This window comes from Pseudomonas sp. TWI929 (assembly GCF_039673335.1).
Lineage (GTDB): Bacteria > Pseudomonadota > Gammaproteobacteria > Pseudomonadales > Pseudomonadaceae > Aquipseudomonas.
Genome location: NZ_JBDJLK010000031.1, coordinates 1 through 57,671 on the forward strand (window position 1 = coordinate 1; position 57,671 = coordinate 57,671).

At 64.6% G+C, this 57,671-nt stretch carries 41 protein-coding genes and 1 pseudogene (1 of these 42 running past the window's edge); 22 read left to right on the forward strand and 20 right to left on the reverse strand.

The annotated features are described in order from the left end of the window. Positions 1–627: electron transfer flavoprotein subunit beta/FixA family protein (locus tag ABE456_RS14575; protein ID WP_346644548.1), on the reverse strand; the 627-nt coding region annotated here is incomplete at its 3' end. 533 nt (positions 628–1,160) lie between these two features. Here ABE456_RS14575 and ABE456_RS14580 point away from each other — a divergent pair. Then, a complete protein-coding gene (locus ABE456_RS14580) occupies positions 1,161–2,843 on the forward strand; it encodes an electron transfer flavoprotein-ubiquinone oxidoreductase (RefSeq protein ID WP_346644549.1) in 1,683 nt (560 codons plus the stop codon). A 368-nt stretch (positions 2,844–3,211) separates the two neighbouring features. Here the strand turns inward: ABE456_RS14580 and ABE456_RS14585 are convergent, their stop codons facing one another. The 3 genes from ABE456_RS14585 to ABE456_RS14595 all read right to left on the reverse strand — a co-directional run bounded on the left by ABE456_RS14585 (position 3,212) and on the right by ABE456_RS14595 (position 5,734). Beyond that, positions 3,212–4,537, reverse strand: coding sequence for an MFS transporter (locus ABE456_RS14585; RefSeq protein ID WP_346644550.1), 1,326 nt, complete (start codon positions 4,535–4,537; stop codon positions 3,212–3,214). Between the two features lie 72 nt (positions 4,538–4,609). Next, positions 4,610–5,089, reverse strand: a complete 480-nt coding sequence (locus tag ABE456_RS14590; protein WP_346644551.1) for a histidine kinase — start codon at positions 5,087–5,089, stop codon at positions 4,610–4,612. Between the two features lie 168 nt (positions 5,090–5,257). After that, on the reverse strand, positions 5,258–5,734 hold the full coding sequence (locus tag ABE456_RS14595; protein WP_346644552.1) for a sigma-70 family RNA polymerase sigma factor: 477 nt from the start codon (positions 5,732–5,734) through the stop codon (positions 5,258–5,260). A 342-nt stretch (positions 5,735–6,076) separates the two neighbouring features. On the opposite strand from ABE456_RS14595, the gene ABE456_RS14600 reads away from it, so the two are divergent. Genes ABE456_RS14600 through ABE456_RS14610 form a run of 3 tightly spaced genes read left to right on the forward strand, consistent with a single transcriptional unit; the run spans position 6,077 to position 10,621 of the window. Further along, a complete protein-coding gene (locus ABE456_RS14600; protein WP_346644553.1) occupies positions 6,077–7,249 on the forward strand; it encodes an efflux RND transporter periplasmic adaptor subunit in 1,173 nt (390 codons plus the stop codon). Beyond that, positions 7,250–9,214: a MacB family efflux pump subunit gene (locus tag ABE456_RS14605; protein ID WP_346644554.1), complete on the forward strand. Its 1,965-nt coding sequence runs from the start codon at positions 7,250–7,252 to the stop codon at positions 9,212–9,214. Positions 9,215–9,217: 3 nt separating this feature from the next. Next, the gene (locus ABE456_RS14610) at positions 9,218–10,621 is read left to right on the forward strand and encodes an efflux transporter outer membrane subunit (protein ID WP_346644555.1); all 1,404 of its coding nucleotides are present in this window, start codon (positions 9,218–9,220) and stop codon (positions 10,619–10,621) included. 139 nt (positions 10,622–10,760) lie between these two features. Here the strand turns inward: ABE456_RS14610 and ABE456_RS14615 are convergent, their stop codons facing one another. Beyond that, the gene (locus tag ABE456_RS14615; RefSeq protein ID WP_346644556.1) at positions 10,761–12,380 is read right to left on the reverse strand and encodes a PvdJ/PvdD/PvdP-like protein; all 1,620 of its coding nucleotides are present in this window, start codon (positions 12,378–12,380) and stop codon (positions 10,761–10,763) included. 312 nt (positions 12,381–12,692) lie between these two features. Here ABE456_RS14615 and pvdM point away from each other — a divergent pair, with 312 nt between their 5' ends. Both pvdM and ABE456_RS14625 read left to right on the forward strand, forming a co-directional pair. Further along, positions 12,693–14,039 (forward strand): pyoverdine-tailoring dipeptidase-like protein PvdM, encoded by a 1,347-nt coding sequence (gene pvdM, locus ABE456_RS14620; protein WP_346644557.1) that lies wholly within the window; start codon positions 12,693–12,695, stop codon positions 14,037–14,039. Between the two features lie 17 nt (positions 14,040–14,056). Then, entirely contained in the window at positions 14,057–15,349 is a 1,293-nt protein-coding gene (locus tag ABE456_RS14625) for an aminotransferase class V-fold PLP-dependent enzyme (protein ID WP_346644558.1), read from the forward strand. 171 nt (positions 15,350–15,520) lie between these two features. On the opposite strand, the gene ABE456_RS14630 is transcribed toward ABE456_RS14625, so the two are convergent. Then, positions 15,521–16,489 carry an alpha/beta hydrolase gene (locus ABE456_RS14630; RefSeq protein WP_346644559.1) on the reverse strand — a complete coding sequence of 323 codons (969 nt, stop codon included), beginning with the start codon at positions 16,487–16,489 and terminating at the stop codon, positions 15,521–15,523. Between the two features lie 142 nt (positions 16,490–16,631). Here ABE456_RS14630 and ABE456_RS14635 point away from each other — a divergent pair, with 142 nt between their 5' ends. Continuing rightward, positions 16,632–17,753 (forward strand): cupin-like domain-containing protein, encoded by a 1,122-nt coding sequence (locus ABE456_RS14635; protein ID WP_346644560.1) that lies wholly within the window; start codon positions 16,632–16,634, stop codon positions 17,751–17,753. A gap of 79 nt (positions 17,754–17,832) precedes the next feature. Here the strand turns inward: ABE456_RS14635 and ABE456_RS14640 are convergent, their stop codons facing one another. From ABE456_RS14640 to ABE456_RS14675, 8 genes are all read right to left on the reverse strand, one after another. Next, positions 17,833–19,224: an aspartate aminotransferase family protein gene (locus ABE456_RS14640; RefSeq protein ID WP_346644561.1), complete on the reverse strand. Its 1,392-nt coding sequence runs from the start codon at positions 19,222–19,224 to the stop codon at positions 17,833–17,835. 214 nt (positions 19,225–19,438) lie between these two features. Next, positions 19,439–20,761, reverse strand: coding sequence for an ATP-binding protein (locus ABE456_RS14645; protein WP_346644562.1), 1,323 nt, complete (start codon positions 20,759–20,761; stop codon positions 19,439–19,441). Then, a complete protein-coding gene (locus ABE456_RS14650; protein ID WP_346644563.1) occupies positions 20,758–21,441 on the reverse strand; it encodes a response regulator transcription factor in 684 nt (227 codons plus the stop codon). Before ABE456_RS14650 ends, ABE456_RS14645 begins: the two co-directional genes overlap by 4 nt. Positions 21,442–21,563: 122 nt before the next feature. Continuing rightward, positions 21,564–22,130 (reverse strand): nucleotidyltransferase family protein, encoded by a 567-nt coding sequence (locus tag ABE456_RS14655; RefSeq protein ID WP_346644564.1) that lies wholly within the window; start codon positions 22,128–22,130, stop codon positions 21,564–21,566. Then, a complete protein-coding gene (locus ABE456_RS14660) occupies positions 22,127–23,098 on the reverse strand; it encodes an XdhC family protein (RefSeq protein ID WP_346644565.1) in 972 nt (323 codons plus the stop codon). The genes ABE456_RS14655 and ABE456_RS14660 overlap by 4 nt, the downstream gene beginning before the upstream one ends. A gap of 3 nt (positions 23,099–23,101) precedes the next feature. Continuing rightward, positions 23,102–24,313, reverse strand: a complete 1,212-nt coding sequence (locus ABE456_RS14665) for a cytochrome c (RefSeq protein ID WP_346644566.1) — start codon at positions 24,311–24,313, stop codon at positions 23,102–23,104. A gap of 2 nt (positions 24,314–24,315) precedes the next feature. Next, entirely contained in the window at positions 24,316–24,852 is a 537-nt protein-coding gene (locus ABE456_RS14670) for a (2Fe-2S)-binding protein (protein ID WP_346644567.1), read from the reverse strand. Continuing rightward, positions 24,845–27,676, reverse strand: coding sequence for a xanthine dehydrogenase family protein molybdopterin-binding subunit (locus ABE456_RS14675; RefSeq protein ID WP_346644568.1), 2,832 nt, complete (start codon positions 27,674–27,676; stop codon positions 24,845–24,847). The genes ABE456_RS14670 and ABE456_RS14675 overlap by 8 nt, the downstream gene beginning before the upstream one ends. 280 nt (positions 27,677–27,956) lie before the next feature. Between ABE456_RS14675 and dsbD the strand changes: the two genes are divergently transcribed. The 3 genes from dsbD to dsbG are packed head-to-tail and all read left to right on the forward strand — an operon-like array spanning position 27,957 to position 31,268. After that, entirely contained in the window at positions 27,957–29,672 is a 1,716-nt protein-coding gene (gene dsbD, locus ABE456_RS14680; RefSeq protein WP_346644569.1) for a protein-disulfide reductase DsbD, read from the forward strand. Then, positions 29,672–30,508 (forward strand): TlpA disulfide reductase family protein, encoded by an 837-nt coding sequence (locus ABE456_RS14685; protein WP_346644570.1) that lies wholly within the window; start codon positions 29,672–29,674, stop codon positions 30,506–30,508. The genes dsbD and ABE456_RS14685 overlap by 1 nt, the downstream gene beginning before the upstream one ends. 1 nt (position 30,509) lies before the next feature. Beyond that, positions 30,510–31,268, forward strand: a complete 759-nt coding sequence (gene dsbG / locus ABE456_RS14690) for a thiol:disulfide interchange protein DsbG (RefSeq protein WP_346644571.1) — start codon at positions 30,510–30,512, stop codon at positions 31,266–31,268. Between the two features lie 70 nt (positions 31,269–31,338). Here the strand turns inward: dsbG and ABE456_RS14695 are convergent. The 3 genes and pseudogenes from ABE456_RS14695 to ABE456_RS14705 all read right to left on the reverse strand — a co-directional run. Next, positions 31,339–31,683 (reverse strand): annotated as a pseudogene (locus ABE456_RS14695) (IS5/IS1182 family transposase); the annotation flags it as partial. A 182-nt stretch (positions 31,684–31,865) separates the two neighbouring features. Next, the gene (locus ABE456_RS14700; protein ID WP_346644572.1) at positions 31,866–32,141 is read right to left on the reverse strand and encodes a hypothetical protein; all 276 of its coding nucleotides are present in this window, start codon (positions 32,139–32,141) and stop codon (positions 31,866–31,868) included. A 256-nt stretch (positions 32,142–32,397) separates the two neighbouring features. Beyond that, positions 32,398–45,351, reverse strand: a complete 12,954-nt coding sequence (locus tag ABE456_RS14705) for a non-ribosomal peptide synthetase (protein WP_346644573.1) — start codon at positions 45,349–45,351, stop codon at positions 32,398–32,400. 306 nt (positions 45,352–45,657) lie between these two features. Between ABE456_RS14705 and ABE456_RS14710 the strand changes: the two genes are divergently transcribed. Beyond that, the gene (locus ABE456_RS14710; protein WP_201207791.1) at positions 45,658–46,188 is read left to right on the forward strand and encodes an RNA polymerase factor sigma-70; all 531 of its coding nucleotides are present in this window, start codon (positions 45,658–45,660) and stop codon (positions 46,186–46,188) included. A gap of 114 nt (positions 46,189–46,302) precedes the next feature. On the opposite strand, the gene ABE456_RS14715 is transcribed toward ABE456_RS14710, so the two are convergent. Both ABE456_RS14715 and ABE456_RS14720 read right to left on the reverse strand, forming a co-directional pair. Beyond that, on the reverse strand, positions 46,303–47,316 hold the full coding sequence (locus ABE456_RS14715; RefSeq protein ID WP_346644574.1) for a GNAT family N-acetyltransferase: 1,014 nt from the start codon (positions 47,314–47,316) through the stop codon (positions 46,303–46,305). Positions 47,317–47,379: 63 nt separating this feature from the next. Beyond that, positions 47,380–48,177, reverse strand: a complete 798-nt coding sequence (locus ABE456_RS14720; protein WP_346644575.1) for a transporter substrate-binding domain-containing protein — start codon at positions 48,175–48,177, stop codon at positions 47,380–47,382. A gap of 171 nt (positions 48,178–48,348) precedes the next feature. Here ABE456_RS14720 and ABE456_RS14725 point away from each other — a divergent pair, with 171 nt between their 5' ends. Together ABE456_RS14725 and ABE456_RS14730 are read left to right on the forward strand one after the other, a co-directional pair. Then, complete coding sequence (locus ABE456_RS14725; protein WP_346644576.1) at positions 48,349–48,900, forward strand: exonuclease domain-containing protein; 552 nt, start codon at positions 48,349–48,351, stop codon at positions 48,898–48,900. A gap of 75 nt (positions 48,901–48,975) precedes the next feature. Further along, positions 48,976–49,260 carry a pyrimidine/purine nucleoside phosphorylase gene (locus ABE456_RS14730; RefSeq protein ID WP_003259920.1) on the forward strand — a complete coding sequence of 95 codons (285 nt, stop codon included), beginning with the start codon at positions 48,976–48,978 and terminating at the stop codon, positions 49,258–49,260. Between the two features lie 51 nt (positions 49,261–49,311). Here ABE456_RS14730 and ABE456_RS14735 read toward each other — a convergent pair whose 3' ends face one another. Continuing rightward, complete coding sequence (locus ABE456_RS14735) at positions 49,312–50,004, reverse strand: alpha/beta family hydrolase (RefSeq protein WP_346644577.1); 693 nt, start codon at positions 50,002–50,004, stop codon at positions 49,312–49,314. Between the two features lie 50 nt (positions 50,005–50,054). Between ABE456_RS14735 and ccoN (ABE456_RS14740) the strand changes: the two genes are divergently transcribed. From ccoN (ABE456_RS14740) to ccoG, 9 genes are all read left to right on the forward strand, one after another. Next, complete coding sequence (ccoN, locus tag ABE456_RS14740; RefSeq protein WP_051101401.1) at positions 50,055–51,479, forward strand: cytochrome-c oxidase, cbb3-type subunit I; 1,425 nt, start codon at positions 50,055–50,057, stop codon at positions 51,477–51,479. Between the two features lie 13 nt (positions 51,480–51,492). Continuing rightward, complete coding sequence (gene ccoO / locus ABE456_RS14745; protein ID WP_013973492.1) at positions 51,493–52,101, forward strand: cytochrome-c oxidase, cbb3-type subunit II; 609 nt, start codon at positions 51,493–51,495, stop codon at positions 52,099–52,101. A gap of 5 nt (positions 52,102–52,106) precedes the next feature. After that, positions 52,107–52,301 carry a CcoQ/FixQ family Cbb3-type cytochrome c oxidase assembly chaperone gene (locus ABE456_RS14750; RefSeq protein ID WP_346644578.1) on the forward strand — a complete coding sequence of 65 codons (195 nt, stop codon included), beginning with the start codon at positions 52,107–52,109 and terminating at the stop codon, positions 52,299–52,301. Continuing rightward, positions 52,298–53,239 (forward strand): cytochrome-c oxidase, cbb3-type subunit III, encoded by a 942-nt coding sequence (gene ccoP / locus ABE456_RS14755; protein WP_346644579.1) that lies wholly within the window; start codon positions 52,298–52,300, stop codon positions 53,237–53,239. Before ABE456_RS14750 ends, ccoP (ABE456_RS14755) begins: the two co-directional genes overlap by 4 nt. A gap of 444 nt (positions 53,240–53,683) precedes the next feature. Beyond that, the gene (ccoN, locus tag ABE456_RS14760; RefSeq protein ID WP_015271137.1) at positions 53,684–55,126 is read left to right on the forward strand and encodes a cytochrome-c oxidase, cbb3-type subunit I; all 1,443 of its coding nucleotides are present in this window, start codon (positions 53,684–53,686) and stop codon (positions 55,124–55,126) included. After that, entirely contained in the window at positions 55,126–55,734 is a 609-nt protein-coding gene (ccoO, locus tag ABE456_RS14765) for a cytochrome-c oxidase, cbb3-type subunit II (protein ID WP_003254286.1), read from the forward strand. The genes ccoN (ABE456_RS14760) and ccoO (ABE456_RS14765) overlap by 1 nt, the downstream gene beginning before the upstream one ends. Positions 55,735–55,739: 5 nt before the next feature. Beyond that, positions 55,740–55,931: a cbb3-type cytochrome c oxidase subunit 3 gene (locus tag ABE456_RS14770; RefSeq protein WP_346644583.1), complete on the forward strand. Its 192-nt coding sequence runs from the start codon at positions 55,740–55,742 to the stop codon at positions 55,929–55,931. Beyond that, entirely contained in the window at positions 55,928–56,908 is a 981-nt protein-coding gene (ccoP, locus tag ABE456_RS14775) for a cytochrome-c oxidase, cbb3-type subunit III (protein WP_346644580.1), read from the forward strand. The genes ABE456_RS14770 and ccoP (ABE456_RS14775) overlap by 4 nt, the downstream gene beginning before the upstream one ends. Before the next feature lie 246 nt (positions 56,909–57,154). Further along, a protein-coding gene (gene ccoG, locus ABE456_RS14780) for a cytochrome c oxidase accessory protein CcoG (protein WP_346644581.1) crosses the window boundary here: on the forward strand, positions 57,155–57,671 show its 5' portion. It continues 899 nt past the right edge of the window; the window shows 517 of its 1,416 coding nt (coding positions 1–517); the start codon lies at positions 57,155–57,157; its stop codon lies off the right edge, out of view.

A 57,671-nucleotide genomic window follows, 5' to 3' on the forward strand; every position in this document is an offset into this window, starting at 1 on the left:
AACGCCCAGCGCGTCTGGAGTAACGGTTTCCAGCGGCTTTTTCTTGGCCTTCATGATGTTCGGCAGCGACGCGTAGCGCGGCTCGTTCAGGCGCAGGTCGGTGGTGACGATAGCAGGCAGGTTCAGCGCAACGGTCTGCAGGCCGCCGTCGATTTCACGGGTGACGTTCAGCTTGTCGCCAGCCACTTCCACCTTGGAGGCGAAGGTGCCTTGGGCGAAGCCGGTCAGCGCCGCCAGCATCTGGCCGGTCTGGTTGTTGTCGCTGTCGATGGCCTGCTTGCCGAGGATGACCAACTGCGGCTGCTCTTTGTCGACAACGGCTTTCAGCGCCTTGGCCACGGCCAGGGAGTTCAGTTCGTCGGCGGCTTCGACCAGGATGGCACGGTCGGCACCCAGGGCCAGGGCGGTACGCAGTTGCTCCTGGGCAGTGGTCGGCCCAACGGAAACCACGACGATTTCAGTCGCAACGCCTTTTTCTTTCAGGCGTACGGCTTCTTCCACGGCGATTTCGCAGAAGGGGTTCATGGACATCTTGACGTTAGCAAGGTCGACGCCGGAGTTGTCCGCTTTGACGCGAACCTTGACGTTGTAGTCGACCACTCGTTTGACAGCTACAAGAACCTTCATGGATTCCTCGTTACTCTCCGGTGAATAGATAGTCGCCTGGGGCCATGCCCGGCGATGCGCGTGGGTACAAGGGCACCTCTAAAAACGTACCGGGAGGCAGTATCTTCACAGTGACCGAACAGTCTTGTTCGGACTCTTGCGACAAATACTCACGGGTCATTTTCTGTCGTGGCGTGTAAACTCCACTACAAACCGGGCCAAGCCCGCAAAACCCTGCTCCACACCTGGTCTTTAGAGGTGTACCTGCGCCCGGCTGCAAGCCTACGGCGAACGTAAAACCGCTCGTATCTTGACCGTAACACCCAATCCGGTCAATACGGCAAATCGGTCACCCTCCAGCCGTGTTCCTGTGATTTTACTGGCCTGCGGCAAATTCAAACAAACGTTTGTATTGGACCCGCCAAGTGGTGTAGATATAATGCGCGGCCAAGACAAAACGGTGTAGTCCGTCATTTGCGTAGCTACAGTTTCGCTCCCGTGATGAGCCACTGCACGCAAGCACCCAATAAGACAAAGCAACAGCACGAGCCTTGATGAGTAGGAGAGAACCAGTGGAACGCGAATACATGGAATTCGACGTGGTCATCGTCGGCGCCGGCCCGGCGGGCCTGTCCGCCGCCTGCCGCCTGAAGCAGAAGGCCGCCGAAGCCGGTAGCGAAATCAGCGTCTGCGTGGTGGAAAAAGGCTCTGAAGTCGGTGCCCACATCCTCTCCGGCGCGGTGTTCGAGCCCCGCGCCCTGAACGAGCTGTTCCCTGACTGGAAAGAACTCGGCGCACCGCTGAACACCGAAGTGAAGCGCGACGACATCTATGTGCTCAAGGATGCCGGCAGCGCGACCAAGGTGCCTGACCTGTTCGTGCCCAAGACCATGCACAACCATGGCAACTACATCATCTCGCTGGGCAACCTGTGCCGCTGGCTGGCCCAGCAGGCCGAGAACCTGGGCGTGGAAATCTACCCGGGCTTCGCCGCCCAGGAAGCGCTGTTCGACGACAACGGCGTGGTCCGCGGCATTGTCACCGGCGACCTCGGTGTCGACCGTGAAGGCCACCCGAAGGACGGCCTGTACACCCCGGGCATGGAACTGCGCGCCAAGTACACCCTGTTTGCCGAGGGCTGCCGCGGCCATATCGGCAAGCAGCTGATCAAGCGTTTCAACCTCGACAGCGAGGCCGATGCCCAGCACTACGGCATCGGCCTGAAGGAAATCTGGGAAATCGACCCGGCCAAGCACGAACAGGGCCTGGTGGTGCACACCGCTGGCTGGCCGCTGGACGTGATGGCCAAGGACAACACCGGTGGTTCGTTCCTCTATCACCTGGAAAACAACCAGGTGGTGGTCGGCCTGATCGTCGACCTGTCCTACGCCAACCCGTACCTGTCGCCGTTCGACGAATTCCAGCGCCTCAAGCACCACCCAGTGATGAGCCAGTACCTCGAAGGTGGCAAGCGCATCAGCTACGGTGCCCGCGCCATCTGCAAGGGCGGCCTGAACTCGCTGCCGAAGATGGTGTTCAACGGTGGCGCGCTGATCGGTTGCGACCTCGGCACCCTGAACTTCTCCAAGATCAAGGGCAGCCACACCGCGATGAAGTCCGGCATGCTTGCCGCCGAAGCGGTGGCCGACGCCTTGGCTGCTGGCCGCGAAGGCGGTGACCAGCTCGACGGTTATGTCAGCGCCTTCAAGGCCAGCTGGCTGTATGAAGAGCTGTTCGCCAGCCGTAACTTCGGCCCTGCGCTGCACAAGTTTGGCCCGCTGCTCGGTGGCGCGTTCAACTATGTCGACCAGAACTGGTTCGGTGGCAAGCTGCCGTTCACCCTGCACGACACCAAGCCGGATTACGCCTGCCTGAAGCTGGCGGCCGATTCGCAGAAGATCGACTACCCGAAACCGGACGGCAAGCTCAGCTTCGACAAGCTCAGCTCGGTATTCCTCTCCAGCACCAACCACGAAGAGGAACAACCCTGCCACCTGAAGCTGACCGACCCGAACGTGCCGATCGCCAGCAACCTGCCGCTGTACGACGAGCCGGCCCAACGCTACTGCCCGGCGGGCGTGTACGAAGTGGTCACCCAGGAAGACGGCAACAAGCGCTTCCAGATCAACGCGCAGAACTGCGTGCACTGCAAGACCTGCGACATCAAGGACCCGGCCCAGAACATCACCTGGGTCACCCCTGAAGGCGCTGGCGGGCCCAACTACCCGAACATGTAAGGCCCCTGCCCTTGCTGCAACAAAAAGCCCCCGGTACTCATGTGCCGGGGGCTTTTTGTTGTGAAAATGCGTCTGGGGTGCGAAGTTCGTCGTGACAGGTTCAGCGCCTATCAGATCGAGCGCCGCCCGCGCGGCGCATCGCGAGCAAGCTCGCTCCTACATCTGTTTCGGGCCAGTTATTCCTGTGGAATTTGCGCGCGAACGCCTTGGTGCATGTCTCGATATCGCGTCGTACAAACAAGGCGGTCGCGCGCGCTGGCGCAGGCGATAGCGGCCCGAAACAAATGTAGGAGCGAGCTTGCTCGCGATGCGCCGCGCGGGCGGCGCTCGGTTTATGCCCTACTACACAACCCAAGACATGCACCGGCTCACTTGTCACCACACATGATCGGCATCGGCTCCGCCGCAAACGCCAATGCCTCGCGACGCCCAAAATACAAGGCCGTCAGCAGCCCTACCGTGCCCATGACCAGACAAAAGCCGACACACACCCACGGGCTCCACGGCATCAGCGCTATCAGCGCCAATGGCGTGGTGCTGGCCCACAGCGCGTAGGCCACGTTGTAGGTGAAGGAAATGCCCGACACGCGAATCTCGGCCGGGAACAACCCGACCATCACCGACGGTACCACCCCTACTACACCGCAGCTCAACCCCGCCAACGCATAGGCCAGCCAGGTCATGCCCCACTGCCCTACCAGGCTGGCGTACAACGCGCCAATACCCAGCGGCAGCAGCAGGCTGTAGAGCATCAGCGCACGCCAGGCGCCCACGCGGTCAACCAGCAGCCCTGCCAGCACACAGCCAATGTTGAGGAAGACAATGCCCACGCTGCTCAGGGCAAAGGTGTGCCCGGCTGTCATGCCGAAGCGTTGTTGCATCACCGTCGGGGTAATCACCACCAGCACCACCACGGCGGAGGTCAGTACACAGGTCAGCAGCGCCGCCGGGACCAACGCCCGACGGTGTTCACCCAGCACCCGCCGCAGCGGGAACGTCACCGGCTGCTCCTGGCGCGCGCGCAGGGCGAGGAACACCGGCGTTTCGCTGAGCCAGCGGCGCAGCCACACGCCGATCACACCAAACACCCCGCCCAGCAGGAACGGGTAGCGCCAGGCGTAGTCGAGGATTTCCTGCGGGGTGAACATTTGCGCCAACAAGGTTGCGGTCAGCGCCCCCAGCAGGTAGCCGAAGGTCAGCCCGGCCTGCAGGAAGCCCAGGGCGTAGCCACGCCGCCCGGCTGGTGCGTGCTCGGCAACGAAGGTCCAGGCACTCGGCACCTCGCCGCCCACCGCCGCACCCTGCAGGATGCGCAACGCCAGCAGGATCAGCGGCGCGGCATAGCCGATGTCGGCGTAGGTCGGCATCACCCCGATCAACAGGCATGGCAGGGCCATCATCAGGATGCTCAGGCTGAACACCCGCTTGCGCCCCAGGTGGTCGGCGAAGTGCGCCATCAGGATGCCGCCCAGCGGCCGCGCCAGGTAGCCGGTGACGAAAATGCCGAAGCTTTGCAGCAGGCGCAGCCACTCAGGCATCTCGGGCGGGAAGAACAGTTGGCTGAGGGTAAGCGCAAAGAACACGAAAATGATGAAATCGTAGATTTCCAGCGCGCCGCCCAGCGCCGCCAGGCCCAGGGTCCGGTGGTCGCCGCGGCTGAACCGGGGCGGGCGAGCGGTATCGATGGCAGTCATGGCAGGGTCCGCAAATCGGCAAAGGGCAAGAGGATAGCAAATAGCTGCCCCCTTGCCCTGCCCGCTGCGGCGCTAGCGGTTGAACACCGTGTGCGCGAAGTTGGCCCGTGGCCGGGGCCGGGCCGTAACTGCCGGCATGGTACCTGGCAGCGGCAACTTGCCGACCACCAGCGGTGCATCGATGATCGCCATGAACGACTCCAGTGCCTCGTTATCGGGCACCTGTGGCAGGCTCAGGCTCACGGCCTGGCGCTCGGTCTGCGGCACCGAGGGCACTTTCAATTGGGCGGAGTGATAAAGCAAAGCGTGCTGGATCTGCGTGCTGACACGACAGAAGCGTGCCAGGTCGACCCCGGCATGGCTGGCCAGTTCGATATTGCCCAGCAGCAGGTGAAAAGGCTGCAATGCACACTGTACCAGGCGCTGCAGCTCCTCGAAGGTGTCTACGGGCGCTATCCGGTAATAGCCCAGGCCATTGAGCAGCCGCTCCAGTTGCAGGCGCTGGCATGGGTGTGCATCGGCGATGAGGATGCGCAGGGTCTTGTTTGCCATGGTCGGACCTGGGCAGTTGGGTAATGGGTACATTCCATGACCATACTGCGCCAGTAACGGCTACTAACAAGGCTATGCCTGGCAGGGGTCTTCTTTGATAGAAGTCGGGAAAGCCGCAGAAATCAAGTGACTGACTGACGGAATTTTCATTTGCCTTTGAACCGGCAATCAGGATTCCCACTCGCGCATGCGCAGCCGGCAGTGCTTCATGGCATTGACGATGTGCTTTTCCACCAGGCTGCGGGAAATGCCCAGGTGTTCGGCAATCTGCTGGTGCGACAGGCCGTCGAGCTTGCGCAGCAGGAAGCAGTCACGGCACACCTTGCTCAGCTCATCCAGGGCGCGCTGCATCAGCGCCAGGCGCTGATCGAGCTGCATGCTGTGGGCAAGCGCCGGGGTGTGCCAGCGTTCGTCGCTGTCCAGCACCTCCAACGGCTCGGCCTGGCGCACCTGGTGCCGCCGATGGCGGTCGACCACCAGGTTGAGCGCGGTACGGTAGAGGAAGGCGCGCGGGTGCTCGATGCGCTCGGCGTCGGTGCGCTCCAGCACCCGCAGGTAAGCGTCGTGCGCCACATCCTCGGCAGCCTGACGACTACCCAGGCGCGCGGAAAGGAAACCCACCAGTTCGCGATAGTAATGTTCCACGACGTTACCTGAGATCGTCCTGCCAGCCTCTGCCAGAAAGCCCTTTCAGGCAGCAACGCGGGACCGAGTGATGTCAACGTGCGATCTTACAAATTATAATTATTCTCAGCAACAGGACGCATGGAGCAGCACCGCCCGCCTCACAGGTAAATGCGTTCAACTGTGGGAGCGGCCTTGCGTCGCGAAAGGGCCGCAAAGCGGCCCCAGCCATTTTGTGGTGATGCGAAAATCCTGGGGGCGCTTCGCACCCCTTTCGCGACGCAATGCCGCTCCCACGCAGATCGCCTTAAATCCCTCCCTGCCGCCTACGTCTATCTGGCACCCCCTTGGCTGGATGTCAGCATGAGACCTTTAACCAACACCCGCCGCCGGCTCCTGCTCATTAGCCTGGCCCTGCTCGGCCTAGGCAGCCTGCTGGCCTGGAAGGCCCTGCCCTACGGCGCCCAGCCGCTGAGTACGGTTGCCGTGACCCGCGCCGATATCGAAAGCAGCGTTACCGCACTGGGTACCCTGCAACCACGGCGCTACGTGGACGTTGGCGCGCAGGCGTCGGGGCAGATCCACAAGCTGCACGTCGAGGTCGGCGACACCGTGCGCAAAGGCCAGCTGCTGGTCGAGATCGACCCTTCGACCCAGCAGGCACGGCTGGACGCCGGGCGTTACTCGATCGACAACCTCAAGGCCCAGCTGGCCGAGCAGCGCGCGCAATACCTGCTGGCCCAACAGCAGCTCAAGCGCCAGCGCGACCTGGCCGCAGCCGGCGCCACCCGTGACGAGGACGTACAAACGGCCGCCGCACAGTTGAAGGTCACCCAGGCGCGCATCGACATGTTCCAGGCGCAAATCCGCCAGGCCCAGGCCAGCCTGCGCAGCGACGAGGCCGAGCTGGGCTACACCCGCATCTACGCGCCCATGGACGGCACGGTGGTGGCAGTGGATGCCCGCGAAGGGCAAACCCTCAATGCCCAGCAGCAAACCCCGTTGATCCTGCGTATCGCCAAGCTGTCGCCGATGACCGTATGGGCCCAGGTGTCGGAGGCCGACATCGGCAAGGTCAAACCCGGCATGACCGCCTACTTCACCACCCTGGCCGGCGGCAAGCGCCGCTGGACCAGCACCGTGCGGCAAGTGCTGCCGATCCCGCCCAAACCGCTAGAGAAGGCCAGCCAGGGCGGCGGCAGCCCGGCCAGCGTCAGCAATGGCAGCGCCGGCAGCCAGGTCGTGCAGTACAGCGTGCTGCTGGATGTCGACAACCCGGACGGCGCGCTGATGGCCGAAATGACCACGCAAGTGTTCTTCGTCGCCGGCAACGCCAGCCAGGTGCTGACCGTGCCGCTGGCCGCGCTGGACGACAGCGATGGCCTGCGCCTGGCACATGTACTGACCGACGACGGCAAGGTGGTAAAGCGCCAGGTGCGCACTGGCCTCAGCGACCGCCTGCGGGTACAGGTGCTGGACGGCCTCAACGAAGGCGAGCGCCTGGTGATCGGCGCCCCAGGCGTGAGCGGAGGCTGAATGAGCACACCCCTGATCGAGCTGGTCGACATCCGTAAATCCTACGGTGGCGTCGATACCCCCAAGGTCGACATCCTCCATGGCATCAGCCTTGCCATCCACCCCGGCGAGTTCGTCGCCATCGTCGGTGCCTCCGGCTCTGGCAAGTCAACCTTGATGAACATCCTCGGCTGCCTCGACCGCCCCAGCTCCGGCAGCTATCGCTTTGCCGGCAAGGACGTGGCGGCACTGGACAGCGACGAACTGGCCTGGCTGCGCCGCGAGGCATTTGGCTTCGTGTTCCAGGGCTACCACCTGATCCCCTCGGGCTCAGCCCAGGAAAACGTGGAAATGCCGGCCATCTACGCTGGCATCGACGCCAGTGAACGCCACGCCCGCGCCAGCGCCCTGCTCGGCCGCCTGGGCCTGGCCAGCCGCACCGGCAACCGCCCGCACCAGTTGTCCGGCGGCCAGCAGCAGCGGGTATCGATTGCCCGCGCGTTGATGAACGGCGGCCATATCATCCTTGCCGACGAGCCCACCGGCGCCCTCGACAGCCATAGCGGCACCGAAGTGATGGCGTTGCTGGATGAACTGGCCAGCCAGGGCCACGTGATCATCCTGATCACCCACGACCGCGAAGTGGCGGCGCGGGCGCAGCGGGTGATCGAGATCCGCGACGGCCTGATCATCAGTGACTCGGCCACCGAACAGCCCACCAGCAACAACGGTAAAGGCCTGCAAGCCGACCAACTGCGCCAACGCCTGGACCGCGGCGCCACCTCGCGCGGGGCGTGGAAAGGCGAGCTGCTCGAAGCCCTGCAGGCAGCCTGGCGGGTGATGTGGGTCAACCGCTTCCGCACCGCCCTGACCCTGCTGGGTATCGTCATCGGCGTGGCCTCGGTGGTGGTGATGCTGGCCGTGGGCGAAGGCAGCAAGCGCCAGGTGATGGCACAGATGGCCGCCTTCGGCTCAAACATCCTTTACCTCAACGGCAAGCCGGCGAGCCTGGGCGAACCCGCTGGCACCATCACGCTTGACGATGTGGCAGCCATTGCCGAACTGCCACAGGTCAAGCACGTAATGCCGGTAATCGGCGAAAAGATGATGGTGCGCCATGGCAACAACAGCCAGAAGTTCTACGTGGGCGGCAACAACACCTTTTTCCCGGAGATCTTCAACTGGCCGGCGGTGCATGGCAGCTTCTACACCGATACCGACGAGGCCAATGCCGCAGCGGTGGCCGTGATCGGCCAGAAGGTGAGGGAAAAGATGCTCGACCCCGGGCGCGACCCGCTGGGGCAATACATCCTCATCGGCAACGTGCCGTTCCAGGTAGTCGGTATCCTCGCCGGCAAGGGCGCAAGCCCTGGCGACCAGGACAGCGACGGGCGCATCGCGGTGCCCTACTCTGCCGCCGCCATCCGCCTGTTCGGCCAGCGCGACCCGGATTACATCACCGTCGCGGCCATTGATTCGACTCGGGTCAACGAAGCCGAAGCAGCCATCGACCGGCTGTTGCGCCAACGCCACAACGGCCGCCAAGACTTCGAACTGACCAACGACGCGGCGCTGATCCAGGCCGAAGCACGCACGCAGAACAGCCTGTCGCTGATGCTGGGGGCGATTGCCGCGATCTCGCTGTTGGTTGGTGGTATTGGCGTGATGAACATCATGCTGATGACCGTGCGCGAACGCACCCGCGAAATCGGCATCCGCATGGCCACCGGTGCGCGCCAACGCGACATCCTGCGCCAGTTCCTCAGCGAAGCAGTGATGCTGTCGATGCTAGGTGGCCTGGCCGGTATCGTCCTGGCCCTGGCCATCGGCGGCGGTTTGATGCTGGTCGAGGTGGCTGTTGCCTTTGCCCTGCCCGCCATGCTCGGCGCCTTTGCCTGCGCCGTTGTCACCGGCATCGTGTTCGGCTTCATGCCAGCGCGCAAGGCCGCCCGCCTCGACCCGGTCAAAGCCCTTACCAGCGAATAGCCCATGACTCTGCCTAGCCGCATCAGCCTGTTGACCTTGTGCGTATGCCTTGCCGCCTGCAGCACGCCGCCCACGCCCACCAGCGGCATCGTCGCACCACCCGCCTGGCAAGGCGACGCCGCACCCTCCTCGGCACAGCAGCCAACTACACAGTGGTGGCACGCCTTCGCCAGCCTTGAACTGGACCGCCTGGTGCAGCACGCCCTGCACAACGCCCACGACCTGGCCGCCGCCACGGCGCGAGTGCGCCAGGCTCAGGCCCGCGCAGTGATCGCTGGCGCGCCACTGCTGCCGGAACTGCAACTGGGCCTGAACGGCAGCCGCCAGCGCCTGCTGCATGGCGACGGCAACGACCAGCTCGACGTCAGCCGCAGCGAGCCCACCAGCACCTCGTTCGACGCGCAGCTCAGCGCCAGCTACGAGATCGACTTCTGGGGCGGCCTGCGCGCGACCCGCGACAGCGCCCTGCGTAGCCTGGATGCCAGCCGCTTCGACCGCCAGACCGTGGAGCTGACCCTGGTCAGCGCGGTAGCCGACAGTTACCTGCAGGGCCTGGCCCTGAAAGAGCAATTGCGTATCGCCCGCCTTAACCTGCGCAATGCCCAGGACGTGCTGGGCCTGGTCGAAACACGCCAGCGCAGCGGCTCCGCCACGCGCCTGGAACTGGCCCAGCAGCGCAGCCTGGTGGCCACCCAGCAGCGCCAACTGCCGTTGCTGGAGCAAAAATGGCAAGACAGCCGGGTCACCCTGGCGACCCTGCTCGGCGACCCGGTGCAGTCGCTGCCCGCCAGCCAGGAAGCCATCGCTGCCCTGCAATGGCCGACCATTGGCAGTGGCTTACCCAGCGAACTGCTCACCCGCCGCCCAGACATTGCCGCGGCAGAAGCGCGGCTGGCCGCCGCCAGTGCCAACGTGCAGGTCGCCCGTGCCGCCATGTTGCCCAAGCTGACCCTGGGGGCCAACCTGGGGGCAGGTGCCAACACTTTTGCCCATTTGTTCGACAGCTCCTATTACACCCTCAGCAGCGGCCTGGTCGCGCCGATCTTCAATAACGGCCGGCTGCGCGCCGCGCGTGAGCTGGCCGAAGCGGAACAGGCGGAGTTGCTGGAAACCTACCGCAGCAGCATCCTGGCCGGCTTTGCCGATGTCGAGAAAGCGCTGAATGCAATTCACGGCGTGGACCGTCAGCGGCAGTGGCAGGATGAAGAGGTGCAACAGGCACGGCTGGCCTTCGACCTGGCGCAACAACGTTATGGTGCAGGGGCCGAGACCTTGTTGAGCGTGCTGGAGACCCAGCGCACCTTGTATGTGGCGCAAGACCAGCAGGCGCAATTGCGCCTGGCCCGGCTGCAGGGGAGCGTGGCGTTGTACAAGGCATTGGGTGGGGGGTGGCAGGTCGGGCAGTAGACCGCGTTGCCTTCTGGGGGCTGCTGCGCAGCCCATCGCGACACAAGGCCGCTTGCACATTGACCGCGTGGCTCTCACGCCATGTGCGGACCTGTGGGAGCGGCCTTGTGTCGCGATAGGGGCGCAAAGCGCCCCCCTCTCAGCGTGAACGCTGTGCCACCTTGAGATTGCGCGCATACCAAGGCCGCTGCGGCACCTTGGGCCGCAACTTGTCGAACAGGCCTTCATCACTGTAGATAATGCGCAACGCCAGCTTCATGGTCTCCGGGTCCATCTCCACGCTGCGCCCGAACCGCAGCCCCGGCACCGTCGAGCAGCCGTGGGTGTCCGGCCCCAGCCACGGGTCTGCCACTTCCACCCAGCGCCCCGGGGCAAACCACGGCACGCCGTTGACCTCCAGGCGCCGCACCTCGCCCGGGTGCAGCCGCTCATGGGCACGGAACCAGTCCTCGATGCGATCGTCGATCCAGCCATGAAAATGCCAGAACACCGGGTTCACGTGGGAAGAAAACGGGTCACCGAGGAAGTCGTTGTCTGGCGCGAACCAGCGCTCGGCAAAGTCGTCTGGCGTACGCGCCGTCGGTACCGGCATGCCGTTGGATGGATCACGCGGCACCGATGCCCAGCGCATGTGCAACCAGTCGTGCAGGCCTAGCTCCACTTCCGAACCGAACTGGCCCAGGGTCAGGGTGCTGAGGTATTCCGGGTCGGTATAACGCGACTCCCAGACCTGGAAGTTGCCGTGGAAGGTATCCGGCGTCTTGATGTCACGCACCCACTGGGTGTACTCCGCATCACCACTGGCCAGCCAGGTGGGCGGCAGGGCATTGCCGTCATGGTTGTCGAAGTAGCGGGCAAAGCCTGCGCGGTCACGCTCCAGTTCCGGCTGTGGTAGCGGGAAGCGCGACCAGGAAGGCAGCTCCTGCAGGGCACGGGCGCTGCCGAGCATGTGCCGGTGCATGAAGAAGAAGTCCTCGCCCGAACCGTTGCGGTCCTTGTGCCGGCCACGCGCATCACGCTCGCGGTCACGCGGCCCCGGCTGCCAGCCCAGGCCACGCAAGGCGCCTTGTTTGTCCTTGTCCAGCTTGTGCCACTTGTCCCGCGATGAGTGCCACAGTTGGTGGAACAGGCGATGCTCCGGGGCAATCAGCCAGGCCAGCAGTTGTGGGTTCAGCGGGGTACGCTCGCGCGCTTCGGGGAAGGTGCGTTTCAGGGCCAGGAAGTGGTTGTCCTCCAGCGGCAACGACAGTGCACGGTCCATGCGCGCAATGCGCCCGTTGAGGGTCGCCGGGCCGGCGTTACCGTAGCGGCCCCAGACTTCGTCGAGCACGATATGGCACTCATAGCGCGCCTGGTCGGAGAATAGCCGCCAGCGCAAAGTGCCCGGCTTGTTGGCCAACAGGTCGCCGACCACGCGATAGCGCGGTTCATCGTCACCGCGCAGACGCTCCGGGGTGTCCAGATAACCGCGCAACGCACGACCGCTGGCGGCTACATCCAGGAACAGCTCCAGCTCACCCGTGGGCAAGCCCTCCAGCCCCGCATCCTTGCCTTGCAGGGTCCAGCGCCAGATGCCGCGCAGGGTGTCGCCCAGCTGCTGCAGGCGGGTATCGGCCAATTCCACGACGGCTTCGCCAGGGGTTTCCGGAAATTCCTCGGCCTCACGCTGGCGCTGTACGTACAGAGCACCCAGCGCACCGGGCACCACCACACCCGTCAATGCCACACCGGCGATGAAACCGCGTCGGGAAATCGTCATTGCATACCTGTGCATTCATTGCGGCCATGGAGCACGGCCCGTCCAAGGCTAGAACGTTGCACGGCAAGCGAAATTTAACGGGGCATCAGCTGCATGTGGGGGGCTTGGCACAAGATTTTTATCGCCTGTGAGATCGAGCGCCGCCCGCGCGGCGCTCGATCTGTGCATCAACCAAAATCCCAAGCCATGCACCTGGAAGCTCTCACCCGACTTTCCCGCGAAGAACCTAAATTCCCAAGCTGCAAGCTCGTTCACTGCAGGTAGCGGCGGCCTCTGTGCCCATCCCTCGACGGTGAACCTACTGAGACCAAGATGACGACTCCACGCTGGAAGAAAGCCCTGTTTATCAGCCTGGCCGCGGCAGTTGCCGCAGGGGCCGGGTTTGCCGCCTGGCACTATTTCGCTACCCCTGCCGGTTACTCGCGCGAGGTGACCCGCCAGGCCAACGACCTGCAGGAGCGCATCATCTCGTTCGACAGCCATGTCACCCTGCCGCTGACCTTCGGCACCGAAGGCAGCGAGGCCGACAAAGACGGCAATGGCCGCTTCGACCTGGCAAAGGCCGCGCGCGGGCGCTTGTCTGGTGCTGCCCTGACCATCTTCGCCTGGCCCGAATCCTGGACCGGCAACGATGGCCCGCATCGCCCTACCCCAGGTTTCGTCGAGGCCGCCCGGCATACTCAGGAAGTGCGCTACAACGCGATCAGCGCCATGGTCCGCGACTTCCCGCAGCAGGTCGGCATTGCCTATACCCCGCAAGACATGCGGCGCCTGCACGGCGAAGGCAAGTTCGCAGTATTCCTGAGCATGCTCAACGCCTATGCATTGGGTGACGACATCGACCAGCTCGACCGCTGGGCCGCGCGCGGCGTGCGCATGTTCGGTTTCAGCTATGTGGGCAACAACAGCTGGGCCGACTCCTCGCGCCCACTGCCGTTCTTCAATGACACCGCCGACGCCTTCGACGGCTTGTCGCCGGTCGGCAAGCGCGCCGTGCAACGGCTGAACGAGCTGGGCGTGATCATCGACGTGTCGCAAATGTCGAGCAAGGCGTTGGCCCAGGTGGTCGCCCTCAGCCGCGCGCCAGTGGTGGCTTCGCACTCGGCGCCACGGGCCATGGTCGACATCAACCGCAACCTCTCCGACAAGGAACTGCAGTTGATCAAGGACAGCGGCGGGGTGATCCAGCTGGTGGCCTTTTCCACCTACCTCAAGCCGCTGAGCAGCAAGACCCAGGACAAGCTCAACGCCCTGCGCGCCCGCTACGACCTGCCGCCGCTGGCCAACCTCAACTACGCGCTGATGCCCGGCGACCCGGTAATTGCCGGCTGGCCCGAGCAAAAGGTCGGCCAGTACGCCAACGCGCTGTACGGCATTCTCGACGAAGAACCGCCAGCCACGCTCAAGGACTACGGCGATGCCATCGACTACACCGTGCGCAAGGTCGGCATCGACCATGTCGGCCTCAGCTCGGACTTCAACGAAGGCGGCGGCATCGACGGTTGGCAGAATGCCAGCGAAGCACGCAATGTCACCGCCGAGCTGATCAGCCGCGGCTACTCCGAAGCGGATATTGCCAAGCTCTGGGGCGGCAACTTCCTGCGGGTGTGGGAGCAGGTGCAGCGCACCGCGCAACCTGTCGCCACATCATCCCCCTGACCCTTTCGAGCACCTTGATGAACGATCGTCGCACCTTTCTCAAGCAGGCCGGTCTGCTGGCTGCCGCCCTGCCACTGACCGGCCCCGGCCCGTTGCTGCCTGCTGCCCAGGCAGCACCTGTGAAACCCGCCAATGCCAACGACTGGGCTGCCTTTCGCGGCCTGTTCGAGCTGGACCCTAGCTACGCACATTTCGCCAATTTCCTGATCACCTCGCACCCAAGGCCAGTGCGCGAAGCCATCGAGGCCCTGCGTGCGCGGTTTGACCGCCAGCCAGCACACATGGTCGACTGGGACAGCCAGTCGGAGTGGAAGCACGAAGCCGCCGTACGCGAATGGGCTGCGCGCTACCTTGAAGTGACACCCCGGCAGATTGCCCTGACCGGCAGCACCACCGAAGGCTTGGGGCTGATCTATGGCGGCCTGAAAATTGCCCCGGGGCAGGAAATTCTCACCACCGTTCACGAGCATTCGGCCGCGCGCCATACCATGGGTTTTCGCAACGCGCGCGACGGCACAGCGGTGCGCCGGTTGCGCTTGTTCGAAGACCCCGCCAAGGTCAGTAGCGACCAGGTGCTGGCGACCATTTCAGGCGCCATCGAGCCGAAAACCCGGGTACTGGGCATGACCTGGGTGCACTCGGGCAGCGGCGTGAAGCTGCCTGTGGGCGAGATCGGCAAACTGGTGCGCGAGGTCAACCGCCAGCGTGACGAGCAGGACCGGATCATCTACGTGATCGACGGCGTGCATGGCTTTGGCGTCGAGGACATGCGCTTTGCCGACCTCAATTGCGACTACTTCATCGCCGGCACGCACAAGTGGATGTTCGGGCCACGGGGGACCGGGATCATCTGCGCGGCGTCCACCGAGCTGAAACAGCTGACCCCGACCATTGCGACATTCTCGGAGAATGAAGACTTCGCCACGGTGATGACGCCAGGCGGCTACCACGCGTTCGAACATCGCTGGGCACTGGGCAAGGCGTTCGAATTGCACCTGCAGTTGGGCAAGGCGGCGGTGCAGGCGCGGATTCATGGGCTTAATGACAACCTCAGGCAGCGGCTTGAGGCGCTGCCGGGGGTTGAGCTGGTGACGCCGCGCAGCGCCCGGTATTCGGCGGGGTTCAGCTTTTTCCGGGTCAAGGGGCAGGATGCCGATGAGGTGGCCAAGTACCTCAATAGTCAGCGCATCGTGGTAGATGCGGTGTCGCGGGATGCTGGACCGGTAGTACGCACGGCGCCCGGTTTGCTGAATACCGAGGCGGAGATCGAGCGGTTGGTGGATGTGCTGAACAAACGCGTTCGCGGGTAAGGCCCTGGGGCCGCTTTGCGGCCCATCGCGACGCAAGGCCGCTCCCACAAGAGAACACAGCCATCCTGCGGGAACAACTGTCTTGCTCAACATTTGAAAAGCCTGCGCGGCCCCCTGTGGGAGCAGCCTTGTGTCGCGATAGGGGCGCACAGCGCCCCCGGCAATCTCATGTCAGGACTGGCCGCCAATCACCTTCAACCACTCCCCGACATCCCGGTAAATCCCCTCTACCTGCCCAACGATCCCCGACATGCGCAAGAAGTCATGGGTCAGCCCCTCAACCCGCGCAAAGGTCAGCGCCGTGCCGCCCTCCTGCAGCCAGTCACGATAGGCAATGCCTTCATCATGCAGCGGGTCATACTCGGCCACCCACAGGTACGCCGGCGCCAACGGCTGGCGCAAGGTCGACAACAACGGCGACACCCGCCAGTCCAGGCGTTGTTCCGGCTGTGGCGCATAGTGCTGGTAGAACCACTCCAGCGTAGACGTCTCCAGCAGGTACCCCTCGGCATGCTCACGGTGCGAATCGCGCTGGCAGGAAATATCGGTCACCGGGTAGAACAGCAGCTGCGCCAGCGGCTTGAACGCCAGCTGCGCAGGTTGCTCGACCGCCGTAATCGCCAACACCGCCGCCAGGCTGGCCCCCACGCTGTCGCCGGCCAGCACCACCTGGCGTTTGTCCAGGCCCAGCGCCGCTGCCTGTTCGGCCAGCCAATTGGCGGCGTCCAGCACATCGTGCAGGGCCACCGGGAACTGTTGCTCCGGTGCCAGCCGGTAGTCCGGCGCCAGCACCGCAAACTCGCCCAGGGCGGCCAGGCGGCGGCACACCGAGTCGTGCGAGTCGAGGCTGCCAACCACATAGCCGCCACCGTGCAGGTAGAAAATCACCGGCTGCAAGGCATCGGCTGTTCCGCCCTGGCGGTACAGGCGAGCAGCCAGGCTGGCGCCATCACGCGCGGTAATCTGCAACTCGCTGACCGCCACACTGCCGGGCGGGCTTGGGTCCAGCACTTGCGAGCTGCCGGCGAATTCGGCCCGGGCCTGGGCCACGTTCATCGCGTGCATGGGCAGGCTCCTGCCCGTCAGCCGGCCAAACTCGACCAGTTCCAGAAATGCCGCCAGATCAGGGTGCAGTGCCATGTGGGTTCCTTGGCTGAACAATGTGACTCAAGTATCCCTACGGGACGTAGCAGCACGCCGAAAAATTACCCGCCCTCGCGGCTAAATCGTTGGCGCAGGCACTCGTTATCCCTGCACAACGAAAGACCGCCAGAGGCACACCGTGGACCTTCAGAGCATCCTCAGCAAACTGTTCGCCAACGCCCATGCCGTCGGCATCGAAGGCGTATTCCAGTTCGTCTTCGGCCAGGACCAGGCGTTCTGGTCGGAGGTGCGCGACAGCAGCCGCACCGGCACCGGCCGGCACAGCGCCCCGGACGTCACCATCGAAGTGGCCGAGCGCGACTTCCTCGGCATCATGGGCGGCACCGCCAACGTCGAGGAGCTGTTCGCCAGCGCACGGCTGAAGATCACCGGCAACATGGGCCTGGCCACCCTGCTGCCGCAGATCATCAGCAATGCCCGCCGCGGCGCCACAGCGGCCAAGGTGTCGATGAACCAACGCTACCCTACCCCGGCACGCCTCAGCGAACGGGTGTCGGCCGCGCAGCCGGTGCAGCGCGAAGTGCAGCGCATTGCCCGCGCCGACATGCCGCTGGAGCGCTTCCAGAACGACTACCTGGTGCACGGCACGCCGGTGGTGATCAGCGATGCGCTGCAAGACTGGCCACTGTTCACCATGGGCCGCCAGGCCTCGCTGGAGCATTTCGCCGAATTGCAGGGCATCACCCGGCACGGCGACTACGTGAAGAAGACCTTCTCCACCGACCGCGATTTCCGCTCTACCTCCATGGCCGAGTTCATCGCCTCGCTGGACACCCCGGTCAAACCGGGGGAAACGCCGGCCTACATGGGCAACAACATCGTCCCGGAGAAGCTGCTGACGCTGATCCGCCACCCGCAGTACTTCAGCCGCGACAAGTTCATCGCACCGCGCATCTGGATCGGCCCCAAGGGCACCCTGACGCCGCTGCACCGCGATGATGCCGACAACCTGTTCGCCCAGGTCTGGGGGCAGAAGTCGTTCATCCTCGCCGCGCCGCATCACCGCCCGGCCCTGGGCACCTGGTCGACCAGCCCCAAGGGCGGCCTCGACGGCTGCGACTTCAACCCTGACGCGCCGGATTACCAGCGCTTTCCGGCGGCGCGCGAAGTGGCGTTTCTACGCGTGGTGCTGCAGGCCGGCGACCTGCTGTTCCTGCCTGAGGGCTGGTTCCACCAGGTGGAGTCGGTGAGCACCTCGCTGTCGGTGAACTTCTGGGTGAACTCCGGGCGCGGTTGGTAGCCACTAGGGCAGGTTGATTTGCGACGGACCGTCGATTGATTAGAAATAGCCGGGGCCGCTTTGCGGCCCCGGCAATCGGTCAGACCGCCGCGATCAACGCCTCGGCAAAGCGCTGCACCACTTCATCGACCTGCTCGCCACTGATGATCAACGGCGGCAGGAAGCGCACCACCGCACCATGCCGGCCACCCAGTTCAAGAATCAGCCCACGCTTGAGGCACTCACGCTGTACCTTGGCCGCCAGCTCACGGTTGGCTACCGGGTGGCCCAAGGCATCCCGCTTGCCCTGCGGGTCCACCAGCTCCACCCCAAGCATCAACCCACGCCCGCGAACATCCCCCAACTGCGGATAATCCCGCTGCAACTGCAACAGGTGCTGGCGCAAGCGCTGCCCCATGGCCTCGGCATGCTCGGCCAGGCGGTGCTCGACCAGGTAATGGATCACCGCCGAACCCGCCGCCATGGCCATCTGGTTGCCACGGAAGGTACCGGCATGGGCGCCCGGCTTCCAGGTGTCCAGCCAGTCGCGATAGACCACTACTGCAAGCGGCAAACTGCCGCCAATGGCCTTGGACAAGGTGACCACATCGGGCACGATGCCAGCGAGTTCGAAGGCAAACATCCGCCCGGTACGGGCGAAGCCGCTCTGGATCTCGTCGACGATCAGCGCCACGCCCGCCTGCTCGGTAATGCGCCGCACGCCCTTGAGCCATTCGATGTCGGCAGGAATCACCCCGCCCTCACCTTGCACCACTTCGAGGATCACGGCGGCAGGCAGCGGCACACCACTTTCCGGGTCGAGCAGCAGGTTTTCCAGGTAATGCAGGTTGGCCTTGACCCCGGCCTCACCACCCAGGCCGAACGGGCAACGGTAGTCGTACGGGTACGGCATGAACTGCACGCCGTTACCCAGCAAGGCGCCCAGTGGCTGCTTCGGCCCATGGCTGCCCATCAGGCTCAACGCGCCCTGGCTCATGCCATGGTAGGCGCCGTGAAAGGCCAGCACGGTGCTGCGGCCCGTGGCACTGCGCACCAGCTTCAGCGCTGCTTCCACGGCGTCGGTACCGGTCGGGCCGCAGAACTGCACCTTGGCTTCGCGGCGCAACGCCTCGGGCAGGATGCCGAACAGGTCCTGGACAAAGCGGTCTTTGACCGGGGTGGTCAGGTCCAGCGTGTGCAGTGGCAGCTCGTCGGCCAGCACGCGCTGGATCGCCTCGACCACCACGGGGTGATTGTGGCCCAGCGCCAGGGTGCCGGCACCGGCCAGGCAGTCGATGAACTGGCGACCTTCGACATCTTCCACATGAATGCCGCGGGCGCGCTTGAGCGCCAGCGGGATACGCCGTGGGTAGCTGCGGGCGTTGGATTCCTGTTGCTGCTGGCGTTGCAGCAACGGCGAATCGGTGAATTCGTACAAGGCCTGCGGCGCATTGGCCGGCAGGGCCTGGGCAAGGCTGGAAGCGGTGGACATGGGTGAATCCTCGCAAGCAAGCGTATGGGCGGTTGTCGCTTGGAAAACGCTTGAGTGCCTGGAGGATTTAGCGGTTGTTACTGGATTTTACTTTGCCTGCGCCGGCCTCTTCGCGGGTGAACCCGCTCCCACAGGGACCGCACCATGAGTGCAACCTGTGCAATACCTGTGGGAGCGGGTTCACCCGCGAAGAGGCCGGTACAGGCGATAAAGATCAATGCCCCGAACGCGCCGGCACCTGCAACAAGACCCGCAACCCATCGCTACGGCTGTCAAACCGCAGGCTCCCGGCACACCGCTGCACGATCGCCTGCACAATCGCCAACCCCAACCCGCAACCACCACTCTGCCCATTACGCCAGAAGCGCTCGGTCAAATGCTCCAGGTCCGCCTCGGCAATCCCCGGCCCATGGTCGCGCACCATGAAGCCCACTTGCCCGTCAGCCATTTGCACTTCCAGTTCCACCGCCTCATCGCCGCCATGGCGCAGGGCGTTATCCAGCAGGTTGCGCAGCGCTGCCACCGCCAGCGGTGCGGGCATGCCCAGGTAAATCTGCGTGGCCTCTTCAGGCAAGCGCAGCACGATGCGCCGGTTGTCACCACCACCGGCATCCTGCACCGCTTGTCGGGCGACCTGCTCGGCGCTGCATTGCACGCCATCCTCGAACGACAGGCTGCCCTCCACCCGCGCCAGCATCAGCAACTGCTCCAACGTGCGGTGCATGCGATCGGCGCCCTGCTCGGCATGCTCCAGCGCCTGCTCGCGTACCGCGCCGTCGGTCATGCGGGCCACCTGCAGGTGGGTCTTGATCGCGGTCAGCGGGCTGCGCAGCTCATGCGCGGCGTCGTCGGTCAGGCGCCGCTCACGCTCGATGGTCTGGGCAATGCGCAGGAACAGCTGGTTCTGGGTTTCCAGTAACGGCTGCAGTTCGCTGGGCATGCCCGATACCTGCAGCGGCTCGACACTGTCCGCACGCCTTCGGCGCAGGGCATCGCGCATGCGGTTAAGCGGCTCCAGGCCCTTGCCCAGGCCAATCCACAACAAGCCGAGGCTGCCGAGCAGGGCCATCAAGACCGGTGCCGAGGCCGCCAGCAGGATCGACTGGTTCAGCGCCTCGCGTTCCATGTGCCGGTCGGCGGTGGTGATGCGCACATCGCCATGGTTGTAGGTGAAGGTGCGCCACAACGCGCCGTCGATGGTCTGGTCACGAAAACCACTGCGCTCGTCGTCCATGGCGCCATCGTGCTTGTGGTTGCTGGCCAGGATCTCGCCACGCAGCGAGCTGACCTGGCAGGCCATGCCGTCTGGCACGCTGAACTGGTCGGCGGAAAAGTGCGCATCCTCGCCCTTGGCGGTCAATGGCTGCGGCAGCTGGTCGATCAGCCCGGCGACCATGCGCGCCGACGCTACCAGGCGCTGGTCGAGGGAAAACATCATTTGCTGGCGCAGGTCGCGCAGCATCCACGCGGCGGCCAGCACCCAGATGATCACGAAGGCGCTGCCCAGGATCAGGCTCAGGCGTACCCGCAGGCTCATGATGCGGCCTCTTCCGGTGCCTGCGCCGGGCCCAGGCGGTAGCCCAGGCCGCGCACGGTCTCGACAATGCCGTTGCCCAGCTTGCGCCGCAGGTGGTGGATATGCACGTTCAGGGCGTTGCTCTCGACTTCGTCGCTGAAGCCGTACACGCAGTCTTTCAGTTGCTCGCTGGACAACACCCGCCCGGGGTTCTGCAGCAGCGCTTGCAGCAGTGCCTGCTCACGGCGCGACAGGTCGACCGGCTGGCCAGCCAGGGTTGCCTCGCAGCTGCTCGGGTCGTAGCGCAAAGGGCCGTGTTCGATCACGTTCACCGCCCGCCCGGCTACCCGCCGCAGCAGGGTGTGCAGGCGTGCGGCCAGCTCGCGCAGGTCGAAGGGTTTGAGCAGGTAGTCGTCGGCGCCGGCCTGCAGGCCGTCGACCCGGTCGGTGACGGCATCGCGGGCGGTGAGCACCAGCACCGGCAGGGTCTCGCCTTTATCGCGCAGGCGGCGCAACAGCTTGAGGCCGTCTTCGTCAGGCAGGCCAAGGTCGAGGATCATCACGTCGAACTGCGCGGCCTGCAGCATCGCCCGCGCATCGGCGGCATTGCCCACCCGGTCCACGGTCAGGCCCTGAGCGGTAAGACCGGCGCAAATGCCGGCGGCGATCAGGTCGTCGTCCTCGCAGAGCAGAACGTGCATGGTTGGGGGCTCCCGGAGTGGTGTAGCTGGCATTGCACCTTGGGCAGATTAAGGGGGGATTATGGACCTTTTGTGGGGAAGGCATAAACCATCGGGCCAGCGCGGTCCCTTGTAGGACCGCGTCAGTCGCTCAGTACTTGCGGCGTATCTACATCCAGCAGAACCCCAGCATCCTCCACCTCAACCACCACACAACAATCCCGCTGCGCCTGCACCACCGCCCGCGCCCCTTCATCGCCGGCCAACAGCCCCAGCTCCGGCCAGAAATCGCGGCCGAAAATCACCGGATGCCCCTGCTGCCCCGCATGGCGCGGCAACACGATGCTTTGAGCGCTGGAAGCCTCAGCCAACCGGCGCAGGGTTGCCATCTCGATCCAAGGCATGTCACCCAGCAAGATCGCCACCGCCTGTGCCTGGCTGTCGCCCAGCGACCTGGCCCCGGCAGCCAGGCTATGCCCCATCCCCGACGCCGCATCCGGGCTGACGATGACCCGGCAATCACCAGGCAAGCCAAAATCCTCGCCCCACTCACCCGCGCGCAACACTACGCGCACATCATCGAACACCGCCCGCGCCCGCGCCACACTGTGCGCCAGCAGGCTGCGACCATCGGCCAGGGTCGCCCGGCGCTTGTCGCCACCGAAACGCGTGCCGCTGCCCGCTGCCAGCACCAGCGCGACCACGCTCACAGCGCCACCCGCTCAATGCCGTTACGCACCCGCAGGATGTCGGCCAACACCGCCAAGGCGATCTCCGCCGGGGTCTTGCTGCCCAGGTTGAGGCCGATCGGGGCATGGATGCGGCCCAGTTCGGCTTCACCCAGGCCGCCGATGCGCTGCAGGCGCTCACGGCGTTTGTCGGAGGTCGCCCGGGAGCCCATCACACCGATATAGAACGCCTCGGTGCGCACCGCTTCAAGCATTGCCAGGTCATCGATCTTCGGGTCATGGGTCAATGCCACCACCGCCGTGTCGGCATGGCAGCCACCATGAACGATGAATTCCGACGGCAGCTCGCGGCGCACTTCGATGCCGTCCAGGCGCACGCCATCGAGCACTTCATCACGCGGCTCGCAGAGGATGACTTCAAAGCCCATGCCTTTGCCGAACTCGGCACAGAAGTGCGCGACGCTTGAATAGCCGGCCAGTAGCAGGCGCTGGGCGGCGCCGACGCGCAGGCGCACACGGGCGCTTTCACGCTCGACACGTGGCCCCTGGCAGTGGTCATCGACAAGTTGGCGAGTCCCCTCGGGCAGGCGTACCTCACGCAACACCCGGCGCTGGCCCAGCAGTGCGCTTTGCAGCTCACGCAGGTGCGCCTGCACTTCACACTCGGCCGGCAGGTTCTCTACCAGTACTTCAAGCACGCCGCCACACGGCAGGCGAATGCTTGAACGCGGGTCGCTGCCATCGCCGTAACGCACGATGGCCACCGGTTCAGGGAATTCCCCCAGGGCCGCGCGCTCAAGGAAGTCATCCTCCACGCAACCGCCCGACAGCGAACCCAACCACTGGCCGCTGGCGTTCACCGCCAGCAGCGAGCCCGGCGCACGGGGCGCCGAACCGTAGGTGGCAAGTACTGTGCACAACCACACCCGCTGGCCGTTGCACGACCACTGCAAGGCCTGGCGGATCACCTGTAGGTCGAGATGTTGCACGCTTTACTCCGCCTTCAGCTCGGCGAGCTGCTGTACGCTCAGGTCACCGGGCAATCCACCCCAGGCCTGGCGCAGGTAGTTGACCATATCCGTCACTTGCTGGTCATCGAGCTTGCCGGCAAAGCCCGGCATCGGCTGCATGCGCTCGAAACCGGTGAACTGCTGTTCACGGATGCCTTCGCGGATGACCTTGACCAGGTTGCGCGAGTCGCCCTGGCGCAGCACCGTGTTACCGCGCATGGCCACGGCGATGTGCGGTTTGCCCTCACCGTCGACGCCATGGCAGCCGGCGCAGACGTTCAGGTACTGCTGGTGGCCACGCTTGGCGCTGTCGCTCATCTGCTCCAGGGCAACCGCCTGGATGGCCTTGGCCGGCGGTGGCTGGTCGCCGAGCAGGTAGGTGGCCATGGCCGCCAGGTCGGCGTCTTCCAGGTGCTGGGTGCTGTGGTGCACCACCGGGAACATCTCGTTGAACATGCTGCCCTGGGCGCTGATACCGTGCTTGAGGAAGGTGGTCAGGTCTGGCTGGGTCCAGCCGCGCTCGGCCAGGTCCTGGGCCAGCAGGCTCGGCGCCAGGTAGCCACCCAGCAGGCCACCACTCAGGCGTTGGTCCTGCTGCAGCGCACCGATCGGGTTGCGCGGGGTATGGCACTCGCCGCAATGGCCCATCACCTCGACCATGTACTGGCCGCGCTGCCAGGCTGGGCTTTTGCCTTCGGTTGGCTGCAGTTGCACGCTCTTGCCATACAGCATGTTCCAGCCGCTGAGCCCCAGGCGCACGTTGAACGGGAAGCTCAGTGCAGTCTGTGGTGCCGGGCGGTTGATCGGCGGGATGGTCATCAGGTAGGCGAGGATCGCATCCGAATCTTCGCGCTTGATCAGGTGGTACGAGGTATACGGCATCGCCGGGTAAAGGTTGGCGCCGTCCTTGCGCTTGCCCTCGGTGACCGCGGCGAAGAACTCGTCGGCACTGTAGTTGCCGATGCCGTACTGCTTGTCCGGGGTGATGTTGCTGCCATAGATGGTACCGAATGGCGAATGGATCGGCAGGCCCCCGGCAAACGGCGCGCCGCCTTCGGCAGTGTGGCAGGCCATGCAGTCGGCCGCGCGGGCCAGGTATTCACCGCGCTTGACCTGCGCCTCGTCGGCCGCCAGGGCAGCCGACGTGACAGCAACGCCGAGGGCCAGCGCCAATGCGCTACGTACGAAGCCCATGCTCAACCCTCCTTGACCAGGCCGAGGTCGTTGAGCACCGTGCGGGTGGCGTCGTAGTACCGCACATAGCCGGTGCAGCGGCAGATGTGGTGGCCCAGGCTGGCCTCGATGCGCGCCTCCACCTCGCTCTTCTTCAGCGGCTGGCGCTGGGCGGTTTCCACCAGCACGGTGGCGGCGTTGACGAAGCCTGGTGCGCAGTAGCTGCACTGGAAGGCGAACAGGTCGACGAACTTCTGCTGGATCGGGTTCAGCTTAAGGTTGCCGGCCTCGTCCTGCTTGGCATGGCCTTCGATGGTGCGCACCTTCTTGCCTTCGAAGTAGTGGGCGCCGGTGATGCAGGTGCGCACCTCCTCGCTGGTGCCGTCGGGGTTGTCGACGATTACCACGCAGGCATGGCAGATGCCCTGGCCGCAGCCCAGGCGCGAGCCGGTGAGGTTCTGGTGTTCATGCAGGTAGTCGATCATCGCCAGGTCAGCGGGGACCTCGACCGGGCCGACCGGTTGACCGTTGAGGGTCAGTTGCAGTGGACGGTTAGCCATTGAGGGCCTCCTTGATACGGGCTGGGGTGATGGGGAGATCGCGCACGCGCTTGCCGATGGCATGCGCGACGGCATTGCCGATGGCACCGACAACCGGGATCATCACCACTTCGGCGATGCCCTTGGACGGGTCGGTCGGTGACAACGGCGGGAGAATTTCGCTGGTCTGCTGCCACACCGCCACGTCGCGCGCATGCGGCAGGCGGTAGCGGTTGAAGTTCCAGTCGCCCTCCCCGGGCCCGCCCTCGTACAGCGGCATTTCTTCGGTCAGCGCGTGGCCGATGCCCATGGCGATACCGCCTTCGAGCTGGCCCTTGACCAACTCCGGCACCAGCACCCGGCCGCACTCGACCCAGCTGTGGTGGTTGAGCACCTGCACCTCATGGGTGCCCTTGTTGACCTTGACTTCGACAATGGTCGCCACCGGGCTGTAGTAGGTAACCATGGCGTTGTTCAGCTGGGTGTCAGGGTAGGCGGCGTTCTGCCGGTCGAGCAGGTGGTAGCCGTGGCTGCTCATCTGCGCTTTCTTGGCGTTTACCGCGCCATCGCCGTATTTCACCGCCACCGCGTCGAGCGGGAAACGCTCGCGCACGCCGTCGATGACGAAGTCGGCCTCGGCCCAGCTCCAGCGGTTGAAGCCATGCACGCTCACACCGGTAACCAGACCCATGTCGTGGGCCTTCTGCGCCAGCTGGGCGAACGGGATCGGCGCCAGGCCGTTGCCGGTCAGCTCACCGTTAACCCACACCGCGTTCTCGCGGCGCACCACCAGCGGGTTGGCCTGGCCGCCATACGGGCCCTGGCTCCAGATGGCCATGGCCGCCGGCCACAGGCCGTGGTTGAACAGCACCCGCGCCGCTTCGCGGGTAGCATGGCTGAAATAGAACGCCGAGTTGGTCGCCGACGAAGGCGACGCCAGCTTGCCGACCCAGCGCGGGTTACGCAGCGCGGCGTCCTGCTCGGGCTGGCTGATCAGGTAAGGGTTGCCGCTGGTAGTCAGTTGCAGCTCTGGCCATTCGGTGACTGCGGTCTGTATTGCGTCGGCCGAGCGGCCAAGGAAATCGCTGACCACCAAGGCCTGCGAAGTGGACATGCCGGTACCCAGCTCGGTGCCGATGTGGCGCAGGCTGATGCGCCCGTCGCGGTTGAACTCGACGCTGGCCATGGGCGCTTCAGAGCCGGTGCCGAAGTCCTTCTGGCAGATGGCAAAGCCCACGCCGTACCAGTGGTCCGGGTCCTGCGCGTCCATCTGCTGCTTGCGCGCCTCGCGGTTGCGCCACCAGTCGTGCACGGCGGCCTTGTCGAGGATCTCGTACAGGCGTAGGGCACCGGCCGGGACCGCGCCCTGGGTGTTCTTCATGCCCGATTTCAGTGCGTTGGCGCGGCGCAGGTCGATGGCATCGACGCCCAGCCGGCCGGCGATCTCGTCGACCATCATTTCGGTGGCAGCCATGGTCTGCAGGGTGCCATAGCCGCGCATGGAGCCGGCCTCGACGCCACGCGAATGGTAGGCGGTAACTGACAGGTCGTTCTGCGGCATGTAGTAGATCGACTGCGCTGCGGTGGCACCCACCGCAGCCACCGACGGGCTGTAGTTGATGCGCCCGCCGCCGTCGCAGCTCATGTCGGCACGGAAGATCTTGAAGCTGTTGTCCTGCTTGTCCACCGCCAGCTGGTAGCGGATATCGAAGGCGTGGCGCTTGATGCCGCTTTGGAACTGCTCGTAGCGGTCGTTGGCCAGGCGGATCGGTACGCCTGCACCGTACAGCGCGGCCACGGCAGCGTAGAAGACGAAGATATTGTTGTCTTTCGAGCCGTAGCCCACGGTGTAGCCCGGGTGCATGTTCAGCGTGTTCAGGGCGAAGCGCGACGGCTTGATCATGTGCACGCATTCCTGCGCCACTTCGAACGGGCACTGGGTGGCAACCACGAAGTGCAGCGTGCCGCTGGCCGGGTCGTACCAGCCGTTGCCGTTGTCCGGCTCCAGCGCGGCAGGTTCGATGGACGGCGTCTTGTAGCGCTCGTCGAACACCAGCCAACCCTCGGGCGGGTTGTCCAGCTGCTCGGCCATGCGCTTGGCGTAAAACAGCCCCTGCTCGGTCAGGTCGCCGTGCTGGTTGGGCTCCTTCGACCACACCGGTTTGCGGTTGAGGATGGTCGGGAACAGCATGGAATTCTTCAGGCTGGAGAATTCATCGTCGTCGAACGGCGTGGCGCCGCCCACACGCACGAAGCGGAAGCTGCCGTAAGGGTCGCGCTGGTACAGCGGCGCCTGGGCGCCGTAACGGATCGCCTGGTCGTTGAACTGCAGCTTGCGCTTGGCCTGGCGAAAGCGCTCGAAATCGTGCCAGATCAGGATCGCCACCGGGTGGCCGATGAACATCGGCACCTTGCCGGGCGGCAGCAGCGGGTCGGGCGAGTGGGCTTCGGGCCAGGCGATGCCGTCCCGCTCCAGGTCGGCGGCAGTGACGATGCGGTCCGGCTGCAGGTCGGCGCCAAGCAGGCTGAGGTCATGGCCGGCATAGATGCGGTCGGCCTTGGTCGCCTTGAGCAGCAGCGCATGGCCCTGCTGCGCCGGCCAGCCGGGCATGTCCTTGGCGCGGATGTCGCGGGCGAACACCTTGTCGCCGCAGACCTTGGACAGCGCGTCGTTGCGGAACCGCGCCTTGCCGTCATGGTTCATCCACTTTTGCGGCGCGGTGGTGACGCGTTCCTCCATCAGCGCGGCGAAGGCCTGGCTGCCAAGTGGCGCCATGGTTACGCCGACACCAGCGATCAGGCCACCTTGCAAGAAGGCGCGCCGGGAAATATCACGGTTGGACATGCTTGATCCTCTGGGCAGCAGGGGGTCTGCCCATTTTTTGATTCTTGTGCGGGGGACTCGGAAGGGTGAGAACCTTGTCACGCGAGTCAGTAAAAACTGACCTGTGCGTCAACTTTACAACAAGAATATGGGCATAGGCAAAGTCAAGCCGACAATATGTCTCAGTGTGTCTAGGCCGACGTGCGGGCAGCAGGACTTTGTATCCGCAGGAAAGGGTTAACCTTGGGTTAATCGACCCCAGCCAGCATGGCCCCATTCCGAGATCTGCCAAGGCGAAGACATGCGCGTACTTTTGCTCTTCCTGACATTGATTCTGGCCGGCCCGTTGCAGGCCAATCCATTCGATGTAAAACCCGAATTCCTGCCGGTAAACCAGGCTTTCGTGCTAAGCCACGACCGCCAGGCCGACGGCCAGATGCGCCTGTATTTCCAGATCAAACCTGGCTACTACCTGTACCAGAAGCGCCTGAAGTTCGACGGCCTGCCTGCCGAACAGCACCCGCAACTGCCGGCGGCACTCAACCACCATGACGAGTTCTTCGGCGACAGTGCGGTGTACCGCGACCAGCTTGAGCTGTTGCTCCCCGCCAATGCCCAGGGCCAGTTGCGCCTGGGCTGGCAGGGCTGTGCCGACGCCGGCCTGTGCTACCCGCCGCAAACCACGCTGATCGACCTGGGCGGCAGTGTGGCGCCTGCGGCCGAACAAGCCAGCGATCAAGCCCTGGCCAGCGGCCTGCAACAAGGCCACCTGGCCTGGAGCCTGCTGGCGTTCTTCGGCCTTGGCCTGTTGCTGGCCTTTACCCCCTGCTCGCTGCCGATGCTGCCGATCCTCGCCGGGTTGGTGCTGGGCAATGGCGCCAGTGCCCGGCGCGGTTGGCTGCTGGCCGGGGTTTATGTGCTGAGCATGGCCCTGGTGTACGCCGCCCTAGGTGTGGTCGCCGCGCTGCTGGGCGCCAGCCTGCAGGCCTGGCTACAGCAACCCTGGCTGCTGGGCAGCCTGGCGGCGCTGTTCGTGCTGCTGGCCCTGCCGATGTTCGGCGCCTTCGAATTGCAACTGCCCGCCGCCCTGCGTGACCGCCTTGATCGCGCCGGGCAAGGCACCCGTGGCGGCAACCTGTATGGCGCGGCGCTGCTCGGCGCGCTGTCCGGCCTGCTGATGGGCCCGTGCATGACCGCGCCTTTGGCAGGCGCATTGCTGTACATTGCCCAGAGCGGCGACGTATTGCAGGGTGCACTGGTGCTGTTCAGCCTGGGCCTGGGCATGGGCGTGCCGCTGCTGTTGCTGGTGACCCTGGGCAACCGCTACCTGCCGCGCCCGGGCGCCTGGATGAACCGGGTCAAGGGCGTGTTCGGCTTCGTGTTCCTGGGCATGGCGCTGTACACCGTGCGCAGCCTGCTGCCCGCAACCTTGCTGCTGGCCCTGTGCGGCGCCTTGCTGATTACCCTGGCCTGGGCCGCCTGGCCGGCCCTGCAGCGCCTGCCAGCGTTGCGTGCAGTACCGCTGCTGGGGGCCCTGTGGGGTGGCCTGTTGCTGGTAGGCGCGGCAGCGGGTGGCGACGACCCTTGGCAGCCGCTGCGCCCGTTCACCGGTGGCGGTGTTGCGCCAGCCACCGGTCAGCACGCCGAAGACAGTTTTGTCACCGTCAGCCACCCCGAAGACCTGCAACGCGAGCTGGATGCGGCCAAGGCCCGTGGCCAGTGGGTAATGCTCGACTACTATGCCGACTGGTGCGTGTCGTGCAAGGTCATGGAAAAACAGGTGTTTGCTCGCAGCGACGTACAGGCTGGCCTGGCCGGCGTGCACCTGCTGCGCCTGGACGTGACCGCTGACACCCCGGCCAGCAAAGCCCTGCTGCAGCGCTACCAGGTACCCGGCCCGCCCAGCATCATCTGGATCGGCCCGGAAGGCGAAGAGCGCCGCGCGCGGCGCATCACCGGTGAAGTGGATGCGGCCGCGTTCCAGCAACACTGGGCCCAGACCAGGAGCCAAGGCTGATGCTGACCGTAACCCTGGGGCCACTGACCATGGCCCTCAACCACCTGCTGATGCTCAGTGCCCTGGTGATCGCCAGCGTGGTTGGCTGGTGGGTCGCCCGGCGTGGCGGCGAGAGCCCGGAATCGGCACTGTTCAACCTGTTCCTGATCGGCCTGCTGTGCGCCCGTGCCGGCTTCGTGCTGGCCTACTGGCCGATGTACCGGGACGACCCCGTGCAGGTCATCGACATTCGTGATGGCGGCTTCCTGTTCTGGTCGGGCCTGGCCGGCATCGTGCTCGGTGCCCTGTGGCAGGGCTGGCGCCACCCAGGCCTGCGCCGCCCGTTGGGCTGGGCGCTGTTCAGCGGCGCGTTGTTCTGGGGCCTGGCCAGCCTCGGCGGGCACCTGTACAGCAAGGGCACCGAGCTGCCCGAACTGAGCCTGCGCAATGCCGGCGGCCAACCGGTGGCGCTGCACAGTTACCGCGGCAAGCCACTGGTGATCAACATCTGGGCCACCTGGTGCCCGCCCTGCCGGCGCGAGATGCCGGTACTGCAACAGGCGCAAAGCGACTACCCGCATGTGACCTTCCTGTTCGTCAACCAGGGCGAGACCCCGGAAAACGTCAGCACCTTCCTCGCCACCACCGGCCTGAGCCTGAGCCATGTGCTGTTCGACGGCACCGGCCTGCTGGCCCAGCGCGTCGGCTCCATGGCCCTGCCTACCACACTGTTCTACGACGCCGACGGGCGGCTGGTCGGCAGCCACCTCGGCGAGCTGTCCCGGGCCAGCCTGCGCCACGCCTTGGAACCTTTCGACCGGGCCAGCGCGCCCGCCCCTGCCTCACAAGGAAACTGACATGCGATTGACTGCACTGCTGCCCCTGTCCCTGGCCCTGCTGGCCGCCCCCACCTTGCAGGCTGAAGAGCTGCCCAAGGCCGTTCAGCAACTGCAAGCCAAGGGCGCCGTGATCAAGGGCAGCTTCGACGCGCCCGACGGCCTGCGCGGCTACGCCGCCGAGTACCAGAACAACGGCCTGGCCTTGTACCTTACCCCCGACGGCAAGCATGTGCTGGTCGGCAGCCTGTTCGACGAACAGGGCAAGGACCTGAGCGCCGAGCCGCTGGAAAAGCTGGTGTATGCGCCGATGAGCAAGGAAATCTGGGCGAAGATGGAGAAAACCGCGTGGATCGCCGACGGCAAGGATGATGCGCCACGCAAGGTGTACCTGTTCAGCGACCCCAACTGCCCGTACTGCAACATGTTCTGGGAGCAGGCGCGGCCGTGGGTGGAGTCGGGCAAGGTGCAGTTGCGCCATATCATGGTCGGCATCCTCCGCGAGGACAGCCCGGGCAAGTCGGCGGCGCTGCTGGCAGCGAAAGACCCGGCCAAGGCCCTGCAGCAGCATGAGAAGGCCGGCAAGGCCAGTACGTTGAAGGCACTGGAACAGGTGCCGGAGGCAGTGCAGCAGAAGCTGGCGGTAAACATGGCGCTGATGGAAGAGATGGGCTTGCAGGCGACCCCCGCGATTTTCTATCAGGATGAGCAGGGTAATCTGCAAAGCCAGCAAGGCGCGCCGCGGCCGGAGATGCTGGGGAAGATTCTCGGCAAGCGATAGAGCATGTCGTGAGTTTTGCTGTGGCGCGGAGATCGAGCGCCATGCGGGCGGCGCCCGATTTGCGCCGCCCCGCAAAACCCAAGGCGTGATGCACCATACCCGATCCAGCATCCGCGCCGATTGGGCTTTCATGCCGAAATGGTACTGGTTGTCGTTCTTCGCCTGATGCATCTCTGAATCGCGCTTGCCTTCCTTGTGCTTGGTCTGACCAGGCCCATGGATGATCGTGACAACCACAATCGTACCCTCGCGTAGTGACAGGCCTTTGTTATGCAGGTTGTTGTTAATGGCTTCCAGAATTCCTACCGCGAGCGGATGCTTCTCCAGAAGATGCCGGGAATATATGATCGTTATGTGTTCGAGAGTCGGGGGTGATCTCGTACAACGCTTCGTCCATCGCTGGATCGTACACGTAGAGCGGCCTGTGCTGACTTGATCGGAGAATCCTGAACGGCTGGATCTCAGCATACTCTCAACGTAGAAAACGAAGTTAAAGGCAACGATTGAATGTATCAGACATCCTTATAAATCTTGGATGCAAACGATTGAGGGCATGGAATTCGAGCGCCGCAGCGGCGCTCGATCAAAGCGATCAAATCAATCTTTCTGCGCAAGCATCTGGGCATAGAGGTCTGACTGTTGTGATTCGATTACTTCTTCGACCGTCATCCAGCAAGTATCTACCAAGCTCACCCAACGAGAGGTGTAATTCTTGGACAAAATCCTGAACATACCGGATGACCCGTTTTGCGCCCGACTTTCATCCATAATAATGTTACCAACATTAAAGTATTTGCAAATCAATTCCTCTTCATCAAAGTGAAGAACCTCTTTCAAACCACCGTTCTTTACCAGCTGAATCCGATATTTCATCTTGAAATCTCCAATCATGAATTATGAACGCACAATCACAATATGAAAATCCAACAAACCCAACAACTAACAAAAATATCAGTTTCGACTCGCAGCAAGCTGTGCTACGCGAATTAAAAAGATCTCATCGCAGACATCATCCGCAGCGCGCCTCCCGCCATCACGCAAGTTTCGGAGTGGATTGGAAGCGCGTATCGGTCTGACATGCTGAAATTCGTGCTTGAAAAAGGACCAGTGACTTGGCCAAGCCATGTTTTTACAGCCCCTCCAACTCCGCCATCAGGTCACTCAGCCGGTCGACCTTGTCGTCATCCAGCGCACTGCCCTGCAGCCCCTGCACATACACCGCCAGCTCCACCACCGTGCTGCACTCGAACATCGCCCGCAGCGGCACGTTCAGCTGCAGCTGCTTCTGCACCCGCGAGGCAATCTGCGTGGCCAGCAACGAGTGCCCGCCCAGCTCGAAGAAGTTGTCGTGCACCCCAACCCGCTCGGCCTTCAGCACATCAGCCCAGATACCCGCCAATACCTCTTCCAGTTCGTTACGCGGCGCCTGGTAGGCCTGGTTGTGCTGGCTACCGATGTCGATGGCCGGCAGGGCCTTGCGGTCGAGCTTGCCGTTGGCATTGTGCGGCAGCCTGTCGGACCAAGCCCAGTGCAATGGCACCATGTACTCCGGCAACTCGGCACGCAGGCGCTGCTTGATCTGCTCCAGCAGCGTGACATCGGCACTGACGCCCTGATGCACCACCAGGTAGCCAACCAGATGCTTGCCGTTGACGCCCTCCTGCACCCCCACCGCCGCGTCGCGGATTTCCGCCTGCTCGTGCAGGCGGGCTTCGATCTCGCCCAGCTCGATACGGTAACCACGGATCTTCACCTGGTGGTCGATGCGCCCGACATACTCCAGCACACCATCAGGACGCTGCCGAGCCAGGTCGCCGGTGCGGTACAGGCGCTCGCCTGGCGTACCATAAGGATGCGGGATGAACGCCAGCGCCGTGCGCACCGGGTCACCGACATAACCACGGCCAACACCCGTGCCTGCCACGCACAACTCACCCACCGCACCCAACGGCACCAGCGTCTGCTCATCGCCGAACAGGTACAGGCGGTTGTTATCGGTCGGCGTGCCGATCGGCAGGTAACTGCCTTGGGTCGATTGGGCATCGACACGGAAGAACGCCACGTCATCCGAGCACTCCGCCGGGCCGTAGGCGTTGACCAGGCCGATCCGGGGGTAGCGCTGCAGCCACTGCGCCGCCAGCTCCGGTGGCATGGCCTCGCCGGTCGGCAGCATCCAGCGCAGGCCGTCGAGGGCCTGGTGATCGTTGGCCAGCATGCCCTGGATCAGCGACGGCACGCTTTCCAGCACGGTGATGCCAGTGGCCTGCACATGCGCCAGCAGGCCCTGCGGGTCATGGGCGATGGTGTTCGGCACAATCTCTACCGTGGCCCCGAACAGCGGCGCAGCGAGGAACTGCCACACCGAAATATCGAAGCTCTGCGAGGCGGTCTGGGCGATCACGTCCTGCTCGCTCAGCGCCAGGTACGGCAGCTTGCTGAGCTGGTTGTTGAGCATGCCGCGCTGCTCGACCATCACCCCTTTCGGCAGGCCGGTGGAGCCTGAGGTATAGATCACATAGGCAAGGTTTTCCGGCCCGCTGTGGACGCCCGGGTTGTGGCTGGCAACCGCGCTGGCCTGGGTTTCCTCCCAAACCAGCAACTGCGGCCGTAGCGCTGTTTCCAGTTCTGCCAACAACTGCCGCCCCTGCTCGGCACAGGCCGCGCTGCACACCAGCACCGGCGTGCGGCTGAGCTGGATGATGCTTTGCAGGCGCGCTGCCGGCAGGCCCGGGTCCAGCGGCAGGTAGCCGGCACCGGCCTTGAAGCTGCCGACGATCATGCCCAGCAACGGCAAACCGCGCTCGGCCAACAGTGCCACTGGCTGGTCCACGTTCACACCCGCCGCGATCAGCGCATGGCCCAGGCGGTTGGCCGCCAGGTTCAGCCCGGCGTAGTCATAGGCGGCTTCCAGGCAGCGGGCCACGGTACGCTCTGGATGTGCGGCCACTTGCGCTTCGAACTGCGCGATGTAGCTTTGCTCCAGCGGGTAAGCCCGCTCGGTGCGGTTGCAGTCTTCCAGCAGGAAGCGCTGTTCTTCAGCGCCGAGCAACGGCAGGTCGCCCACTTCACCATCAAAGCCCTGCACCAGCGCCAGCAGCAGGCGCTTGAACTCGGCCAGCAGGCGTTCGACGGTCGGGTAGTCGAAATAGCGTTGGTCGAACGACAGGTGCAGGCCCAGGTCATCGCCCGGGTAGCACACCGCGGTTAGCGGGAAGTTGGTGTGGGTACGGCCGGAATCCGAGCTGGCGTTCAGGTGCTGAGCGTGGTCGAGCACGGCGGTTTCCACCGGCGCGTTCTCGAACACGAACAGGCTGTCGAACAGCGGCTGGCCCTTGGGCAACTCGCTGCAGTCCTGGATCGCCACCAGCGGCAGGTATTCGTACTCGCGCAGCTCCATGTTGCTTTGCAGCAGGCCCTGCAGCCATTGGCGCACGCTGCAGCGCTCACCGGCAACCGGCAACTGCACACGCAGGGCAACGCTGTTGATGAACAGGCCGACTGTGCGCTGCATCTGCGGCATGCTCACCGGGCGACCCGCCACGGTCACGCCAAAGGCCACGTCGCGGTCGCCGCTGTAGCGCGCCAGCACCAGGGCCCAGGCCGCCTGAGCAAAGGTGTTGACGGTGAGCTGGTGGGCCTGGGCCAGTTCGCGCAGGCGCACGCCGTCGCTGGCTTGCAGACGGGTGTAGCAATCGCCGACGACCATGCCGCTGCCGGCGTGGTCATGCCGCAATGGGCGGTCGCTGGGGATCGCCGTGGCCCGTTCGAAACCGGCCAGGTTGGCCTGCCACCAGGCACGCGCGTCGTCCAGGCCCTGGCGTTGCAACCAGCCGATGTAGTCACGATAGCGCGGCGGCACCGGCAGCCTGGCCTGACGGGCTTCGCCGAGTGCCTGGTACACCTCGAAGAAGTCGTTCATCAACAGCGAGCGGCACCAGGCATCGATCAGGATGTGGTGGTTGCTCATCATGAACCAGTAGCGCTCGTCCGCCACGCGCACCAGGCGCAGGTGGAACGGTGCCTCGCAGAGCAAGGCAAAGCCGGCCTCGCGTTCCTGCTTGTGCAGGGCCTGCAAGCGCTGCTCCTGAGCATCGTCGGCAAGCTCGCGCCAGTCCTGGTAGTCGACCGCCAGGTTGCCCGGTTTGTGGATGATCTGCAGCATCGCTTCGCCGCTGTTCCAGCTGAACGAGGCGCGCAGTGCTTCGTGGCGCGCCACCACCGCCTGCCAGGCCTGGGCGAAGCGCTCGGGGTCGAGCGCGCTGTTGATGCGGTAGCGGTCCTGCATGTAGTACAGGCCGGTGCCCGGCTCCAGCAGGGTGTGCAGCAGCATGCCCTCCTGCATCGGCGTCAGCGGGTAGACATCCTCGATTTGTGCAGCCGGTACCGGCAGTGCGTCGATCTGCTGCTGGGTCAGGTGCGCCAGCGGGAAGTCCGACGGGGTGAAGCTGCCATTGCCCTCGGCCAGGCAATGCGTGACCAGCGCCAGCAGCTCCTGGCGGTAAGCTTCGGCCAGGTTGGCGATGGTCTGTTGGTCATAGCGTTCGGCACTGAAGGTCCAGCGCAGCTGCAGGGCACCGCCATACACTTGGCCATCGACGCTCAGCCAGTTGGGCAGCGGTGCATCAAGGTCATGTGCCAGGCCGGCCGGGGCATCCAGCGGCTGGAACACTGCCGCGCTGTCGAACTGCTGGTCGAACTGGCCCAGGTAGTTGAAGGTGATGCGTGCCTGCGGCAAGGCCGCCATCTGCTCGCGCCCGGCGTCATCCGCCAGGTAGCGCAGCACGCCGTAACCCAAGCCTTTGTGCGGCACCTGGCGCAGGTGTTCCTTGATGCGCTTGATCGAGCCGGCCCGCGCCGCGTCGTCTTCGCCTGGCAGCGGGCGCAGGCTCAGCGGGTAGGCATTGGTGAACCAGCCGACGCTGCGAGTCAGGTCCATGTCTTCGAACAACCCGTCGCGGCCATGGCCTTCGAGTTGCACCAGCACTTCTTCGTCGCCGCTCCAGCGGCACAAGGCCCGCGCCAGCGCAGTCAGCAGCAGGTCGTTGACCTGGGTGTGGTAGGCCGCCGGGGCCTGTTGCAGCAACTGCCGGGTCTGCTCCACATCCAGGCCGATGGCCAGGGTATGGGCGTGGCGGTGCAAGTTGCCGCCCTGCGGGTGATCGCACGGCAGTTCGCGGCGCACGCCGCCCAACTGGCCTTGCCACCAGCCCAGCTCGTCGCGCAGCGAATCGCTGCCGGCGTAGCTGGCCAAGCGCGCGGCCCAGTCGCCCATGGCGTGGGTCTTGGCCGGCAGTGGCTGGCCGCGGTACAGCGCCTGCAGGTCTTCCAGCAACACGCGCCAGGACACGCCATCGACCACCAGGTGATGGATCGCCAGCAACAGGCGCTGGCTGCCCTGCCCGTTTCGCACCAGCAAGGCGCGCAGCAGCGGGCCCTGGTGCAGGTCGAGGCTGCGCTGCACATCGCTATACAGCGCCTGGCAATCGGCGAAGTCGGCGACAGTGGCGGTCCACAGCAATTGCCCGGCAGCAGGCTGGGCGTATTCGGCCTGCCAACGGCCACGGGTCTCGCTGAAACGTAGGCGCAAGCTGTCATGGTGCTGCACCAGCGTGGTCAGGGCCTGCTCCAGTACTGCTTCATCCAGCGGCTGGCGCGCCTCCAGTAATACCGCCTGGTTCCAGTGCTGCGGCTGCGGCACTTCGTTGTCGAAGAACCAGTGCTGGATCGGCGTCAGGCCAATCTGCCCCTGAAGCTGGCCCTGCTCGATGCTGCTGGCGGCTTCGCTGTAGCGAACCACACCCGCCAGGGTCTGGATGGTCTGGTGCTGGAACAGGTCGCGCGGGGTGAACTGCAAACCAGCCTGTCGGGCGCGGCTGACCACCTGGATCGACAGGATCGAGTCGCCGCCCAGTTCGAAGAAGTTGTCCTGCACGCCAACCTGGGCAACGTTGAGCACGTCGCGCCAGATCTGCGCCAGCTGTGCTTCCACCGCGTTGCCAGGTGCCTGGTATTGCTGGCGTGCCTGCTCAAGGTCCGGCAACGGCAGTGCACGGCGGTCGAGTTTGCCGTTGCCCATCAGTGGCAGGCTGTCGAGCAGTACCAGGTGCGCGGGCACCATGTAATCCGGCAAGTGCTGGCGGGCATCGGCCTTGACCGCTTCGCGCAGCAGGCTTTGTGCCTCGCTTTCGGCGCAGGCCTGTTTACACACCAGGTAGCCCACCAGTTGCTTGCCACCTGGCAGATCAAGGGCCAGCACCACGGCTTCGTCGACATCGGCATGCGCTTGCAGGCGGCTCTCGATTTCACCCAGCTCAATGCGGAAGCCGCGAATCTTCACCTGCTGGTCAGCACGGCCGACGTACTCGACCAAGCCGTCAGTGCCCAGGCGCACCAAGTCGCCCGTGCGGTACAAGCGCCCGCCTTCGCTGCTGAACGGGTCGGCGACGAAGCGCTCGGCGCTGAGGCCTGGGCGGTCGTGGTAACCCTGGGCCAGGCCGGCACCGCCGACATACAGCTCACCAATGCCGCCCTGTGGCAACAAAGCCAGGTCTTCGTCGAGGATGTAGGCCGTGCGGTTACCAATGACGCGGCCAATCGGCACGCTGCCGAGGTCGGCAGGCAACACCTCTGGCGCCAGGCAGGCCAGCGGCATGACCACGGTCTCGGTCGGGCCATAGGCGTTGAAGAACTGCTGCGGCGCAAAGGCCTGGCGAATACGCTGCAGGTGCTCGCCGGTCAGCGCTTCGCCACCGGTAATCACCAGGCGCACTGGCAGTTGCTCGTCCTGACCGCCCAGGAACTGCGCCAGCTGGCTGCCGTAGCTAGGGGTAAAGCCAAGGATGCTCACCTGCTGCTCGCGTACCAACTGGCAGATTTCCTCGGCACCCCACTGCCCCTGGGCGCGCAGTACCACGCGGGCACCGCACAGCAGCGGCACCCACAAGCGTTCGCTGGCGGCGTCGAAGTTGATCGAATAGAAGTGCAGCTCGCAGTCATCACTGCGCATGCCGAACGCGGCGATCACCGCCTGGCAATGCATGGCGAACTCGCCGTGGCTGACCACCACGCCCTTGGGCTTGCCGGTGGAGCCGGAGGTGTAGATCAGGTAGGCCTGGTGCTGCGGCAGGTTGAGGTTGTCCAGCGGCGCATCGCTGTAGGCCGACAGGCTGGCAGCGTCGTCTTCCAGGCTCCAGCGCGCCACACCCTCAGGCAGGTCGCCCAGCGTTTGCAGCAACTCGCGCTGGCTCAGCAGCAGGCAGATGCGGCTGTCTTCGATCATGTAGCGCAGGCGGTCGAGCGGGTACTCGGGGTCGAGCGGCACGTAGGCGCCGCCGGCCTTGAGGATGGCTAACAGGCCGACGACCATTTCCAGCGAGCGCTCCAGCGCCAGGCCCACGCGCACCTGCGGGCCGACGCCACGCTCGCGCAAGGCGCGGGCCAGGCGGTTGGCCTGCTGGTCGAGTTCGGCATAGGTCATGTGCTGGCCGGCGAAGGTCAAGGCACCGGCGTTTGGCGTGCGCGCCGCCTGGGTAGCGAACAGGCCGTGCAGGGTCTGGTCGAGGTCGAAATCGTGTTCGCCCTGCAACTGGCCCACCAGCACCTGCTGCTCGGCATTGCTCAGCATCGGCAGCTCGCACAGGCGTTGTTGCGGGTTATCCAGCAAGCCGACCAGCAGTTGCTGCCAGTGCTCGGCCATGCGTGCGATGCGTGGCTCGTCGAACAGGTCGCGGCTATAGGTCAGGCAGCAGCCCAGGCGGCCATCGAGGTCGGTCACTTCCAGGTACAGGTCGAACTTGGTGGCGCTGGCATCGTTGACCAGGTAGTCCACCTGCATGCCGGCCAGGCTGCGGCTTTGCTGGAAGGCCCAGCGCTGCACATTGCACATCACCTGGAACAGCGGGTTGTAGGCGCTGCTGCGCGGTGGCTGCAGGGCCTCCACCAGTTGGTCGAACGGCAGGTCCTGGTGCGACTGGCCTTCAATGGCGGCCTGGCGCATCTGTTCCAGCAGTGCGCTGGCGGTCATCTGCCCGTCCAGCTCGCAGCGCAGCACCTGGGTGTTGAGGAAGGCGCCGATCAGGCCTTCGCTTTCCGGACGGATACGGTTGGCCACCGGCGCACCGATGCGCAAGTCGCGCTGGCCGCTGTAGCGGTGCAGCAAGGCGGCCAGGGTGGCGGTCATGGTCATGAACAGGGTCAGGCCGCGCTGGCTGTTGAAAGCATGCACGCGGGCGACCAGCGCCGGGTCGAGTTCGAAGCGGTACAGCTCGCCACGGTGGCTCTGCACGGCCGGCCGTGGGCGGTCGGCGGGCAAGGCCAATACCGGGTGCTCGTCGCCCAGGCGGTCCTTCCAGTAGGCCAGCTGGCGGGCGCCCTCGCCGCTTTCCAGCCATTGCCGTTGCCACACGCTGTAGTCCAGGTATTGCACCGGCAGCGGTGCCAATGGCGACTCGCGGTCATCGACAAAGGCTTCGTACAGCTCGCCCAGCTCGCGGGCGAAGATGTCCATGGCCCAGCCTTCGGTGACAATGTGGTGCAGGGTCAGCACGAAGAAGTGCTCGCGCTCCTCGGCCTTGACCAGGCAGGCACGCAGCAACGGCCCGCGCTCCAGGTCGAATGGCTGGTGCGCCTGGTCGTCGGCCAGCTGTTGCAGGCGTTGCTGGCGGGTATCGGCAGGCAAGGCGCTGAAGTCTTGCCAGTCGAGGTGCAGGCCGCTGTCTTCGGCCACGCACTGGTATGGCACGCCGTCGATGCTGGGGAAGGTGGTGCGCAGGGTTTCGTGGCGCACGATCAGCGCCTGCAGCGCCCGCTCGAAAGCGTCCACATGCAGGGTGCCGCGCAGGCGCGCCATGCCGCCAACGTTGTACGCCGGGCTGTCCGGCTCCATCTGCCAGAGGAACCACATGCGCTGCTGCGAGTACGACAGTGGCACTGCCTGGCGGCGGTCGACGCGGGCGATTTCGCCTTGCAAGTTGCGCTCACCGGCGGCGCGGATGCGTGCGATCTCGGTACAGAACGCGCCCAGCTCGCTGGCTTCGAACAGCGCCTTGAGCGGCAGCTCGACGTCGCAGGCCTGGCGGGTGCGCGAAACGATCTGGGTGGCCAGCAACGAGTGGCCACCGAGGGCGAAGAAGTCGTCCTGCAGGCCGACACGCGGCAGGTTCAGCACCTCGCGCCAGATAGCGGCGACCTGTTGCTGCAGCTCGGTTTGCGGCGCGACATGTTCACGCTGTTGCCACACCGGGGCCGGCAGCGCCTTGCGGTCGACCTTGCCGCTGGGGCCCAGTGGCATCTGCGCCAGCGGCATGAGCTGCGTCGGCACCATATAGGCCGGTAATTGTTCCGCCAGCACGGCCAACAACTCGACTGGCCCTGCGCTGCCACTGTAGTAACCGACCAGTTGCGCACCGACGCTGTCCTTGTGGACCAACACCAGCGCCTGCTCTACCCCGGCTTGCGCCAGCAGGCAGGCCTGCACTTCCTCAGGCTCGACGCGGAAACCACGCACCTTTACCTGCTGATCGAGACGGCCAAGGTATTCCAGGGCCTCAAGCTGCACCTGCCAACGGGCGCGGTCACCACTGCGGTACAGGCGCTGGCCATTGCCGTCGGCCTGGGGCACGAAGCGCTCGGCGGTAAGGCCCGGCCGCCCCAGGTAACCACGGGCCAGGCCCGCGCCACCGAGGTACAGCTCGCCCGGCACACCTGGCGCAGTGAGTTCAAGCTCATCATCCAGCACGCGGCACAGCACATTGCCGAGCGGGCGACCGATTGGCGAACGCTCGCCATCCGTGGTTTGGCAGTGCCAGTGGGTGACGTTGATGGCGGTTTCGGTCGGGCCATAGCGGTTGTGCAGTTGCGCCTGCGGCAACATGTGCAGCACCCGGTCACGCAGTGCGGCAGACAATGCTTCACCACCGGAGAACAGCCGGCGCAGGCTGCTGCAGGCACTCGCCTGCGGCTCCTGGACAAACACCTGCAACAGCGGTGGCACGAAGTGCAGCGTGGTCACGCCATGGGCCTGCACCAGTGCGGCGATGCGCTGCGGGTCGCGGTGTTCGCCGGGGCCGGCGAGCACCAGCCGGCAGCCGGTGATCAATGGCCAGAAGCACTCCCACACCGACACGTCGAAGCTGATCGGCGCCTTCTGCATCAGCACGTCGCTGTCGTTCAGCACATAGGTGGCCTGCATCCACTGCAGGCGCTCGGCCAGCGCCGCGTGGGTGTTGCCCACGCCTTTGGGTTGGCCGGTGGAGCCGGAGGTGTAGATCACGTAGGCCAGGTTGTCGCCGTGCAGGTGCAGGCCGGGGGCATGGCTGGGCCAGCTGTCCAGGTGCAGCTGGTCGAGGGCGATGGCGCTGACGCCGTCGACCTGCGGCAGCTTGCCCAGCAGGCTGCTGTGGCTAAGCAACAGGCCGGCGTTGCAGTCGGCGAGCATGTAGGCCAGGCGTTCGGCCGGGTAATCGACGTCCAGTGGCACATAGGCGCCGCCGGCCTTGAGGATGGCCAGCAGGCCAACCAGCAGTTGCGGCGAGCGCTCGATGGCGATGGCCACGCAAGTGTCGGGGCCGACGCCTTTGTCACGCAGGTAATGGGCCAGGCGGTTGGCCTGCTGGTGCAGCTCGGCGTAGTCCAGGCTGCCACCCTCCCAGACCAGGGCGGTGCGTTGCGGGGTCAGGCGTGCCTGCTCATTGAGCTGCTCGACCAGCAGGCGCTGTGGCGCCGCGATCGGTGCCTGGCCCCAGTTCAGCAGCTGTAAGCGGCTTGGCTCGTCGAGCAATTGCACCTCGCCCAGCGCCCGTTGCGGCGCGGCACACACCTGCTCCAGCAGCGCCAGCAGGTGCTGGGCCAGGCGCTTGACGGTGCTGGCGTCGAACAGCTCGGCGGCATAGTCGAAGGCCAGGCTCAGGCGGCCCTGGTGGTCTTCTTCGCTGTGCAGCTGCAAGTCGAACTTGGCTTCGCGGCTGTGCCAGGCCAGCTCTTCGGCCAGCAAACCAGGCAGGCGGCGCAGCGCCGACAGGTCGCGTTGCTGGTGGTTGAACATGACCTGGAACAGGCCCTGCTCGCGGGCTTCGGGCAGGGCTTCGACCAGCTGTTCGAACGGCAGGTCCTGGTTGGCCTGGGCTTGCAGGGTGGCTTGGCGCACCTGGGCCAGTAGCTGCGCGAACGGCTGGCGGCCATCAAGTTGTGCGCGTAGCACCTGGGTGTTGATGAAGAAGCCGACCATGCCCTGGGTTTCCAGGCGTGGGCGGTTGGCGTTGGGCACGCCCACGCGGACCTCGGCCTGGCCGCTGTAGCGGTGCAGCAGCGCCTGCCAACCGGCCAGCAGGACCATGAACAGGCTGGCCTGTTGCTCGCGGGCCAGGCCTTTCAGCGCTTCGGTGAGTTTGGCTGGCACCTTGAGGCTCAGGCGGGCCGCGCGGTGGTCGCGCTGGCTGGCGCGCGGGTAGTCGGTGCACAGGTCGAGCACCGGCAGTTCATCGCCCAACTGTGCCTTCCAGTACTGCAGTTGGCGTTCGGCTTCGCCGTCGGCCAGCCATTCACGCTGCCAGTTGCCGTAGTCGGCGTAGCCCAGGGTCAGCGGCGCCAGGTTGGCCTCCAGGCCCTGGCAGTGGGCGGCGTACAGTTTGGCGAATTCGTCGAGCAGAATGTTCAGCGACCAGCCATCGGCAACGATGTGGTGCAGGGTCACCCACAACTGGTGGTCATCATCGTCCAGGCGGGCCAAGGTCACGCGCAGCAAGGGGCCTTGGGCAAGATCGAACGGCTGGCGGGCCTCGGCTTCACGCTGGGCAGCGACCTGTTCGGGCACCTGGCCTTCGAGGTCCAGGCGATGCAGGTTGAACGGCTGCTGTGGCAGGATGCGCTGCAACGCCTGACCGTTTTCTTCACTGAACACGGTACGCAGCGACTCGTGGCGCGCTACCAGCGCCTGGAATGCCGCTTCCAGGGCGCTTTCATCCAGTTCGCCACGCAGGTGCAGGCCGGCCGGAATGTTGTAAGCCGCCGATTGCGGTTGCAGCTGCCACAGCAGCCACAGGCGGTTTTGCGCCAGCGACTGGGGCAGTGCCTGGGCGCGCTCAAGGGTAGCGATGGCCCCGGCCTGTGCACCGCCTGCGGCGATGATGGCGGCCACGGCCTTGCTGTAGTCGGCCAGTAGCGGCGCTTCGAACAGCGTGCGCAGGCTGAGGTTGATACCCAGCTCATCGGCCAGGCGTGCAGTAGCCTGGGTGGCGGCGATGGAGTTGCCGCCCAGTAGCAGGAAGTGGTCGTCTGCCGCCACCGCCTCTACCTTCAGAATGTCACGCCACACAGCGCCGATGCGTGCCTGCAATTCATCACCCGTTGCATTGGCAGCAGCGACTTCGTTCACTTCAGGGAAGCGGGCGTAGCAGTCCAGGCTGCCGTCATCCATGCGCAGACGGCAGGCCGAACGCTGCAGCTTGCCGCTGGAGGTCTTCGGCAGCGCGCCTGGGTTCAGCAACAGGACCACCGCCGGGGCCTGGCGGCAGGCGTCGGCGACTACCTGGCGCAGGGTCTTGATCAGGTCCTGGGGCTTGATCGCCTTTTGCACGTTGCGGCTGATCTCCACCGCCACGCCGATGCCCTCCTCGCCCTGGTGCTCGACGGCAAACACCGCCACCCGGCCTTTGCGCAGCACCTCCACTTCGCGTTCGAGGGTTTGTTCCAGGTCCTGCGGGTACAGGTTCTGCCCGCGCACGATCAGCATGTCTTTCAGGCGCCCGGTGACGAACACTTCACCGTCACGCAGGAAGCCCAGGTCACCGGTACGCAGCCAGGTCTGGCCGTCCATTTCGACAAAGGTACGGGCGCTGGCTTCGGGGTTGCGCCAGTAACCAAGCGCGATGCTCGGGCCAGCGGCCCAGAGTTCACCCACCTGGTTGTCGCCCAGCACGTGCAGCTGTTGCGGCTCGACAATGCGTACCGCATGGCCGGGCTGCGGGTAGCCGCAGCTCATCAGCACGCTGCCTGCGCCCGGCTCGGCGCGGTTGGCGGCGAAGGCTGCGGCATCCAGCTGCAGCGCGGCGATGCCCTGGCCACGGCGGCTGCCGCTGACGAACAGGGTGGCTTCGGCCAGGCCGTAGCTGGCAAAGAAGCTCTGCGGGTCGAAGCCGCAGGCCTGGAACTTGTCGGCGAAGGTTGCCAGGCTGTCCTGGCGGATCGGCTCGGAACCGGAATAGGCCACGCGCCAGCGGCTCAGGTCGAGCCCGGCCAGCGCGGCCTCGCTGACCCGCTCACTGCACAGGCGGTAGGCGAAGTCGGGGCCACCGCTGATGGTGCCGCCGTATTCGCTGATGGCCTGCAACCAACGCAATGGCCGGGCCAGGAAGTAGCCCGGCGACATCAGCACGCAGGGCACGCCGCTGAAGATCGGCTGCAGCAGGCCGCCAATCAGGCCCATGTCGTGGTAAAGCGGCAGCCAACTGACGATCACGTCGTCAGGGTTGAGGTCGATGCCGAAGCCACAACGGATCAGCTGCTCGTTGGCCACCAGGTTGCCATGGCTGACCTGCACGCCTTTGGGCAGCGCGGTGGAGCCGGAGGTGTATTGCAGGAAGGCAATGTCATCGCCCTTGAGCGCAGGCTCGCGCCAGCTTGCGGCCAGCGCCGGGTCCAGGCCGTCCACCGCCAGCAGTTCGGGGGCGTTGTCGGCTGCCAGGGCTTCCAGGCCCTGCAGATTGCCCTGCAGGGCCGCAATGGTCAGCAGCAGGCGCGGCTCGGCGTCGTCGATGATCGACAGCAAACGTTGCTGGTGGTGCTGACGCGCGGACTCCGGCGGGTAGGCCGGCACCGCGATCACGCCCGCATACAGGCAGCCAAAGAACGCCGCCACGTAGTCCGGGCCGCTGGGGAACAACAGCACCGCACGGTCACCGAAGCTGGCGCGGGCCTGCAAGGCGGCGGCGATGGTACGCGCGCGCTGGTCGAGGTCCCGGTAGCTGAGCACCGCCTGCTCGCCGGGAGCGTCAGCCAGAAAGCGCAAGGCAATGCTGTCCGGGGTTTGCGCGGCGCGTTGCGCCAGGGCCTGGACCAGCGAGAGCGGGAGTTCGAAGGCGTCCGTCATGGGGTGTTCCTGCCAGTGTCTGGTTGGGGCGGGCCGGCTGCTCCGCGAACGTGGGCGGGCAGTGCACGGCGGCCGGGATGTACACAGGGGAACGGATGGGCGGGGAAAGAAATTAAAGGGGATTGCGCAGGGGTGAACGGGGCCAGAAGTGACCGGTTTCACACTACGATCTTAGAACCGAAATATACAGGTACTAATTACGTTTCGTATTTGACAATCATTATCATTCTGAATAATTTGTCGCACGTCGTAGGAAGCTTCCCAGCCTTGGGCGCCTCCTTTCCCCTCTGTGACAAGGTGATTTCCATGGCGGAACAACTATCCACAAGTAAGTGCGATTCACCATTACTGCAGGCCTTTGTCGACAACCGCAGCATCCTGGTCAAGATCGCTGCCCGTATCACCGGCTGCCGTTCGCGCGCCGAAGACGTGGTGCAGGACGCCTTTTTCCGGCTCAGCGCCGCCCCGCAGATCACCTCGTCGTTCAAGGCGCAGCTGAGCTACCTGTTCCAGATCGTGCGCAACCTGGCAATCGACCATTACCGCAAGCAAGCGATGGAGCTGAAGTACTCCGGCAGTGAGGAGGAAGGCCTGAACGTGGTCATCCAGAACGCCTCACCCGAAGCCACCCACATCAACCTCGCCGCGCTGGACGACATTGCCGAAGCGCTGAACGAACTGCCGCAGCGCACCCGCTATGCCTTCGAGATGTACCGCCTGCATGGCGTGCCGCAGAAGGACATTGCCAAGGAGCTGGGGGTGTCACCCACCTTGGTCAACTTCATGATCCGCGATGCGCTGGTGCATTGCCGCAAGACCGCCAACCGGCAGGCCTGAAGCAACAGCGTTTCGTTCTTCGCGGGCTTGCCCGCTCCCACAGGTACGGCGCGAATTCAGGTGCGACGTCTTTCCTGTGGGAGCGGGCGAGCCCGCGAAGAAGCCAACTCGAAATCAAGCCAGCTTGCATCTATCGAAAAACCGCTCCCGCCCCAGGATCATCAGCGCCGCCCGCTTGTGCGGGAAGTCGAACTCCTTGTCGCAATGGAAGCACTGGTCATGCATGTAGCCGATCATCTTGCCGTTGTCGGCACGTGGCTCGGCCACTACCCGCTGGGTACGCGGGTCATCCAGGAACAGGTAATGCACCAGCGCCGATAGCCAGCTGGCCACTTTGTGCGGCCCGCGATGGCTCTCCTCCCCTACCAGCATGTGGATGCCACGGTCGTAGTCATCGGCCGGGTAGAACGGCGCAATGCGGTCTTCCTTGGCCCAGTACGCCTCGAAGTAGGCAAACGGCTGGTCATCGAAGCAGCCAATCAAGGTCAGGGTATGCGGGTCGGCCTCAAGTTTGTCCAGGTACTCATGGTGCTGCGCAAGTGTGCCGCCCTCCTGCCAGAAAGCTTCTACCCGCGGGTTGTTCTGCCAGCGGTTGAAGCGCTCCAGGTCCTGCTCGATCTCCAGGGTACGCAGCGACACCCAACTGCCCAGGCGCGCATCGTAGCGCCGGTACACTTCGCCACGCGGCTTGGGCGCGCGGCGTGGGTGGCGCTTGCCGTTGCTGATGTGCATCTGCTGCGGGTACACCGCAGCGACCGACTCGCCCAGCCAAGGCTGTGGCAATTGCCAGAACAGCGCCCGCTCGCACAGGTACTCACCCGGCCTTTCACCTGCCAGCAGCAGGCCACTGGACAACGCTTGTGGCTGCGCCTCGGGCAAATGCCAGGCCAGGCGCTGGCAGGCCGTGTCGCGCGACAGCAGCCAATAGCAGGCGGCCCACAAGGCCTGATAAGGGCGCTCGGGGCAAAGGTTTTCAAGATGAACATGCAAGGTGGCGCCTGCCTCCAGGCGCAACTGGATCAACGGGCGGCCTTCAAGGGTGAGGCTCAGCCAGCTGTCGCCCTCCTCGGCACTGAGGCTGCGCCAGCGTGGCGGTGAATGGGGCTGCGAAGCGGCATCGAACGGCATGGGCTTGACTCACGCAAATGAAGAAAAGGCTCACTGCTGAGAACGTTGCTGCGGTACGGGAATTTAGTCCTTTGGCACGCTGACCATGATGCGATAGGGCTCGAAGATGCGCGCCAGTTCACCGCTGTCGCGCAGGTCTCGCAGCAGGCCGGCGAACGACTGCTCGCCAATAGGCGCACCCGGGCGCAACAAGGCGTAGTGGTGATAGACCTGGTCGATGCGCTGCGAAGGCACCAGTTGCGCCCGGCTGGCCGGGTTGCGGGCCAGAAAATCGCTGAGGTAGGAGCGCGTGACCAGCGCGATGTCGGCGCGGCCGGCCTGCACCATCAGCAGGTTGCTGTCGTGGGAATAGGTAAGCGTCGCCTTGTAGGCCTTGCGCAGGTAGTCCGGGTCGGGGTTGAAGCCGGCGAACGCATAGTGATAACCGTTGAACAGCGCCAAACGTTTGCCGTTCAGGTCGTCGAAGTAATGCTGGTCACGGCCGTTGGCCTGGCGGGCAACGAACACTTCGGCATCTTCCAGGCCCATGTCCACGGTCTGGTGGGCGATTTGCTGCCAGCCCCATTGCGGGTTCTCGAAAATGGCCATGTCGGTGCGGCCTTGCTGGAAGTCACCAAAGCGCCGCTGGATGGAGGTGGGCACCAGGACGAAGTGGTAGCCCTGCTGCAAACGGTTGAGCGCCTCGACCAACTGCGGCAGCAGGCCGGTGTCGGCACCCTGCTCGGGGCGCACGGTATAGGGCGGGAAATGCGCAGCGCCAACCCTGACTTCGATCGCGTCGGCAGCCCATGCCGGCACCGCCAGCCAGGTCACGGCCAGCAGCATCAGGGTGGACAAGGCCTTGAGGGGCGCTGGAGTCAAGACGGACACTCATCACGTTTCATGCCTGGATCCGTCTAAGCTAGGCGTTTTCGGGAGGCGACACAACTACAGGTTCCTGCTCTTTATGCCAAAGCAGGCGGCAAAATGCCAGGGGGTGCCGTATGCCCGCACATTGGCTACGCTCTAGCAGGATCTGCAAGGGAGCCTGGTATGGGCCATTGGTTGGTGATCGACCTGGAAGCCACCACCGACGATGGTGGGTGGCCGGTCACAGAGATGGAAGTCATTGAAATTGGCGCAAGCCTGGTTACCCGCGAAGGCCGCGAGGTCGACCATTTCCAGCGTTTTGTGCGGCCGCGGCGGCGGCCGCAGCTGACCCCGTTTTGCCGCGAGCTGACCCACATCAGCCAGGCCAGCGTGGACAGTGCCGCGCCCTTTCGCGAGGTATGGGCAAGCTTTGAGCGCTGGCTCGGGCACCACCGTGGGCAGTTGCAGGCCTGGGTCAGCTGGGGCGACTACGACCGCCAGCAACTGCACCAGGAGTGGCAGCAGCACGGGCTCGACAGCCTGCTGCGCACCTTGCCGCACATCAACCTCAAGCAGCGCTTTGCCAAGGCCCGCCACCTGCAGCGCCCAGCCGGCCTGAACGGTGCCCTGCAACTGGCCGGCATGCACTTTTGCGGGCAGCAGCACCGGGCCCTGGAAGATGCACGCAACACGGCGCGGTTGCTGCCGTTGAGCCTACCGGCGAACAGCACCTGAAAGCAGATGACGGGGCCTGTGGGCTTGGGCATACTGGCCAGCCCTTTTTCATCCCCCCCTTTTCAGGAGTCGCCCATGTTCCAGGTCAACGAGTACTTCAACGGCACCGTCAAGTCGATCGCATTCGCGGGCGAAGAAGGCCCGGCCACTGTCGGCGTGATGGCCCCGGGTGAATACGAGTTTGGTACTGCCAAGCGTGAAATCATGCACGTGGTTTCCGGTGCCCTGACCGTGAAACTGCCAGGTAGCGACAACTGGGAAACCTTCAAAGCCGGCGACAAGTTCAATGTACCGGCTGACAGCAAGTTCCAGCTGCAGGTGAAGGTGGATACCGCCTACCTGTGCGAGTACCGCGACTAAGCGCCGGCCTGTTCCGGCCTCTTGGCGGGCAAGCCCGCGAAGAGGCCAGCGCTATTTCGACAGGAATGCAGCAACCCTCTCAGCCGCCGCCTGCATATGCTGCTCATGGCTGAACCCCGAGGCCTTCAGCGGCTTCAGGTCATGGTCCCCCGCCACTAGCCAGCTCACCTCGATCGCCGGCGACAACGCATACCCCGCCACCGCCTCGCGGTTGCCCAGCGCATCGCGCTCGCCCTGCACGATCAACGTCGGCGTCTTCAAGCCAGCCAGGTGCTCGACCCGCGGCTTCTCCGGCTTGCCCACCGCATAGAACGGATAGCCCAGGCACACCAGCGCATCCGCGCCCAACTCATCGGCCAACAGGCTGGCCATGCGCCCGCCCATGGACTTGCCGCCCACCGCCAGCTTGCCCGCGACCAAAGGTCGCACCTGCCGGTACACCTCGCGCCAGCATTCCAGCAACACCTTCTGCGGGTTCGGCGGCCGCTTGCCGCCAGCAACCCTGCGCTCGGCCATGTACGGGAACTCGAAGCGCACTACCGCTACCCCAAGCGCCGCAAGCCTTTGCGCCATTTCGTCCATGAACCCGCTATCCATTGGCGCACCTGCGCCATGGGCCAGGATCAGGCAGCCCTTGTAGCCGTCTTTACCTTCAACCTGCGGAAGATCGCAGCGCAAGCCTGGGACATTTCCGACCTTCGCCCATTGATCCCCGTCAATACCGGCACTTTGCCCATTAATCATGCTTGCCTCGCTGTAAAGCCTGCCAAATAACCGTGGATGGGAACCCATACATGAACACAACCAGCAGTACCGCCTATAACTACAAGGTGGTCCGCCAATTCGCCATCATGACGGTGGTGTGGGGAATCGTCGGGATGGGGCTCGGCGTCTTCATCGCCGCCCAGCTCGCCTGGCCTTCCCTCAACTTCGACCTCCCCTGGACCAGCTTCGGCCGCCTGCGCCCCCTGCATACCAATGCGGTGATCTTCGCCTTCGGCGGCTGTGCGCTGTTCGCCACCTCCTATTATTCGGTGCAACGCACCTGCCAGACCACCCTGTTCGCACCGGGCCTGGCCGCGTTCACCTTCTGGGGCTGGCAACTGGTGATCCTGCTGGCGGCAATCAGCCTGCCACTGGGCTACACCAGCTCCAAGGAATACGCCGAACTGGAATGGCCGATCGACATCCTGATCACCATTGTCTGGGTGAGCTACGCCATCGTGTTCTTCGGCACGCTGATGAAGCGCAACACCAAGCACATCTACGTGGGCAACTGGTTCTTCGGCGGGTTCATCCTCACCGTGGCGATGCTGCACATCGTCAACAACCTGGAACTGCCCGTCAGCCTGACCAAGTCGTACTCGATCTACGCCGGCGCCACCGACGCCATGGTGCAGTGGTGGTATGGCCACAACGCGGTGGGCTTCTTCCTGACCGCGGGCTTCCTGGGGATGATGTACTACTACGTGCCCAAGCAGGCCGAACGCCCGGTGTATTCCTATCGCCTGTCGATCGTGCACTTCTGGGCGCTGATCACCCTGTACATCTGGGCTGGCCCGCACCACCTGCACTACACCGCCCTGCCGGACTGGGCACAGTCGCTGGGCATGGTGATGTCGCTGATCCTGCTGGCACCCAGCTGGGGCGGCATGATCAACGGCATGATGACCCTGTCGGGCGCCTGGCACAAACTGCGCAGCGACCCGATCCTGCGCTTCCTGGTGGTGTCGCTGGCGTTCTACGGCATGTCCACCTTCGAAGGCCCGATGATGGCCATCAAGACGGTCAACGCGCTGTCCCACTACACCGACTGGACCATCGGCCACGTGCACGCCGGCGCCCTCGGCTGGGTGGCAATGATCTCGATCGGCGCGCTGTACCACACCATCCCGAAAGTGTTCGGCAAAGAGCGCATGTACAGCATCGGCCTGATCAACGCGCACTTCTGGCTGGCCACCATCGGCACCGTGCTGTACATCGCCTCGATGTGGGTCAACGGTATCGCCCAGGGCCTGATGTGGCGCGCAGTCAACAGCGACGGCACGCTCACCTACTCGTTCGTGGAAACCCTGGTGGCCAGCCACCCAGGCTTCATCGTGCGCTTCGTCGGCGGTGCGATCTTCCTCAGCGGCATGTTCCTGATGGCCTGGAACACCTGGCGCACCGTGCGTTCGCCGGCACTTGATGTTGCCCCTGCGAACGCCCAGCTGGCTTGAGGAGACCTGCCTGATGAAACATGAAGTCATCGAGAAAAACGTCGGCCTGCTGGCCTTGCTGATGGTGTTCGCCGTCAGCATCGGCGGCCTGACCCAGATCGTCCCGCTGTTCTTCCAGGACGTCACCAACAAGCCGGTGGAAGGCATGAAGCCCTACACCGCGCTGCAACTGGAAGGCCGCGATATCTACATCCGCGAAGGCTGCGTGGGCTGCCACTCGCAGATGATCCGCCCGTTCCGCGCCGAAACCGAGCGCTACGGCCACTACTCGGTTGCCGGTGAAAGCGTGTGGGACCACCCGTTCCTGTGGGGCTCCAAACGCACCGGGCCGGACCTGGCCCGGGTCGGTGGCCGTTACTCGGACGACTGGCACCGTGCGCACCTGTACAACCCGCGCAACGTGGTACCGGAGTCGAAGATGCCGTCGTACCCGTGGCTGGTCGCCCAACAGGTCGACAACAGCCACACCGATACCAAGATGCGCACCCTGCGCACCCTCGGCGTGCCGTACACCGACGACGACATTGCCGGGGCCCGCGACGCGGTCAAGGGCAAGACCGAGATGGACGCGCTGGTCGCCTACCTGCAGGTGCTTGGCACCGCGATCAAGAACAAGAGGTAAGTGCGATGGAACTGGACATCGGCATGATCCGCGGCCTGGGCACCCTGGTGGTGATGATCGCTTTCATCGGCCTCACCCTGTGGGTATTCAACCGCCGCCGCGACCGTGATTTCGCCGAAGCGCGCCTGCTGCCCTTCGTCGACGACCGCCTGCCCCCTGCCGGGCAGGAACCTGCTGCCATTAGGAGTAACGGGCAATGACCACCTTCTGGAGTACGTACATCAGCGTACTGACCATCGGCAGCCTGATTGGCCTGACCTGGCTGCTGCTCGCCACCCGCAAGGGCCAGAGCAACAACACCACCGACCAGACCATGGGCCACAGCTTCGACGGCATCGAGGAGTACGACAACCCGCTGCCCAAGTGGTGGTTCTGGCTGTTCGTCGGCACCCTGGTGTTCTCGGTCGGCTACCTGATCCTCTACCCGGGCCTGGGCAACTGGAAAGGCATTCTGCCGGGCTATGAAAATGGCTGGACCGGCGCCAACGAATGGCAGAAGGAAATGGACAAGGCCGACGCCAAGTTCGGGCCGATCTTCGCCAAGTATGCGGCCATGCCCGTGGAAGAAGTGGCCAAGGACCCACAGGCGCTGAAAATGGGCAGCCGCCTGTTTGCCTCCAACTGCTCGGTGTGCCATGGCTCGGACGCCAAGGGTGCCTTTGGCTTCCCCAACCTCACCGACAAGGACTGGCGCTGGGGTGGTGAAGCGGAAACCATCAAGGCTTCGATCATGAACGGCCGCCACGGCGTGATGCCGGCCTGGGCCGAGGTGATCGGCGAGCAGGGCGTGGCTGATGTGGCCGCGTTCGTGCTGACCAGCATGGAGGGCCGCAGCCTGCCGGAAGGCGCCAAGGCCGATCCGGCCAAGGGCAAGGAGATTTTCGCCGGCAACTGCGTGGCCTGCCACGGGCCGGAAGGCAAAGGTACGCCAGCCATGGGCGCGCCAAACCTGACCCACCCGCAGGCGTTCATCTACGGTTCGAGCTTTGCCCAGTTGCAGCAGACCATCCGCTATGGCCGCCAGGGGCAGATGCCGGCGCAGGCCGAGACCCAGGGCAACGACAAGGTGCACCTGCTGGCGGCGTATGTGTACAGCCTGTCGCAGGATCAAGCTTCGCCAGAGCTGACAGCCAAGTAACATCCCTTCGCGGGTGAACCCGCTCCCACCGGTACTGCGCCACATTTGAAGGTTGCGCCTGACCTGTGGGAGCGGGTTTACCCGCGAATGGGCTGCGCAGCAGCCCCTCTCCCCGCTCCACCCCTCCCTTGCACCCCCTCCGAACAGAACTAAGCTTGTTGCCTCAGTGGGCTTCGCGCCGAAAGGACCGAAGCAGACGCGGCGCATAGCCTGTCGCCGTCCCGATAAAAAGCTTGACCGATCGATCAGAAAAAGGTGAAAAACGGTACACATTACAAATATTTATTTGTGTACAATCGCCCGGACCCGATCACTGCGGGACATCAGTGAACGGGCTCGGGCACGGGTCGGCGTACCAAAGTTGCGTTGCGGTAATCCAAGTGGTTATCAATACTGGCGCCGATTTTTCGACCAACAAGAACATTAAAACCGTGGAACCTTAGAATGAGCACAGCAATCAGTCCGACTGCTTATAACTATAAGGTCGTCCGCCAGTTCGCCATCATGACGGTGGTCTGGGGGATCCTTGGCATGGGCCTCGGCGTCTTCATCGCCTCGCAGCTGGTATGGCCGCAATTGAACCTGGACCTACCCTGGACCAGCTTCGGCCGCCTGCGCCCGCTGCACACCAACCTGGTGATCTTCGCCTTCGGGGGCTGTGCGCTGTTCGGCACCAGCTACTACGTGGTGCAGCGCACCTGCCAGACCCGGCTGATCTCCGACAGCATGGCCGCCTTCACCTTCTGGGGTTGGCAGGCAGTGATCGTCGGTGCACTGATCACCCTGCCGATGGGCTACACCACCACCAAGGAATACGCCGAGCTCGAGTGGCCACTGGCGATCCTGCTGGCCATCGTCTGGGTCACCTACGGGCTGGTGTTCTTCGGCACCATCGTCAAGCGCAAGACCAAGCACATCTACGTCGGCAACTGGTTCTACGGTGCCTTCATCGTGGTTACCGCGATGCTGCACATCGTCAACCACATCTCGCTGCCGGTGAGCCTGTTCAAGTCGTACTCGGCCTACTCCGGCGCCACCGACGCGATGATCCAGTGGTGGTACGGCCACAACGCCGTAGGTTTCTTCCTCACCACCGGCTTCCTGGGGATGATGTACTACTTCGTACCCAAGCAGGCCGAGCGGCCGATCTACTCGTATCGCCTGTCCATCGTGCACTTCTGGGCGCTGATCACCCTGTACATCTGGGCCGGCCCGCACCACCTGCACTACACCGCCCTGCCTGACTGGGCGCAGTCGCTGGGCATGGTGATGTCGATCATCCTGCTGGCACCCAGCTGGGGCGGCATGATCAACGGCATGATGACCCTGTCCGGTGCCTGGCACAAACTGCGCACCGACCCGATCCTGCGCTTCCTGGTGGTGTCGCTGGCGTTCTACGGCATGTCCACCTTCGAAGGCCCGATGATGGCCATCAAGACCGTAAACTCGCTGTCGCACTACACCGACTGGACCATCGGCCACGTCCACGCCGGCGCCCTCGGCTGGGTAGCGATGATCTCGATCGGTGCGGTGTACCACATGATCCCGCGCCTGTACGGCCGCGAGCAGATGCACAGCGTTGGCCTGATCAACGCGCACTTCTGGCTGGCCACCATCGGTACCGTGCTGTACATCGCCTCGATGTGGGTCAACGGCATCACCCAAGGCCTGATGTGGCGCGCCATCAACGATGACGGCACCCTCACCTACTCGTTCGTCGAAGCCCTGCAGGCCAGCCACCCTGGCTATATCGTCCGCGCCCTGGGCGGTGCGTTCTTCGCCACCGGCATGCTGCTGATGGCCTACAACGTGTTCCGTACCGTACGTGCCGCCAACCCGGCACAGGCTGAGGAAGCCGCCAAGATCGTCGTTGTGGGAGCGCACTGATGAAGCATGAAGCCGTCGAGAAGAACATAGGCCTGCTGGCCTTCTTCATGGTCATCGCCGTGAGCGTCGGTGGCCTGACCCAGATCGTCCCGCTGTTTTTCCAGGACGTCACCAACAAACCGGTCGAAGGCATGAAGCCGCGCACCGCGCTGGAGCTGGAAGGCCGCGATATCTATATCCGCGAAGGCTGCGTGGGCTGCCACTCGCAGATGATCCGCCCGTTCCGCGCCGAAACCGAGCGCTACGGCCACTACTCGGTGGCCGGTGAAAGCGTGTGGGACCACCCGTTCCTGTGGGGCTCCAAGCGTACCGGGCCGGACCTGGCCCGCGTCGGTGGCCGCTACTCCGATGACTGGCACCGCGCGCACCTGTACAACCCGCGCAACGTGGTACCGGAATCGAAGATGCCGTCGTACCCGTGGCTGGTCGAGAACAAACTCGACGGCAAGGACACCGCGAAGAAGATGGAAGTACTGCGCACACTCGGCACCCCGTACACCGACGCCGACATCGCCGGCGCACGTGATGCGGTCAAGGGCAAGACCGAAATGGACGCCATCGTCGCGTACCTGCAAGGTCTTGGCACCATCATCAAGAGCAAACGGTGACGCTGATGGATATCGGGATGATTCGCGGCCTGGGCACCGTCGTGGTGATGGTGGCCTTCGTGGGCCTGGCGCTGTGGGTGTTCAACCCACGGCGTAAAAAGGACTTCGACGAAGCGACCCAACTGCCCTTCGCGGATGCCCCCGAGGCCAGCCGGCACGTCGAGCACGCAAAAGCTTCTGGGAGCAAAAAACAATGACAACCTTCTGGAGTCTGTACGTTACCGTCCTGACCCTGGGCACCATCTTCTCGTTGACCTGGCTGCTGCTGTCGACCCGCAAGGGCCAGCGCGAAGAGGTTACCGACGAAACCGTCGGGCATGCCTTCGATGGCATTGAGGAGTACGACAACCCGCTGCCCAAGTGGTGGTTCTGGCTGTTCGTCGGCACCATCATCTTCGCCCTCGGCTACCTGGTGCTGTACCCGGGCCTGGGCAACTGGAAAGGCATCCTGCCGGGCTACTCGTACCTGGATAACGACAAGCAGACCGAGTTTTCCAACGGCCAGCCAGGCTGGACCGGCGTGCACGAGTGGGAAAAGGAAATGGCCAAGGCCGACGCCCGCTTCGGGCCGATCTTCGCCAAGTTCGCCGCCATGCCTCTGGAGGAAGTGGCCAAGGACCCGCAGGCGCTGAAAATGGGCGCACGGCTGTTTGCCTCCAACTGCTCGGTGTGCCACGGCTCCGACGCCAAGGGTGCCTTCGGCTTCCCCAACCTGACCGACAACGACTGGCGCTGGGGCGGCGAGCCGGACACCATCAAGACCACCATCATGGGCGGCCGCCACGGCGTGATGCCGGCCTGGGCCGAGGTGATCGGTGAACAGGGTGTGGCCGACGTGGCCGCGTTCGTGGTCAGCAAGCTTGATGGCCGCACGCTGCCGGAAGGCGCGAAGGCCGATGCCGAGAACGGGCAGAAGATCTTCGCCGCCAACTGCGTGGCCTGCCACGGGCCGGAAGGCAAGGGTACGCCAGCCATGGGCGCGCCGAACCTGACCCACCCGCAGGCGTTCATCTACGGTTCGAGCTTTGCCCAGTTGCAGCAGACCATCCGTTATGGCCGCCAGGGGCAGATGCCGGCCCAGGAGCAGATGCAGGGTAACGACAAGGTGCACCTGCTGGCGGCTTATGTGTATAGCCTGTCGCACCAGGACCAGGCACCGGCCAAGGCTGAGTAAGCAGGCCTGGCCTCTTCGCGGGTAAACCCGCGAAGAGGCTAGCAAATGCACCACCTGATGACCTGGATCAATTGACACCCGCCATAACACGTTTCACACCACGAACCCAACGCGACTAAAGGTCGCAGTGCGGCCCCATACCGCCATCAGCGGCGTATCATGGACCGCAGAGCGCTAGCAGATTGCGCGAGACTGCGGCCGGCACGCACTGGCCGCGGCGTTTCTCCACTGCCGTGGGACTTGATGATGAGCAAGCAAATTCCGGTACATGACGTCACCCCGCCTGCCAACAAAGGGAAGGATTCCGTCGACCTCTACGCCTCCCGTGAGAAAATCTACACCCGCGCCTTCACCGGCCTGTTCCGCCGCCTGCGCATGGCTGGCGGTGCGGTGCTGTTCCTGCTGTACTTCGGCACCGTCTGGCTGAACTGGGGCGGCCACCAGGCCGTGTGGTGGAACCTGCCAGAGCGCAAGTTCTACATCTTCGGCGCCACCATCTGGCCGCAGGACTTCATCCTGCTCTCGGGCATCCTCATCGTCGCCGCCTTCGGCCTGTTCTTCGTCACGGTCTACGCCGGCCGAGTGTGGTGTGGCTACACCTGCCCGCAAAGCGTGTGGACATGGATCTTCATGTGGTGCGAAAAGGTCACCGAGGGCGACCGCAACCAGCGCATGAAGCTCGACAAAGCGCCCATGAGCGGCAACAAGTTCCTGCGCAAGTTCGCCAAGCACAGCCTGTGGCTGCTGATCGGCTTCGTCACCG

Excerpts from the sequence above, each read along its gene's own strand:
- ABE456_RS14580 (WP_346644549.1), top strand. The coding sequence starts at position 1,161 with ATGAGTAGGAGAGAACCAGTGGAACGCGAATACATGGAATTCGACGTG.
- ABE456_RS14585 (WP_346644550.1), bottom strand. The coding sequence starts at position 4,537 with ATGACTGCCATCGATACCGCTCGCCCGCCCCGGTTCAGCCGCGGCGAC.
- ABE456_RS14590 (WP_346644551.1), bottom strand. The coding sequence starts at position 5,089 with ATGGCAAACAAGACCCTGCGCATCCTCATCGCCGATGCACACCCATGC.
- ABE456_RS14600 (WP_346644553.1), top strand. The coding sequence starts at position 6,077 with ATGAGACCTTTAACCAACACCCGCCGCCGGCTCCTGCTCATTAGCCTG.
- ABE456_RS14605 (WP_346644554.1), top strand. The coding sequence starts at position 7,250 with ATGAGCACACCCCTGATCGAGCTGGTCGACATCCGTAAATCCTACGGT.
- ABE456_RS14610 (WP_346644555.1), top strand. The coding sequence starts at position 9,218 with ATGACTCTGCCTAGCCGCATCAGCCTGTTGACCTTGTGCGTATGCCTT.
- ABE456_RS14615 (WP_346644556.1), bottom strand. The coding sequence starts at position 12,380 with ATGACGATTTCCCGACGCGGTTTCATCGCCGGTGTGGCATTGACGGGT.
- pvdM (WP_346644557.1), top strand. The coding sequence starts at position 12,693 with ATGACGACTCCACGCTGGAAGAAAGCCCTGTTTATCAGCCTGGCCGCG.
- ABE456_RS14625 (WP_346644558.1), top strand. The coding sequence starts at position 14,057 with ATGAACGATCGTCGCACCTTTCTCAAGCAGGCCGGTCTGCTGGCTGCC.
- ABE456_RS14630 (WP_346644559.1), bottom strand. The coding sequence starts at position 16,489 with ATGGCACTGCACCCTGATCTGGCGGCATTTCTGGAACTGGTCGAGTTT.
- ABE456_RS14640 (WP_346644561.1), bottom strand. The coding sequence starts at position 19,224 with ATGTCCACCGCTTCCAGCCTTGCCCAGGCCCTGCCGGCCAATGCGCCG.
- ABE456_RS14645 (WP_346644562.1), bottom strand. The coding sequence starts at position 20,761 with ATGAGCCTGCGGGTACGCCTGAGCCTGATCCTGGGCAGCGCCTTCGTG.
- ABE456_RS14650 (WP_346644563.1), bottom strand. The coding sequence starts at position 21,441 with ATGCACGTTCTGCTCTGCGAGGACGACGACCTGATCGCCGCCGGCATT.
- ABE456_RS14665 (WP_346644566.1), bottom strand. The coding sequence starts at position 24,313 with ATGGGCTTCGTACGTAGCGCATTGGCGCTGGCCCTCGGCGTTGCTGTC.
- ABE456_RS14670 (WP_346644567.1), bottom strand. The coding sequence starts at position 24,852 with ATGGCTAACCGTCCACTGCAACTGACCCTCAACGGTCAACCGGTCGGC.
- ABE456_RS14675 (WP_346644568.1), bottom strand. The coding sequence starts at position 27,676 with ATGTCCAACCGTGATATTTCCCGGCGCGCCTTCTTGCAAGGTGGCCTG.
- dsbD (WP_346644569.1), top strand. The coding sequence starts at position 27,957 with ATGCGCGTACTTTTGCTCTTCCTGACATTGATTCTGGCCGGCCCGTTG.
- ABE456_RS14685 (WP_346644570.1), top strand. The coding sequence starts at position 29,672 with ATGCTGACCGTAACCCTGGGGCCACTGACCATGGCCCTCAACCACCTG.
- dsbG (WP_346644571.1), top strand. The coding sequence starts at position 30,510 with ATGCGATTGACTGCACTGCTGCCCCTGTCCCTGGCCCTGCTGGCCGCC.
- ABE456_RS14700 (WP_346644572.1), bottom strand. The coding sequence starts at position 32,141 with ATGAAATATCGGATTCAGCTGGTAAAGAACGGTGGTTTGAAAGAGGTT.
- ABE456_RS14705 (WP_346644573.1), bottom strand. The coding sequence starts at position 45,351 with ATGACGGACGCCTTCGAACTCCCGCTCTCGCTGGTCCAGGCCCTGGCG.
- ABE456_RS14710 (WP_201207791.1), top strand. The coding sequence starts at position 45,658 with ATGGCGGAACAACTATCCACAAGTAAGTGCGATTCACCATTACTGCAG.
- ABE456_RS14715 (WP_346644574.1), bottom strand. The coding sequence starts at position 47,316 with ATGCCGTTCGATGCCGCTTCGCAGCCCCATTCACCGCCACGCTGGCGC.
- ABE456_RS14725 (WP_346644576.1), top strand. The coding sequence starts at position 48,349 with ATGGGCCATTGGTTGGTGATCGACCTGGAAGCCACCACCGACGATGGT.
- ABE456_RS14730 (WP_003259920.1), top strand. The coding sequence starts at position 48,976 with ATGTTCCAGGTCAACGAGTACTTCAACGGCACCGTCAAGTCGATCGCA.
- ABE456_RS14735 (WP_346644577.1), bottom strand. The coding sequence starts at position 50,004 with ATGATTAATGGGCAAAGTGCCGGTATTGACGGGGATCAATGGGCGAAG.
- ccoN (WP_051101401.1), top strand. The coding sequence starts at position 50,055 with ATGAACACAACCAGCAGTACCGCCTATAACTACAAGGTGGTCCGCCAA.
- ccoO (WP_013973492.1), top strand. The coding sequence starts at position 51,493 with ATGAAACATGAAGTCATCGAGAAAAACGTCGGCCTGCTGGCCTTGCTG.
- ABE456_RS14750 (WP_346644578.1), top strand. The coding sequence starts at position 52,107 with ATGGAACTGGACATCGGCATGATCCGCGGCCTGGGCACCCTGGTGGTG.
- ccoP (WP_346644579.1), top strand. The coding sequence starts at position 52,298 with ATGACCACCTTCTGGAGTACGTACATCAGCGTACTGACCATCGGCAGC.
- ccoN (WP_015271137.1), top strand. The coding sequence starts at position 53,684 with ATGAGCACAGCAATCAGTCCGACTGCTTATAACTATAAGGTCGTCCGC.
- ccoO (WP_003254286.1), top strand. The coding sequence starts at position 55,126 with ATGAAGCATGAAGCCGTCGAGAAGAACATAGGCCTGCTGGCCTTCTTC.
- ABE456_RS14770 (WP_346644583.1), top strand. The coding sequence starts at position 55,740 with ATGGATATCGGGATGATTCGCGGCCTGGGCACCGTCGTGGTGATGGTG.
- ccoP (WP_346644580.1), top strand. The coding sequence starts at position 55,928 with ATGACAACCTTCTGGAGTCTGTACGTTACCGTCCTGACCCTGGGCACC.